Origin of the sequence: Paenibacillus durus ATCC 35681 (assembly GCF_000993825.1) — a bacterium.
Lineage (GTDB): Bacteria > Bacillota > Bacilli > Paenibacillales > Paenibacillaceae > Paenibacillus_AQ > Paenibacillus_AQ durus_B.
Genome location: NZ_CP011114.1, coordinates 4,955,001 through 5,012,671 on the forward strand (window position 1 = coordinate 4,955,001; position 57,671 = coordinate 5,012,671).

At 51.4% G+C, this 57,671-nt stretch carries 49 protein-coding genes and 1 tRNA gene (1 of these 50 only partly in view); 34 read left to right on the plus strand and 16 right to left on the minus strand.

What is annotated here, in order from left to right; translation table 11 throughout:
• Positions 1–134 carry the beginning of a winged helix-turn-helix transcriptional regulator gene (locus tag VK70_RS23195; protein ID WP_025699947.1) on the minus strand. The gene continues 259 nt to the left of window position 1, outside the view, so the window shows 134 of its 393 coding nt (coding positions 1–134); its start codon is at positions 132–134; its stop codon lies off the left edge, out of view.
• Between the two features lie 143 nt (positions 135–277).
• On the opposite strand from VK70_RS23195, the gene VK70_RS23200 reads away from it, so the two are divergent.
• Both VK70_RS23200 and VK70_RS28445 read left to right on the plus strand, forming a co-directional pair.
• Complete coding sequence (locus VK70_RS23200) at positions 278–1,066, plus strand: NAD(P)H-dependent oxidoreductase (RefSeq protein ID WP_046723803.1); 789 nt, start codon at positions 278–280, stop codon at positions 1,064–1,066.
• A 395-nt stretch (positions 1,067–1,461) separates the two neighbouring features.
• Positions 1,462–1,638 (plus strand): DUF6809 family protein, encoded by a 177-nt coding sequence (locus VK70_RS28445; RefSeq protein ID WP_155986946.1) that lies wholly within the window; start codon positions 1,462–1,464, stop codon positions 1,636–1,638.
• A gap of 16 nt (positions 1,639–1,654) precedes the next feature.
• Here the strand turns inward: VK70_RS28445 and VK70_RS28450 are convergent, their stop codons facing one another.
• On the minus strand, positions 1,655–1,813 hold the full coding sequence (locus VK70_RS28450; RefSeq protein WP_155986945.1) for a hypothetical protein: 159 nt from the start codon (positions 1,811–1,813) through the stop codon (positions 1,655–1,657).
• A 189-nt stretch (positions 1,814–2,002) separates the two neighbouring features.
• Between VK70_RS28450 and VK70_RS23210 the strand changes: the two genes are divergently transcribed.
• From VK70_RS23210 to VK70_RS23235, 6 genes are all read left to right on the plus strand, one after another.
• On the plus strand, positions 2,003–2,968 hold the full coding sequence (locus tag VK70_RS23210) for a S8 family peptidase (protein WP_025697486.1): 966 nt from the start codon (positions 2,003–2,005) through the stop codon (positions 2,966–2,968).
• Positions 2,965–3,873: an endonuclease I family protein gene (locus tag VK70_RS23215; RefSeq protein ID WP_025697484.1), complete on the plus strand. Its 909-nt coding sequence runs from the start codon at positions 2,965–2,967 to the stop codon at positions 3,871–3,873. Before VK70_RS23210 ends, VK70_RS23215 begins: the two co-directional genes overlap by 4 nt.
• Positions 3,874–4,121: 248 nt before the next feature.
• Positions 4,122–5,117, plus strand: coding sequence for an ABC transporter substrate-binding protein (locus VK70_RS23220; protein ID WP_179945347.1), 996 nt, complete (start codon positions 4,122–4,124; stop codon positions 5,115–5,117).
• Between the two features lie 71 nt (positions 5,118–5,188).
• Positions 5,189–6,199 (plus strand): FecCD family ABC transporter permease, encoded by a 1,011-nt coding sequence (locus VK70_RS23225; RefSeq protein ID WP_025697480.1) that lies wholly within the window; start codon positions 5,189–5,191, stop codon positions 6,197–6,199.
• Positions 6,199–7,236: a FecCD family ABC transporter permease gene (locus VK70_RS23230; RefSeq protein WP_025697478.1), complete on the plus strand. Its 1,038-nt coding sequence runs from the start codon at positions 6,199–6,201 to the stop codon at positions 7,234–7,236. Before VK70_RS23225 ends, VK70_RS23230 begins: the two co-directional genes overlap by 1 nt.
• 15 nt (positions 7,237–7,251) lie before the next feature.
• Positions 7,252–8,085 (plus strand): ABC transporter ATP-binding protein, encoded by an 834-nt coding sequence (locus tag VK70_RS23235; protein ID WP_025697476.1) that lies wholly within the window; start codon positions 7,252–7,254, stop codon positions 8,083–8,085.
• A gap of 65 nt (positions 8,086–8,150) precedes the next feature.
• Here VK70_RS23235 and VK70_RS23240 read toward each other — a convergent pair whose 3' ends face one another.
• Positions 8,151–8,711: a TetR/AcrR family transcriptional regulator gene (locus VK70_RS23240; RefSeq protein ID WP_025697474.1), complete on the minus strand. Its 561-nt coding sequence runs from the start codon at positions 8,709–8,711 to the stop codon at positions 8,151–8,153.
• A gap of 278 nt (positions 8,712–8,989) precedes the next feature.
• On the opposite strand from VK70_RS23240, the gene VK70_RS23245 reads away from it, so the two are divergent.
• The 3 genes from VK70_RS23245 to VK70_RS23255 are packed head-to-tail and all read left to right on the plus strand — an operon-like array spanning position 8,990 to position 10,890.
• On the plus strand, positions 8,990–9,859 hold the full coding sequence (locus VK70_RS23245; protein ID WP_025697472.1) for an alpha/beta fold hydrolase: 870 nt from the start codon (positions 8,990–8,992) through the stop codon (positions 9,857–9,859).
• A 14-nt stretch (positions 9,860–9,873) separates the two neighbouring features.
• A complete protein-coding gene (locus tag VK70_RS23250; protein WP_025697471.1) occupies positions 9,874–10,626 on the plus strand; it encodes an SDR family NAD(P)-dependent oxidoreductase in 753 nt (250 codons plus the stop codon).
• Between the two features lie 27 nt (positions 10,627–10,653).
• Complete coding sequence (locus tag VK70_RS23255) at positions 10,654–10,890, plus strand: tautomerase family protein (RefSeq protein WP_025697470.1); 237 nt, start codon at positions 10,654–10,656, stop codon at positions 10,888–10,890.
• Between the two features lie 141 nt (positions 10,891–11,031).
• On the opposite strand, the gene VK70_RS23260 is transcribed toward VK70_RS23255, so the two are convergent.
• Positions 11,032–11,961 (minus strand): AraC family transcriptional regulator, encoded by a 930-nt coding sequence (locus VK70_RS23260; protein WP_025697468.1) that lies wholly within the window; start codon positions 11,959–11,961, stop codon positions 11,032–11,034.
• Between the two features lie 220 nt (positions 11,962–12,181).
• Here VK70_RS23260 and VK70_RS23265 point away from each other — a divergent pair, with 220 nt between their 5' ends.
• Complete coding sequence (locus tag VK70_RS23265) at positions 12,182–13,129, plus strand: NADH:flavin oxidoreductase (RefSeq protein ID WP_025697466.1); 948 nt, start codon at positions 12,182–12,184, stop codon at positions 13,127–13,129.
• A 28-nt stretch (positions 13,130–13,157) separates the two neighbouring features.
• Positions 13,158–13,982, plus strand: a complete 825-nt coding sequence (locus VK70_RS23270) for an aldo/keto reductase (protein ID WP_025697464.1) — start codon at positions 13,158–13,160, stop codon at positions 13,980–13,982.
• A 23-nt stretch (positions 13,983–14,005) separates the two neighbouring features.
• Here VK70_RS23270 and VK70_RS23275 read toward each other — a convergent pair whose 3' ends face one another.
• Complete coding sequence (locus VK70_RS23275; protein WP_025697462.1) at positions 14,006–14,920, minus strand: LysR family transcriptional regulator; 915 nt, start codon at positions 14,918–14,920, stop codon at positions 14,006–14,008.
• Between the two features lie 170 nt (positions 14,921–15,090).
• Between VK70_RS23275 and VK70_RS23280 the strand changes: the two genes are divergently transcribed.
• From VK70_RS23280 to VK70_RS23300, 5 genes are all read left to right on the plus strand, one after another.
• A complete protein-coding gene (locus VK70_RS23280) occupies positions 15,091–15,987 on the plus strand; it encodes a DMT family transporter (protein WP_025697460.1) in 897 nt (298 codons plus the stop codon).
• A 113-nt stretch (positions 15,988–16,100) separates the two neighbouring features.
• Complete coding sequence (locus VK70_RS23285) at positions 16,101–16,940, plus strand: Rpn family recombination-promoting nuclease/putative transposase (RefSeq protein ID WP_025697458.1); 840 nt, start codon at positions 16,101–16,103, stop codon at positions 16,938–16,940.
• Positions 16,941–17,123: 183 nt separating this feature from the next.
• Positions 17,124–17,208: transfer RNA gene (locus tag VK70_RS23290), tRNA-Leu, on the plus strand.
• A gap of 114 nt (positions 17,209–17,322) precedes the next feature.
• On the plus strand, positions 17,323–18,708 hold the full coding sequence (locus VK70_RS23295) for an MATE family efflux transporter (protein ID WP_025699626.1): 1,386 nt from the start codon (positions 17,323–17,325) through the stop codon (positions 18,706–18,708).
• Positions 18,709–18,835: 127 nt separating this feature from the next.
• The gene (locus VK70_RS23300; RefSeq protein ID WP_046723807.1) at positions 18,836–19,255 is read left to right on the plus strand and encodes an ArsC/Spx/MgsR family protein; all 420 of its coding nucleotides are present in this window, start codon (positions 18,836–18,838) and stop codon (positions 19,253–19,255) included.
• Positions 19,256–19,433: 178 nt separating this feature from the next.
• On the opposite strand, the gene VK70_RS23305 is transcribed toward VK70_RS23300, so the two are convergent.
• Positions 19,434–20,519 (minus strand): glycosyltransferase family 4 protein, encoded by a 1,086-nt coding sequence (locus tag VK70_RS23305; protein ID WP_025698778.1) that lies wholly within the window; start codon positions 20,517–20,519, stop codon positions 19,434–19,436.
• Positions 20,520–20,533: 14 nt separating this feature from the next.
• Positions 20,534–21,340 (minus strand): glycosyltransferase family 2 protein, encoded by an 807-nt coding sequence (locus VK70_RS23310; protein ID WP_025698780.1) that lies wholly within the window; start codon positions 21,338–21,340, stop codon positions 20,534–20,536.
• 477 nt (positions 21,341–21,817) lie between these two features.
• Between VK70_RS23310 and VK70_RS23315 the strand changes: the two genes are divergently transcribed.
• The 5 genes from VK70_RS23315 (at position 21,818) to VK70_RS23335 (ending at position 26,252) form a co-directional block, all read left to right on the plus strand.
• Entirely contained in the window at positions 21,818–22,666 is an 849-nt protein-coding gene (locus VK70_RS23315; protein ID WP_025698781.1) for an ABC transporter ATP-binding protein, read from the plus strand.
• A gap of 27 nt (positions 22,667–22,693) precedes the next feature.
• Complete coding sequence (locus VK70_RS23320) at positions 22,694–23,470, plus strand: ABC transporter permease (RefSeq protein WP_025698782.1); 777 nt, start codon at positions 22,694–22,696, stop codon at positions 23,468–23,470.
• Positions 23,471–23,519: 49 nt separating this feature from the next.
• Positions 23,520–24,545, plus strand: a complete 1,026-nt coding sequence (locus VK70_RS23325; RefSeq protein WP_025698784.1) for an ABC transporter substrate-binding protein — start codon at positions 23,520–23,522, stop codon at positions 24,543–24,545.
• A gap of 22 nt (positions 24,546–24,567) precedes the next feature.
• Positions 24,568–25,767 carry a radical SAM protein gene (locus VK70_RS23330; protein WP_025698785.1) on the plus strand — a complete coding sequence of 400 codons (1,200 nt, stop codon included), beginning with the start codon at positions 24,568–24,570 and terminating at the stop codon, positions 25,765–25,767.
• Between the two features lie 239 nt (positions 25,768–26,006).
• The gene (locus VK70_RS23335; protein ID WP_025698786.1) at positions 26,007–26,252 is read left to right on the plus strand and encodes an alpha/beta hydrolase; all 246 of its coding nucleotides are present in this window, start codon (positions 26,007–26,009) and stop codon (positions 26,250–26,252) included.
• Positions 26,253–27,013: 761 nt separating this feature from the next.
• Here VK70_RS23335 and VK70_RS23340 read toward each other — a convergent pair.
• From VK70_RS23340 to VK70_RS23350, 3 genes are all read right to left on the minus strand, one after another.
• On the minus strand, positions 27,014–28,258 hold the full coding sequence (locus VK70_RS23340) for a SpoVR family protein (protein WP_025698788.1): 1,245 nt from the start codon (positions 28,256–28,258) through the stop codon (positions 27,014–27,016).
• Positions 28,259–28,297: 39 nt separating this feature from the next.
• Entirely contained in the window at positions 28,298–29,662 is a 1,365-nt protein-coding gene (locus tag VK70_RS23345) for a DUF444 family protein (protein WP_025698790.1), read from the minus strand.
• Positions 29,663–30,011: 349 nt separating this feature from the next.
• Positions 30,012–31,913, minus strand: coding sequence for a PrkA family serine protein kinase (locus VK70_RS23350; RefSeq protein ID WP_025698792.1), 1,902 nt, complete (start codon positions 31,911–31,913; stop codon positions 30,012–30,014).
• Positions 31,914–32,406: 493 nt separating this feature from the next.
• Here VK70_RS23350 and modD point away from each other — a divergent pair, with 493 nt between their 5' ends.
• The 4 genes from modD to VK70_RS23370 all read left to right on the plus strand — a co-directional run bounded on the left by modD (position 32,407) and on the right by VK70_RS23370 (position 36,224).
• Positions 32,407–33,258, plus strand: a complete 852-nt coding sequence (gene modD, locus VK70_RS23355) for a ModD protein (protein ID WP_025698793.1) — start codon at positions 32,407–32,409, stop codon at positions 33,256–33,258.
• A 338-nt stretch (positions 33,259–33,596) separates the two neighbouring features.
• The gene (locus VK70_RS23360) at positions 33,597–34,370 is read left to right on the plus strand and encodes a type IV toxin-antitoxin system AbiEi family antitoxin domain-containing protein (RefSeq protein WP_025698795.1); all 774 of its coding nucleotides are present in this window, start codon (positions 33,597–33,599) and stop codon (positions 34,368–34,370) included.
• Complete coding sequence (locus VK70_RS23365) at positions 34,371–35,306, plus strand: nucleotidyl transferase AbiEii/AbiGii toxin family protein (RefSeq protein ID WP_025698797.1); 936 nt, start codon at positions 34,371–34,373, stop codon at positions 35,304–35,306.
• A 198-nt stretch (positions 35,307–35,504) separates the two neighbouring features.
• On the plus strand, positions 35,505–36,224 hold the full coding sequence (locus VK70_RS23370; protein ID WP_025698799.1) for a YebC/PmpR family DNA-binding transcriptional regulator: 720 nt from the start codon (positions 35,505–35,507) through the stop codon (positions 36,222–36,224).
• A 121-nt stretch (positions 36,225–36,345) separates the two neighbouring features.
• On the opposite strand, the gene udk is transcribed toward VK70_RS23370, so the two are convergent.
• A complete protein-coding gene (gene udk / locus VK70_RS23375; protein ID WP_025698134.1) occupies positions 36,346–36,978 on the minus strand; it encodes a uridine kinase in 633 nt (210 codons plus the stop codon).
• Positions 36,979–37,223: 245 nt separating this feature from the next.
• Here udk and VK70_RS23380 point away from each other — a divergent pair, with 245 nt between their 5' ends.
• The 5 genes from VK70_RS23380 (at position 37,224) to VK70_RS23400 (ending at position 42,853) form a co-directional block, all read left to right on the plus strand.
• Positions 37,224–37,562 carry a DsrE family protein gene (locus VK70_RS23380; RefSeq protein WP_025698130.1) on the plus strand — a complete coding sequence of 113 codons (339 nt, stop codon included), beginning with the start codon at positions 37,224–37,226 and terminating at the stop codon, positions 37,560–37,562.
• A 57-nt stretch (positions 37,563–37,619) separates the two neighbouring features.
• The gene (locus VK70_RS23385) at positions 37,620–38,711 is read left to right on the plus strand and encodes a threonine aldolase family protein (protein ID WP_025698129.1); all 1,092 of its coding nucleotides are present in this window, start codon (positions 37,620–37,622) and stop codon (positions 38,709–38,711) included.
• A gap of 111 nt (positions 38,712–38,822) precedes the next feature.
• Positions 38,823–39,956: an alanine dehydrogenase gene (gene ald, locus VK70_RS23390; RefSeq protein ID WP_025698128.1), complete on the plus strand. Its 1,134-nt coding sequence runs from the start codon at positions 38,823–38,825 to the stop codon at positions 39,954–39,956.
• 238 nt (positions 39,957–40,194) lie between these two features.
• The gene (locus VK70_RS23395) at positions 40,195–41,448 is read left to right on the plus strand and encodes a PucR family transcriptional regulator (protein ID WP_025698127.1); all 1,254 of its coding nucleotides are present in this window, start codon (positions 40,195–40,197) and stop codon (positions 41,446–41,448) included.
• Between the two features lie 169 nt (positions 41,449–41,617).
• On the plus strand, positions 41,618–42,853 hold the full coding sequence (locus VK70_RS23400; protein WP_025698126.1) for a Zn-dependent hydrolase: 1,236 nt from the start codon (positions 41,618–41,620) through the stop codon (positions 42,851–42,853).
• Positions 42,854–43,013: 160 nt separating this feature from the next.
• On the opposite strand, the gene VK70_RS29385 is transcribed toward VK70_RS23400, so the two are convergent.
• Positions 43,014–47,153 (minus strand): S8 family serine peptidase, encoded by a 4,140-nt coding sequence (locus VK70_RS29385; RefSeq protein WP_025698124.1) that lies wholly within the window; start codon positions 47,151–47,153, stop codon positions 43,014–43,016.
• Between the two features lie 334 nt (positions 47,154–47,487).
• Here VK70_RS29385 and VK70_RS23410 point away from each other — a divergent pair, with 334 nt between their 5' ends.
• Complete coding sequence (locus tag VK70_RS23410) at positions 47,488–47,787, plus strand: GNAT family N-acetyltransferase (RefSeq protein ID WP_046723811.1); 300 nt, start codon at positions 47,488–47,490, stop codon at positions 47,785–47,787.
• Between the two features lie 112 nt (positions 47,788–47,899).
• On the opposite strand, the gene VK70_RS23415 is transcribed toward VK70_RS23410, so the two are convergent.
• Both VK70_RS23415 and VK70_RS23420 read right to left on the minus strand, forming a co-directional pair.
• Positions 47,900–51,088, minus strand: a complete 3,189-nt coding sequence (locus tag VK70_RS23415; RefSeq protein WP_046723813.1) for a DEAD/DEAH box helicase — start codon at positions 51,086–51,088, stop codon at positions 47,900–47,902.
• Positions 51,085–52,977: an SWIM zinc finger family protein gene (locus tag VK70_RS23420; RefSeq protein WP_052756030.1), complete on the minus strand. Its 1,893-nt coding sequence runs from the start codon at positions 52,975–52,977 to the stop codon at positions 51,085–51,087. The genes VK70_RS23415 and VK70_RS23420 overlap by 4 nt, the downstream gene beginning before the upstream one ends.
• 265 nt (positions 52,978–53,242) lie before the next feature.
• Between VK70_RS23420 and tnpB the strand changes: the two genes are divergently transcribed.
• On the plus strand, positions 53,243–54,355 hold the full coding sequence (gene tnpB / locus VK70_RS23425; protein WP_046723818.1) for an IS200/IS605 family element RNA-guided endonuclease TnpB: 1,113 nt from the start codon (positions 53,243–53,245) through the stop codon (positions 54,353–54,355).
• Positions 54,356–54,524: 169 nt separating this feature from the next.
• On the opposite strand, the gene VK70_RS23430 is transcribed toward tnpB, so the two are convergent.
• Both VK70_RS23430 and VK70_RS23435 read right to left on the minus strand, forming a co-directional pair.
• Positions 54,525–56,729, minus strand: coding sequence for a diguanylate cyclase (locus tag VK70_RS23430; RefSeq protein WP_025695897.1), 2,205 nt, complete (start codon positions 56,727–56,729; stop codon positions 54,525–54,527).
• A gap of 75 nt (positions 56,730–56,804) precedes the next feature.
• Positions 56,805–57,446, minus strand: a complete 642-nt coding sequence (locus VK70_RS23435) for a C40 family peptidase (protein ID WP_025695898.1) — start codon at positions 57,444–57,446, stop codon at positions 56,805–56,807.
• Positions 57,447–57,671 lie beyond the last annotated feature (225 nt).

Consider the following 57,671-nt stretch of genomic DNA (forward strand, 5'->3'; position numbering starts at 1 on the left):
TCATTGAATCTCTTCGGGCCATCGATAAGATGAAACAGAATGATCGCTTTCCATTTGCCCCCGATGACATCCAAAGTTGTTTCGACAGGACACACTTCCACTTTCGCTTTGAGCTTGTTTTTGCGATCTCCCATAGCCATGACCCTCCATTAGTTTGATTTTTAATACTATATTATAAAATTATGCGTACTTTTCTAAATTCAATATACATCTTAATATAACACTCATACGGCACTTAATAAAGCGTCGTAAGCCAATACAAAGGGAGAGTGGAGTCATGTCAAAGAAGGTATTGATTGTTTATGCGCACCCCGAGCCCACTTCGTTAACTAGCCAGTTCGTTGAGACGGCTATGCAAACACTTCAGGAGCAGGGGCACGAAGTCATGTTGTCCGATCTGTACGGAATGGACTGGAAGGCCGTGTTCGATGGGCGCGACTTCCCGGATCGAGCCAATCCAGAACGATTATCCTTTATTAAAGAGTCAGCGCACGCCTATTCGACTGGCCGTCAAACGGCAGACGTCGCATTGGAGCAACAGAAGCTTCTTGCTGCCGACGCGGTGATCTTGCAGTTTCCTCTGTGGTGGTTCAGCATGCCGGCTATTCTCAAAGGTTGGGTAGAACGGGTATTCGCTTTTGGTTTCGCATATGGCTTTAAGGGCGAAGGGAATCGCTATCGCTACGGCGATGGCATTCTAAAGGGGAAGCGGGCTATGCTGTCCGTGGCTGCCGGAGGGCCCGAGAAGGATTATTCGCCGCGAGGAATCAATGGACCGCTGGAGCAATTGCTGTTCCCCATTACTCACGGCATCCTCTTCTACCCTGGAATGGATGTGTTACCTACCCATGCCGTCTACGGAACCGATCGCATGACGGCAGCCGACATAGACGCGGCGATGGCAGCCTGGCGCTTGCGTCTCGAGCGCCTATTCGAGGAGGAGCCCATTCCGTTCCGACATCAGAACGGCGGGGATTATCCGGACAGCCATGTGCTTGCAAGCGACATCGCAATCGGACGGACCGGCTTCACGGCTCACATTGCCGAAGGCGCGGCGCCTCTATGACTGGAGCTTGATGGGGAGAGAGTAATGGAACTCGCAGCCGGAAGGCAATGCCCAGAAGGGGCGTTAAGTATTTTGTTCAGAAGGGAAATTTACTTTAATCGATGAGTATAAGAGGAATAAATCTTCTATTTTAAGCGAGAACGATTACAGTATACAAGTCAATGGCGGCCCTGTTATGAACGCTTTACGTAGTACAAAGAAGCAGCGATAGACTTAAAAAGTATTTTCAAGTCTGTCGCTGCTTCATAAGTATAAATCAAATTAATCACTTTCTATCTTAGAAACGCCCTCACCCCTTTTATACCCGGGTTTTCATAGGTTTGCTGGAAGCAAACAGTGACGATTTTGCCCTAAATAATCGCTAGTGGCGAGGAGCTTAACAGAAATCCGAATCTATGGAAACTTGGAAAAAGAAGCTTTCCGAAGATGATTTTAATGACCTTGAGGCTTTGGCGGATTTATATCACCAGGTTCAAGGGATGGACATGGCAGCCTCGTTTACGTGCGGGTTCAAGCTTGGGGCGGCGATGATGATCGAAGTCTTAGCTGGGGCTAATGATCCGGCTTGGTGATCAAGAGGAATACAAGTTAAGGTGAAGATACTTTGATATAAGTCATAAAATTACCGTTAAAGGCACCGGAGGAACGTGAAACTGGGTGTCTTTTTTGTTTGCGTAAATAGGTATGAAAAAGGATAAACGAGGTGGTGTGTGAAATATTACCTTCCGATAAAGGCAGCACCGTCATTCCTTTTTGCCTCCCTTTTAATTTGGGATGTTCCGCTAAACTGTGGACAAATTAAGAACTAGTGTTCCTGTCTATTGAGGACTCCGAAGAATAGATGTTATAATAGATTCCTCCAAAAAATACTAAAATTAATATATTAAGGTTTATTTGGAGGGTGCATTTCATTTTTACTCTGGAGGAGGAGAGAAAATGGAACAACGAAAAATCAAGCTTTTTCCTTATCGGATTGATGCGCAGGTTGAGCAGGTAAGCGAAATTCCGAAGGGCATTGAGATGATTCAGGCTCCGGCGGTATGGAGTCAGACAAGGGGCGAAGGGATTAAGGTAGCCATTCTGGATACGGGGTGCGAGGTTTCGCATCCGGATTTGAAGGGGCGGATTGCCGGTGGGCGGAATTTTACCGATGATGACAACGGCAGCCCGGACGTATTTGTGGATTACAACGGGCACGGCACGCATGTAGCCGGCACGATTGCGGCGATTAGCAATGGTACCGGTGTGGTCGGTGTCGCGCCGGAGGCGAGCCTGCTGATCCTGAAGGTTCTGAACAAGGATGGCTCAGGCCAATACAAGTGGATTATAGACGGCATCAATTACGCAGTTGAGCAAAAGGCGGATATCATCTCGATGTCGCTCGGCGGACCGGAGGATGTGCCGGAGATGCATGCGGCGATTAAGCGGGCAGTGGCGGCGAATATTTTGGTAGTCTGCGCGGCGGGGAACGAGGGCGACGGCAATTACGCTACCGATGAATTCGGCTATCCCGGCTCCTATAACGAAGTCATCAGCGTGGGCGCTGTCGATTTGCAGCGGAACTCGACTAATTTCACGAATTCGAACAATGAAGTGGACCTTGTCGCGCCGGGCGCGGGAATTCTATCAACCTATCTGAACAAAAGCTACGCGACGCTCAGCGGCACCTCCATGGCGACGCCGCACGTATCGGGTGCGTTAGCGCTGATCAAGCGGATCGCAAGCGAGAGCTTCGGCCGTGACCTGAACGAAACCGAGCTGTATGCGCAGCTGATCAAGCGGACGATCCCGCTTGGCAACTCGCCGCGGCTGGAGGGCAACGGACTGCTGTACTTGACGGCTCAGGAGGAACTGGCCAAAGTCTTTACGCCTGCTGTCGTCGCGAAGGTGTTAAGTCCATGACGCGAATGATGCAGAAGCTGGCGCTTGAGCTGGACACGGCCAGGAAAATACACCTCGCGATGACCGGCGAGCGTCCGTACTACGACGAAATACGGGACAACGAGCTGAAAAAAAGGTACTACAGCAGCGGCGTCATGAATAGAAATGAACTCCAGCAGCTCCTGGAGCGGACTCATGACAACCGGCTGCCTTATAAGCCTTACCGCTATGTCTATCCGTGGGTCGATCTGCAAGAGGATGGGCAGCTTAAAAGCTTGTATTCCGGCCGGGGCATGTCCCCGCTTGAAGCGATTGAAGCGGATATTCGGCTGCTCGAAGCGGCGGTCCGTCCGGGCAAGGGTGCGAACGACACACCTTCGGAACCCGGCGGCGGTGTACTGGAAGAGCAGCCTGAGATGCAGCAGGACGCTGCCGCTGCGGAAGTGGAGGATGTGGTAAGCCTGGCGGGAGAGAGTCTGCTAAACTGCGAGCATGTCGTGCCGCAGTCATGGTTCGGGAAGCAAGAGCCGATGCGGGGCGACCTGCATCATCTGTTTGCCTGCGAGCCAGGCTGCAACAGCCGGAGAGGGAATCATCCGTATTATGACTTTTTGGATTATACGCCGGAAGTGAGTGCACAGGATGTAATAGCGGGCTGCGGCAAGCAGGAGGACGACCGATTTGAGCCTGAATACGGGAAAGGCATTGTCGCCCGCGCAACCCTTTATTTCCTGCTGCGCTATCCCGGCGTTATCGACAGCGGCCATGCCGATGAAACGCTGCTGCTGGAATGGCACCGCAGGTTTCCGGTTTCGCTGTATGAACTCCATCGAAATCTGGCGATATTCGAGCTGCAGGGCAACCGCAACCCGTTTATCGATTTCCCGGAAGAAGCAGAGCAGTGGGCGGGAATCGGCGGTAACTAGGGCATGTTTCAAATCTATATAAAACCCGCTCCCAGAGCGGGTCAGGCTGTCGAGAAAGTCTCGACGGCCTTTTTACGTTAGGGGAAACAGGGATTCCACGAGCTTCAACGCATAACGATGTTCATGGACGCTAGGAATTTCTAATACTAAATCATATTGACACATTCATTGATAATGATTATCATTACATCAGAATTGATAATGATTATCAGTTAGATAATCTCAGAAATACAGTGGAATAGGGGAGACTGGATAAAATGAAGAGGTCATTAATTGTATTAAGTTGTTTCTTGTTGTTAATGGTTCTTGCCGCCGGTTGTGGAGGGCGATCGGAAAATGCCGGTAATCAGTCGGAAGCTGCAAAGCCAGATGTTCGTATCATTAAACATGCTATGGGGGAAACAAAGATTGAGGGCACTCCTCAACGAATCGTGACTTTATACCAAGGCGCAACAGATGCAGCGGTAGCTTTAGGTATTATACCTGTGGGTGTAGTAGAATCTTGGACGCAACAGCCTATGTATGAATACTTAAGAGACGAGTTGAAGGATGCGGCTATTGTTGGTTTGGAGACTCAGCCAAACTTAGAGGAGATTGCCAAGCTGAAACCTGATTTGATTATCGCTTCCAAGCTCCGTAACGAAAAAGTGTACCAACAGCTTTCCGAAATCGCTCCTACAGTAACGCATGAAACGGTTTATAAATTTAAGGATACCGTTGAGTTGATTGGGCAAGCGGCCAATCTGGAAGCGAAGGCTGATGAATTGCTTGAACAATGGAATCAAAGAACGGCCGACTTTAAAGCTAAAATATCCGCAAAATTAGGCGCTAAATGGCCTGTTGAAGCTTCTGTGCTTAACTTCAGATCTGATCATGCCAGAATCTATGTTACAGGTTTCGCGGGCGATATTTTAAGTGAACTAGGTTTTGTACGATCTGAAATTCAACAGAAAGCAGCCGATGAAGGAAACGTGGTGCTCAAGTTAACAGACAAGGAAAGCATTCCATCGATGAATGCGGATGTATTCTTTGTTTTTAATGCCGATGGGCACAGCCCTGATGCAGCGATGATACAAAAAACTTATGACGAATGGACAAACCATCCTTTATGGAAAAATCTCGATGCCGTTAAAAACGGTCAGGTAACGATCGTAGACGAAGTGCCGTGGAATATGGGCGGCGGCTATATAGCTGCGAATACTATGCTGGATCAAATTTACGAGTATTACAAATTGGAAAAATAATCATCAAAGATTAGGGGGAGATATCCCCCTATTTTTACATATTTAAATTTATCCTGAAAAGAGTGACTTTTATGGATCCGTTACTTCCCCGGAATTCGCTTAAGATACTTGGCCTTTGGGTCGGGCTATGTATCTTAATGGCGTCTTTTATGTCCAGTATGGTATTTGGTCAGACACCGACACCCATTAAAAAGGTAATCGAGGCATTTATACAATTTGATAAAACATCAACGGAACATATCATCATTACAACTACTCGTCTTTCAAGGGCAGTCATTGCAGCAGTCATTGGTGCCAGTCTTGCCATTGCCGGTGCGCTGTTGCAGGCGCTAACCAGGAATCCGCTGGCTTCTCCAAGTATTTTTGGAATCAATGCAGGTGCTTTATTTTTTGTTGTATTGGCTACAGTTTCATTCTCGGTCAGTTCTCTTATTCATTTAATGTGGTTTGCATTTCTGGGAGCAGGCCTGGCGTCCATCCTGGTTTTTTTGCTTGGTTCTCTTGGAAGAGATGGTTTATCACCGATTAAGATTGTATTGGCGGGAGCCGCGCTAACTGCTCTCTTTGGTTCATTCACTCAAGGATTATTGGTTCTTAATGAACAGAACTTAGAGGGCATTCTATTCTGGCTGGGAGGTTCTGTTTCGGGGAGATCGTTGGATATGCTCCAGCCGGTTTTGCCGTTTATGATAGGGGCAGGCGTTTTGTCTCTGTTTCTAGGGAATTCCATTAATATTTTAACTTCAGGGGAAGACATAGCTAAAGGATTGGGACAGCAAGTCCTATTAGTTAAACTCTTAATGGGAACTGCTATTGTGATGTTAGCTGGAGGATCAGTTGCGGTGGGCGGTTTCATCGGATTTATAGGTTTAATTGTTCCTCATATTGTTCGTTTTCTTGTCGGTATCGATTATCGATGGATTATCCCTTACAGTGCAATCTACGGTGCCAGCTTATTATTATTGGCTGATGTAGGAGCAAGATTTGTCATAATGCCTGAGGAAATGCCGATTGGTGTGATGACAGCTATGCTTGGAGCTCCATTTTTCATCTATATGGCACGGAGGGGGGGCACTAAGTAATGAAGAAACATACGACGATACGCAATCGTTCAGGAACCATTTCTTTTTTAATTGATCATAAATCAGTTGTGGTTATCATCGGCTTGTTTTGTGTATGGCTGTTATTAGTTGTTATAGGATTATCCGTTGGGAGCACCATGATCAATCCTTGGGAAGTCATTCAACATCTTCTGGGGATGGGGAATGAGGAGCATACTTTTGTTATTGAGACGCTTAGACTCCCTAGAATCGTTCTTTCATTTCTTGTTGGCATTTCCTTGGGTGTTTCGGGGCTTATTTTACAAGGGATCGTACGAAATCCGCTGGCATCTCCCGATATTATCGGAATAACTGGCGGAGCAGCAGTAGCTGCCATTTTGGTGATTACTTTCTTTTCAGAGCTAAGTATACATTGGATACCGGTAGCAGCAATAATAGGCGCTGGATTGACTTCTCTCCTGATTTATTTTTTGGCTTGGAAAGGCGGGGTTACCCCGATTCGGCTTGTACTGATTGGAATTGGAGTCCAGGCGGCAACGGGTGGAATTGTAACAATGATGATCGTTTTAAGCCCTTCATACTCTACGAGTGAAGCGTATATTTGGTTGACCGGGAGCGTCTATGGAGCGAATTGGAACAATGTTTATTCCATGCTGCCTTGGGTATTGGTATTTGTTCCGCTTTCATTGATCTTATCCCGAAAAGTAAATGTACAGGAACTGGGAGATGAAGTGGCTCTTGGCTTAGGGACAAAAGTGCAAATGGATCGCTTTATGTTGCTCTTTGTTAGTGTGGCTTTAGCTGGTTCTGCCGTAGCATTTGCAGGCGGAATAGCCTTCGTGGGATTGATTGCGCCTCATATCGCAAGAAAACTGGTGGGCCGGTCATTCGCCAGTTTGGTGCCTGTGTCGGCTCTAATCGGAGGACTCATCGTGGTTTTGGCCGATGTTGTAGCCAGAACAGCTTTTCTTCCGCTCGATTTGCCTGCCGGTGTTTTCGTGTCGGGGATAGGGGCTCCGTTTTTTATATATTTGCTGTATCGCAATCGCCATGTTTAAGAAGGAGTGAAAAAAATGACTGCTTTGGAAACGAAGGATTTAACATTGGCCTATAGAGAAAAATCGATTATAAACGGCTTGAATTTAAAGCTGCCCAAAGGTGAAATCACTGTATTTGTCGGCAGCAACGGCTGCGGCAAGTCTACGCTGCTTCGATCCTTGGCTCGTTTATTGAAGCCGCTAAGGGGCGCGATCGTGTTGGATGGGCAGAAGATCTCCTCCATGCCAACCAAAGAAGTGGCCAAGCGACTGGCTATTCTCCCCCAAGGGCCTATTGCGCCGGAGGGATTAACCGTGCATCAACTCGTTAGGCAGGGGCGGTATCCGCATCAAAATTGGCTGAAACAGTGGTCTCAAGAGGATGAGCAGAAAGTACAGAAGGCATTGGAGGATACAAATTTAGCAGCATTCGCCGATCGTTCCGTTGATTCGCTGTCGGGGGGACAGCGGCAGAGAGCCTGGATTACGATGACTCTGGCACAAGACACCGACATTATTTTGCTGGATGAGCCTACAACCTATTTGGATATGACGCATCAAATCGAAATCTTAGACCTGCTGTATGATCTGAATGAGGAGGAACATCGGACGATCATCATGGTTTTACACGACTTGAACCTGGCTTGCCGATATGCGCATAACATTGTGGCTATTAAGGATCAGCAAGTGTATGCACAAGGTCAGCCGGAACATGTGATTACAGAAGCGTTAGTAAAAGATGTATTTCAATTAAATTGTGAAATCGTGAAAGATCCTCTTTATGGATCTCCTATGTGTATACCTCATGGTAAAGGCAGAATTAAAAAATCCAATGAGTCTATTGAACCTCAGAGAAGCTTTTATAAGTAAGGAACAGAAAAAGACACCAAGATGGGTGTCTTTTCCGCGTAAATAAAGGTTAGGCAACGGTGTGATCACACCAAATGCTCAATTATTAATTGAGCGGTCTCGCGGGCATGCTGCGCCGCATGAAGATCGGTTTGCAGCATGGCAATCGTAATGGCACCTTCCACGAGCAAATACAGTCCGTTTGTTAGGGCGTCGGGCTTTGCGGCTTCGGCCTCTTTTACCAGTGTCCCGAGAAAATCGCGCATATAGGTCTTATACTGCTGAGCCGCCTCATAGTAGGGGTGGGAGTGTTCCGCATACTCCGAGGCCGTCTTGATAAAAGCGCACCCGTTGAAGTTCGGTTCCACAAACCATTCGCCCAGCACGTCGAATACGGCGAGCATTTTTTCTATGGGAGTTGATCCCCGCTTGTTGACGCTGCGCTCGAACCATTCCCGCCATTGCTCATCCTGTCGCATCAGATAGGCCAGGACCAGTTCTTCCTTGGATGGAAAATGGTTATACAGCGTCATTTTGGCTACTTGCGACTCGGCGACGACTTGGTCTACACCGGTTGCACGGATTCCTTGTTTATTGAAAAGGTCGGAGGCAACTTGGAGAATATGTTCTTTTTTGCTTTTTCTCATGCTGGTATGTCCTCCATTCTGGGATTTGATTCAAATTATACAGATCAGTCTAATTATAGTCCGTTTCATGCCGATTCGCAAACGTCTTGAGTGACGCGGCAGCTGTATTCTGACCGGAAAGGGCATCTCTGTGGGGGAATAAAAATGTTAAAAAAAGAGCTTGAAAATAGACAGACCTGTATGTATAATAACAATTGTCGATGCGGATCGTCAGAGGCGTTGCCGCACTTAATATATACAGACCTGTATGTATAAAATGATGATGAGGTGAGATGAAAATGAGCGTTAAACACAGGTATGCAGAGGTTGATGGTATCCATATTTTTTATCGGGAGGCTGGAAAGGAAGAACATCCGACGATTCTGCTGCTTCACGGCTTTCCTTCCTCGTCCCACATGTACCGTAACTTGATTGGGCGGCTCGCGGATCAATACCACATCATCGCACCCGACTATCCCGGCTTTGGCAACAGCGATCAGCCGTCCATGTCCGAGTTTGAATACAGCTTTGATAATATCGCAAAATTGATGAATTCCTTTGTGGAACAGCTAAACTTAAAAAAATACAGCATCTATGTCCACGACTACGGCGCGCCCGTCGGCTTCCGATTGGCGGTAATGCATCCGGAACGGATTCAAGCGATCATCTCGCAAAATGGCAACGCCTATGAAGAAGGGCTATTGTCCGCGTGGGACCCGATCCGGGCCTATTGGCAGAATCCCGCCGATGAGACGAATCGAAACAACATCCTCGGCTTGCTGACGCCTGAAATCACGAAGTATCAATATGTGAACGGCACCCGCAACCCAGAGACGATCAGCCCGGATACATGGAATGTAGATCAATTCGTACTGGATCGCCCCGGCAATAGCGACATCCAACTGGCGCTCTTCTATGATTACCAGAACAATTTGAAGCAGTATCCGAGCTGGCATGAATTTTTCCGTACCTATCAACCGCCGGCGCTGGTGGCCTGGGGAAAAAATGATATTTTCTTCGGTCCGGACGGCGCGCTCGCTTACCAACAGGACTTGGACGATGTTGAAGTTCATCTGCTTAATACCGGGCACTTTCCGCTCGAAGAGGATTTGGATGTCAGCGTCAGCTTGATCAAAGATTTTTTGGCAGAAAGATTGATGAATAACTAGAGGGGGACTAACCAATGAGTGTTCAAGGAAAAGCAGCAGGAAAAGCAGTAGTGATTACAGGCGGCAGCAGCGGGATCGGGAAAGAAACGGCCATAGAATTCGTGAAACAGGGAGCGAACGTCGTCATCAATGGCCGCCGCGAACAGGCGCTGGCTGAGGCTGCGAGGGAAATCGACCCTACCGGAGAACATGTGCACAGCGTAGCCGGCGATATTGCGGACCCTGAAACGGCCGGGCGCGTGATTGCCGAAGGGTTGGCACGCTTTGGGCGTATCGACACGCTGATCAACAATGCCGGGGTCTTTGTGGCCAAGCCGTTCACGGAATACTCCGAAGCGGATTTTGCCTCGGTTATGTCAATCAATGTCGCGGGCTTCTTTCATGTCACTCAGAGTGCGGTAACCGAGATGCTAAAGCAGGGCTTGGGCCACATCGTTAACATTACGACAAGCTTGGTTGACCAGCCGATCGCCGGGGTGCCGGCCGTGCTCGCCTCCTTGACCAAAGGCGGTCTGAACTCCGCGACCAAAGAGCTGGCGATCGAGTACGCGGCTAATGGCATTCGCGTAAATGCGGTCTCGCCGGGGGTCATCAAAACGCCGATGCATCCGGTCGAGGCTCATGATTTTCTGAATAAGCTGCATCCAGTGGGCCGTATGGGCGAGGTTCAAGAGATCGTCGAAGCGATCCTGTACCTGGAATCGGCCAGCTTCGTGACCGGAGAGATTCTACATGTCGATGGCGGCCAAAACGCCGGCCACTGGTGAAAATCTGAAACTAAGAGGAGAATGACCATGCCTATCGTGACCATCCAAGTGACCCGTGAGGGCACCGCGCCGGACCGGCAGTCGGTTACAGCCGAAGAGAAGGCCGCGCTCATCAAGGGCGCCAGCGAGCTTTTGCTTAATGTCCTAAATAAGCCGCTTGACTCCACTTACGTCATTATCGAAGAGGTCGAGCCGGAGAATTGGGGATGGGGCGGGCTGCCCGCCCTGGAATACCGGCGGCAGCGCGCCGCCAAGACAACTTAACTTTAGACAATCCTATCTAACGGGCTGCAGTCTCGCAGGCAATTGGCGGGCTAGCCATCCCGATAATATAAAAACAAACCCAGTGCCGCTATGGTACTGGGTTTGCTGCATGCTCATATTCAGAGTGCTGCAAGCCATAGGTCAAGACTGCTTTTCATATAGCGAATCCTGAAGCTGCTTGACATCGTTTTTTGGAGGCCGTCCGAACATACGCGCATACTCGCGGCTGAACTGGGAGGGGCTTTCGTAACCGACTTTGTAGGCGGCGTGCGTTGCATCTATGGACTCGGAGATGAGCAGGCGGCGGGCCTCCTGCAAGCGGAGCTGCTTTTGGTATTGGATCGGACTCATGGCCGTTACCTTTTTAAAATATTGATGAAGGGACGAGGGGCTCATGTTGACCTCCTTGGCCAGTTTTTCAATTCGCAGAGGCTGATCATAACCGGAGTGGATAAGCTGAATGACTCTAGCCACGCACTGCGCATGGCTGCCCATAACGGCGAACTGTCTCACGAGATCCCCCTGTTCATCCTGCAGTACCCGATACAGAATTTCACGGATGGTCAGCGGCGCAAGCACAGGGATATCCTGCGGCATTTCCAGCAGGCGAACCAATCTTATAATGACGTCAAGCAGCAGCGGCTTGGTTTTGCTGACCGAAATTCCCCGTCCGGAGCTGATTTTCCCGCGCCATGCCGAACTCGTTTCTTTCATCATATCGAGCACCTGATCGGTGCTTATGCCAAGCTGGATGCCCAGAAAGGGAGAATCCTCGGAAGCCTGAATAATCTGGCCGCACACCGGAAGATGCACGGAGGCAATCATATAGGATGCCGGATCGTACTTAAAGGTTTCCTGCGCCAGAGCAAGCAATTTCGACCCCTGTGCGATCACGCATAAAGACGGCTCATGGACCGTATGCAGCGGCTCTGATACGGTCGATGTGCGGATCAAGCGCAGCGATGGAATGGCGGTTGGATGCGTTCCGTCTGTACGCACCAGCCGATCGATGCATCTCGCCAGTTCCTGCTGCTTCTCTTTTACCTCGCTATCTGTCTCCTGCACGTCCATTCCCATCCTCTTTTCCATTTAGTAGGTATCGTTCGTAACAAGCTTATACAATTATATTGAACCGTGAAGGAATAGGCAATAAACAACGAGTATTATGCTACGGAACACAAGGTTTTCTTTTTATAATAAAAGGTGTCATTGGACGCTGAGCAAACGCTGCAGGTTTTAAATTCTATAGCATCAGGCAAGCATTAATCGAAAGGAGCAGCGAATATCGACGATGAAAACTCTGTTCGATGAGACCCGCATTAACGGCATTCAACTAAAAAACCGATTGATCCGGTCCGCTACTCATGAGGGGTTGGCGGATAAGTCCGGTCACCTGACGGATGAAGTCATCAAGGTGTATCAAGATCTCGCCGAAGGAGGCGTCGGACTGATCATTACCGGGGTTGCTTATATTACCGAAGACTCGAAGTATTTGCACGGAATGATGGGGTTCTATGATGACTCTTTTATTCCGGAGTACCGGAAAATGACGGATATCGCGCATGCCAATGACTGCCCGATCATCATTCAGCTTGCATATGCCGCCAAAGACGGTGAAATGTGGACAGCGGATGCCCCGTCGACCGAAGAAATCAAAGCTATTGTTAAGCCCTTTGGGGAGAGTGCGCTGCGGGCGAAACGGGCCGGCTTCGACGGGGTGCAAATTCATGCGGGCCACAGGTATTTTCTGAGCCAGCTTCTTAGTCCGAGCAAGAACGGCAGGCAGGATGAATACGGCGGGAGCCTGGAGAACAGAACGAGACTGATTGTAGAGATTTACGATGAAATAAGGAGACGGGCGGGCGAAGATTTCGGTGTGTTCATCAAGTTGAACAGTACCGATTTGGATGGAGACGATGAGGTGTTTGCGTCATGCCGCTATTTGTGCAAGCAGCTCGCCGACCGGGGCATAGACGGAATTGAAATCAGCGGGGGATACGGTCCGTTCATGCCAAGCCGATCGTTTCCTTACAAGGAATCCGTGCTTAGAGACGATGCGGCGCTCATTGCAAAGGATGTCCAGGTTCCCGTTATATTGGTTGGGCTGAACCGAACACCGGCCGTGATGGAAGAAATATTGAATACGACGGACATCGAATATTTTGCCATCTCGCGTCCCCTGATCCATCAGCCGGATCTGCCAAATCTGTGGCGGGAGCAGGCCAGACACCATATTTAAACATATCAATGGAAAGGATGTTGAGCATATGAACAAAATTACGGATACCGTAACGCTCCATAACGGGGTGAAAATGCCGCGCTTGGGGTTTGGTGTATATCAAGTTGAGGACGGTCGCCAGGTGGAGCAGTCGGTGCTGTCCGCACTGCGCGCGGGCTATCGAAGCATCGATACGGCGGAAGCCTATTTTAATGAAGACGGAGTGGGAAGGGCGATTAGGGCAAGCGGTGTACCGCGGCAAGAGCTGTTCGTCACGACAAAAGTCTGGAATACCAACCAGGGCTACGAAACGACGCTTCAAGCATTTGAGAACAGCAGAAAAAGGCTCGGTCTTGAGTACATTGATCTCTATCTGATCCATTGGCCCGCGAGAGGAAAGTATCTGGAAGCCTGGAGGGCTTTTGAAAAATTATACCGGGAAGGCTATGTGCGCGCCATTGGGGTATGCAACTGCCATGAGCAACATTTAAACGCCATCATGCAAAATTATGAGACCGTACCGATGGTCAATCAGGTGGAGCTGCATCCGCTGCTGTCGCAGGAAAGACTGCGCGATTTTTGCCGGGACAACGGCATTCAAATCGAGGCCTGGGCCCCGCTGATCCGGGGGCAGTTAAACATTCCAGTGCTTTGGGAGCTGGGCAGAAAATACAGCAAAACTCCTGCGCAAATCATCCTCCGCTGGGATTTGCAGCACGGGATTGTGACCATTCCCAAATCGGTTCATGACAGCCGGATTCGGGAGAATGCCGACATCTTTGATTTTGAGCTTGCTGAGGAAGATATGAGAATCATCGATGCGCTGAACCGTAATGCCCGCTGGGGGCCGGACCCCGACAATTTCAACTTTTGAGGCAATGGGAAGCCTGAATTACGCTACGGATGGAGTTCGCCCTGCGGAAACTCTTCGCCAGGCAGCCTCCAATGGTCCACCCAGAGCTTAGTCCGTTCGATGAATTTACTCGTCGCAGGGGAAGCATGCTTCATGGAAGGGATGACGATTCCGAGCGACCGGGAGCTGGGAGCCTCAAGTTCCAGCATGGAGACCTGGTGGCCCCGGCTGCTCAGAATCATCTCGGAGATAATACTGATGCCGAGTCCGTTCTCTACCATGGCGATAATGGCATAATCATCCCCTGCCTCGAACTGAACTCGCGGCTGATGCGGAAGCTTGCTGAGCACGCGTCTGACGTCCTGATCGCAGCCCTTCGTCGGCATGATGAATGACTCTTGCTCGATCTGAGCATAGGATATGCGCTTGCTTCCGCTAAGCGGATGCTGCTTGGGTACGATACAGACCATTCGGTCCATCCACAGAGGAATGACCTCAAAGCTGTCCAAAGCCGGCAAGGACATGAAGCCGAAGTCGATCTCCCCGTTTTTTAGCCAGTCTTCGATCTCATCGTAATCGCCGTTAATAAGCTTTACTTCGATCAGCGGATGCTCCTGCCGGAAGCTGCGGATGATTCCCGGCAGCCAGTTGATAGAGACGCTGGAGAATGTGCCGATACGGATGGTCCCGGCTTCTACCCCCTTAATCGCGGCGATCTCCTGTTTAAGCTGTTCGTCACAGTTCAGCAGACTCCGAATATGCTTCAGCACCCGTTCACCATTTAGCGTCAACCGGACGCCCGTCCGATTGCGGATCAGCAGAACGAAGCCGAACTCATCTTCAAGGCTGCTGATGGCATGACTGACTGCGGACTGGGTAAGTCCCAGCGCTTCAGCCGCACGGGTGAGACTCCCCAGCTCAACAATTTTCTGGAAGACTTCGTATTTGATCAAGCTCATAAATACCGCCTCTTTTTCATGAATATTATTCAATTATATAATTATAAACATTCATTTTATTTATCCTTTGTTCAGTTATATACTACCCTTAGATTCGGGATACGTCCAGTGCCGATCCGGAAGGCGGACTTCCCTAACGATTTCGCCAGAACACAAAGGGGATGGAATGAATGAAGCCAAGAAACGCCGATTTGCTGATGATGCTCGTAACGATGAGCTGGGGCTCGTCTTATCTGTTTATGAAGAACGGACTGGATTCCGTATCCCCGTTCAATCTGGTCGCTCTTCGATTCGGTTTGGCGTTTATGCTGTGTGCGGCCATATGGTTCAAGCGGTTGCGCTCGACGGACAAGATAACGCTAATGTATTCCTTTATACTAGGCTTTCTCCTATTTGCCGTATCTGCCTCCGTTATCTTCGGTCTTGGAAGCACTTCGACGTCCAATGCAGGATTTCTTGCCAGCTTGACGGTAATCTTCGTTCCGGCATTGTCTGCGATTGTACTGAAGCAGAAGCCGGAAGCAAAGCTGATCGCGGGCGCTTGCTCGGCGCTTATCGGTATCGGGCTGCTCACGATCAGCGGTCCGATGAGTATAAAGCCTGGGGATCTATTGTGCATCCTGGCTGCCCTGCTGTACGCTGCCCATATTCTGGTGACGGGAGCGGCGGCGAAGATTGCGGACACTCTGAATCTGGGAATTCTGCAATTAGGATTCGCGGCCGGCTTCGGCCTGGCATTCTCGTTCATGTTCGAACATCCCCGGCTTCCAGAGTCAACTAGGGGCTGGGTATCGATCCTGATGCTAAGCGTCGTATGCAGCGCAATCGGCTATATCGTTCAGTCCATCGCGCAAAAATATACCACACCAGCGCATACGGGACTTGTGTTCTCGCTGGAGCCCGTTTTTGCCGCAATATTCGCTTACCTGTTCGCGAACGAACTACTGCCCTTGAGAGGTTATGTTGGAGCCGCATTGATTCTACTAGGGGTGCTGATGGCCGAGCTGAAGCGGAAGAGCGCTGCTCCGGGCGGGATTGGATACGGCAAAGGTGAGAGAGTGTCATGAGAAAGTGATGCAACTAGTCAACGGAGCAGACTCCAATAATCACGGGAAGCACAGCCAATTGAAGTAACTAATTACGAAAAATGATATAATAATAACGAATGGAGCTGATGCCGATGGATTTGCTGGACCCGCGTGTGGATTTTGTATTTAAAAGAATTTTTGGCAGCGAGAACAACAAGGATGTGCTGCTGGTATTTTTGAACCGCATCTTTACCGAAGCCGGTGAGCCGCCGCTGACCGAGATTATCTTGATGAATCCATACACGGACAAAGACGATCCGCTCGACAAACAGTCCATCTTCGATGTTTACGCCAAGACCTCAGAAGGCAAGCTAATTGATATTGAGATGCAGCTTTTTAATAAATACGATATCGAGAAGCGGACGCTGTTTTACTGGAGTAAACGCTATGCTGGTCAGCTCAAGGAAGGCGACAAGTATCCCGAGTTGAAAAAATGCGTGACGATCAACATTTTAAATTATTCGTTTCTGAAGAACGATCAATATCATAATGTCTTTCATCTGCGAGAGGACCGGACAGGGATATCTCTGATCGATGATATTGAGGTTCATTTCTTAGAGCTGCTGAAGCTGGATGAACGTATAATTCCATCTGAAGGCGGGTTGATTAATTGGCTGTTGTTTCTGAAAGGTGCCGATACATCCTATTGGGAGGTGCTGAAGATGAATGAGCCTGGGTTGGAGAAGGCGATGGACACCCTGCAATATTTGAGCCAGGATTCGGAAGCCAGACGATTGTATGAGGCCAGACAGAAATATTTGCATGATGAAGCTTCCATGATTGAGGGGGCAAAGTCGGCGGGTATTGCGGAAGGAATATATAAAGGCAAAAAAGATGTGGCCAAGAATATGCTCGCTATGGGCTTGGACATTGCTACAATTGCCAAGGCGACCGGTCTCACTGAAGACGAGATTAAGTCTATAAAGCTTTGATAATGAACCTTGCGGCAGCAAGCTGCCGAAAATCCGGTGCTTGACCTGGATTGGCGGGATAGCTTCCGGGGCGGGAAAAAGGCGGCGCTCGTTCCGGCGGCCAATAAAATAAAATTATTGTTGTCCTCTCAATCAATTCATGTTATATTACTTTTTGTGGCTGTATTATTTTTGTATTCATACGCGGTCGTGGCGGAATTGGCAGACGCGCACGGTTCAGGTCCGTGTGGGCTAACCCCCCGTGGAGGTTCGAGTCCTCTCGACCGCATATAAGATAGATATATGACGATGCAGTCCAAGCTCTTAGCAGCAGCTCTTCAATTATGAAGAGCCTTTTTCTTTTTTTAGGGGATAAAGTTTATTGGGAGAGAAGTGAAGACATATGATACAGCCTAATGTGAACGTAAAGCAGGGCTTACTTGAAAAATATTTCTCCGGACAATCCATAGACTACCGCCAGATGATCGCGCTATTTATTCCGATTTTGATTGACCAGGCCTTTGTGGTAGGGCTTAATCTCGTGAACACGGCCATGATCAGCTCGGCTGGAGTGGCGGCGATTAGCGCGGTGAATATGATCGACTCGATTAACATCTTTTTGCTTAGTGTATTTATCGCCGTTGCGACAGGCGGAACGGTTGTAGTAGCCCAGTATAAAGGGAGCGGTAACGATGCTATGGTCTCGAAGGCGACGGCTGGTGCGGTATCCTCCGTGTCTCTGTTGGCGCTTTGCGTCGGGTTGTTCGGGGTGCTGTTTCACGGCCCTCTGCTTAACCTGTTGTTCGGGGCGGCGGCGCCGGATGTTATGGCCAACGGCAGGACCTATTTGATCGGCAGCAGTATCTCATTCTTAGGGATTGCGGTTGTGGAAGCGGTGTGCGGGGCCCTTCGGGGAATCGGCAGTACGCGAGCTTCGCTCTTTCTGTCGCTGATTATGAATCTGATTTACGTCCTCTTAAATCTCGTATTTATTAATTTGCTGCATATGGGCGTTCTCGGTATGAGTATATCCCTTAATATAGCCCGGTATTTAGCGGCGTTTTGCGCCCTCTACTATTTGTTCCGGCTGGACAGCAATCTGCAAATCAAGCTCCGCGACATCCTGTCACTCAATCTATCCATGTTGAAAAAAATTATGTTCATCGGCTTTCCGTTTGCGGCGGAGCAAATGTTTTTTAACGGGGGCAAGATTTTGACCCAAATCTTTATCGTAAGCTTAGGCACGTACGCGATAGCCGCCAATGCGATTGGGGCCGCTTTTGCCGGGGTTATGCAAATTCCCGCGAATGCACTGGCTTTGACTATTATTACGGTGGTCGGCCAATGCATGGGGCGGGGGGATGTTAAAGATGCGAGAAAGTTCATCAAATCCTTTATTGTGGCATCGTCGCTGTCCTTTGTGCTTACAGGGTTGTTGATTTTGCCATTCTTTGAGCCGCTTGTGTCGATGTTTCACCCTCCGGCTGAAATTGTGGACGATATTTTCCTGATTGTACTAATTAATACCATTCTCCAAATTCCACTCTGGTCTATTAGCTTTATTGTTCCTTCAGGGCTTCGGGCGGCGGGCGATTCCAAGTTTACCTCGATCGTCTCCATGCTGTCCATGTGGCTGTTCCGCGTCGTGCTTGGTTATATTTTGGGCATTGTTCTGGACTTAGGCGTTCTTGGCGTCTGGCTTGCGATGGACTGTGAATGGGCCGTGCGGGGCGGGATTTTTCTCAAACGGTTCCTCGGCAAAAAATGGTACCAGCACCGCCTCATTTAACAGGCCGACCGCTAAACCTGGTGCCAGCAGGGTGTTCCCTTCTATTATTTTGTAAAGAGATTCATTGCCAGCATAGAGGGGTTGCCTTATTATGGATATAATCATTCCATCTTAAGGAGGTACATGAATGGCGCATATCATTTTCTATACCAAACCCGGTTGTATGGGAGCGGCCCGCCAAAAGGCGCTGCTGGAAAGTAACGGTCATACGCTGGAGGAACGGTCGCTGCTGAGTACGGAGTGGACACCCAAGACGCTGCAGCCTTATCTTGCAGATTTGGAGCTGAAAGATTGGTTCAACCCGAACGCCCCTGCGGTCAAATCGGGTCAGGTCATTCCGGGAGCCCTTTCCCGGGAGGAGACGCTGGAGTTGTTATGCAGTAACCCCATCCTGATTAAGCGCCCGCTTATGAATATCGGCGATCAGGTTCTTGCGGGTTTCGATGCGGAACATCTGAAGAGGATTGGCCTCTGTGAAGTTCCCTCCGGTTACAATACAGGATGCCATAGCCAGGATCAGGGCGGTGCCTGCGCTTCCGGGTCGTGAACAAAACTTTGCCGGATCGGCATCGGGGTGGGCGAGGAGCTTAAGGAGCGCGGGATAGTATTCAGCACCGATTATATCTCGCTTAAGCATGCATAGGAGAAGTATACTACCACCTGAATCCCAACAACCAACCCGCTATAGCAGCGGGTTGGTTGTTTTTCACTCTCAATCTCCTACCTCACTTGTTACCCGCAGCCCCTGCGAGTACGGACGCTCCAGGTAGCAGTTCATCGTAAACCCCAAGCATTTCTTCCGCCACGCGCCCCACGCGGTAATAGTCCAGTCCTGCCCCGGCCCGGGTGCGGTAGTGCTGACGCTTGGTCTCATTGGAGAGGAGCTCCCCGATTGCTGCGGAGAGCGCCTTGGCGTCCCGGGGCGGAACCAGGATTCCCGCTTCTCCATAATCCAGTGCTTCGGGGATGCCGTCCACGTCTGTGGCGACGATGGCGCAGCCCGATTCCCGGGCCTCGATCAGCACAAGCCCGAACGGTTCCTTATGGGAAGCCAGGACGAATACATCCGCAGCTTTCATCCACCGGCGGCTCTCGGCCTGAAAGCCTGCGAACCGGATTCTGCCGGAAAAAGGCGAGGCGGCAGCCCGTTCCTCGAACTTGGCCCGATCCGGCCCGTCGCCTACGATATAGAGCCTTGCTTGCGGATGGTCGCTCGCAAGAAGATCGAAGGCGCCGATGAGATCGGAGATCCCTTTACGCTCGTACATGCCGGCAACCGTGATGATGGCCCGCCCTTCCAAGGGGATGGGACTGGGATCAGAATCACGCGGGCTTCCAATAGTGCCGTTCAGAATGACGCGAAGCTTGTCCTTGCCGACACCCCGGCCAGCCATGGCCTCGGAAACCGCTTGACTGACGGCGATCACTCTGTCGCCAACTTTCATGTAGTCCGCGCTTTTTTGAAACTCGTTATGAACATGAGTCACAACCTTGTATTTACGGAAGCCTTTCAGATAGCGGGCGAGTATCGCTCCGGTCATCATATGCGCATGGATGATATCGGGAGAGAAGTCCGCGACCACCCGTCTGAAATTAAAAACAGCCCGCATCAGCTTAGCGGGCTTTCTTGTCTGGTCCAGATAGTAATGCCGGATGTTGTACCTGGCAATAAGCTCTTCATACTGTCCGCCCGCCGATACGATGCACACCTGATGATTTCTTGCTGCTTGTTCGCAAGCCAGGTCGACCATAACGTTGACGATTCCATTACCCGATTCCTTCACATGATTGGCGATATGAAGAATACGCACGAGGTTCCCCTCCTTTAAACTGGGCGTTTCTCGCTTTCGATGACATAGACCGGCTTCTCGCGTTTTTTTTCCCGGCCGTAAAGTTCATAAAGCTTGATTTCCTTGAGAAACTCATAATACATCCAGAAAAAGGCGACGCTGAAGCCGGCAATCCCTTTCGTAATCATTTTGCGGACGAACAGGGTGTAGACCAGCTTGGCGGGGGGCCTGAACAGAAGCCTTATCAGACTGAAGGTTTTTCCCTGGTCATAATCCTTTCGGGCTTCGAGATCGGTGTACTTGTTGAAGCGCTGTACATGGTCCTGAATGCTGCGGTAGCCGTGATGCCAGAGTGTTCCATCCAAACAAGGGACTGCGGCGGGATCGACATCCGGGCCTTCGTGCACGAGGACGTCCTTCATCCGCACTTCGTCTTTTTTGTATAGTCTCACGAGATGCTCGCCCTTTGGCATCCATCTGCCGAGAAAATCGCCGATCCGGTAAACTGTATAAGCCTTTACCTCATTCTCCGGCTCCTTTTTCCAGCCTATTAGCGACTTCTGGAGCTCTTCGCTTACCTCCTCATCCGAGTCGATAAAAAAGATCCAGTTGCTGGGCGCATGATCTGCCCCGAATATGCGCTGTTTGGCATATCCCGGCCAGGGATTATGGTAGACGGTACAGCCGAGCCGCTTCGCAATGAGAACCGTTCCGTCGGTGCTGCCTCCATCGACGACGACGATATCGTCCGCAAAGGGACGGCAGGAGAGAATGGCCTGCTCAATCTTCTCTTCCTCGTTCTGTGTGATAATCACAACGGACAATCGTTTGCTGTCAGTCAATGTTTAGTTCACCTCTTTTTTGGGGGTTGCCGCTATGTTAAGTTTCCCTCGGTTCAACGCTTCACTTCTTATAATTCCAGATAATAATAGTTTTAGGTTTAGTTTACGCCTAAAGTTAAACTAGTGTATATACCTCTATAGTTCACCTTCTATTCATCCTTTTGAATAAGTACGTGAATGCCGGATACGTCCGCCGATCCGCGAGGCCAAACCCAAACACAAAATTGTAACAATATAATAGAAATATTCGGGATTTCCAAATAAGGAGATTGACGTAATAAACGCAAAACAATATAATCCTATCAAGCAACTCGGGATTATATAATTTGGTGAAATCAAAGCAATTCTTAAATTAAAGTTGAGCGGACAGCCGCAGGCCGTATTCTTTCTTCTTCCAGAGGAAAGAAACGGCCTTTTGTGTTTCACCAGAGGCCGGCACCGCAGCTTTATCTTAATTTAATGAGAGGAGTAATGCAGATGTCCCGCTATCCATTGATCTCCACGGACGCGATAACCGAGGCTTCCCCAGAGGAGAGTGCCCGGCAGCCGATCATTTCGATCCGGCAGCTTGGCAAATCTTTTGTATCCGGCAGCGGCAAGGGGGCGGTTCGCTATCAGGTGCTGAAAGATGTCGATCTGAATATCCAGAGGGGGGAGTTTTTTATCCTACTGGGTCCCAGCGGCTGCGGCAAGTCAACATTGCTTAACCTGATCGCCGGTTTTGAGAAGCAGACCGAAGGCGAATTGCTCGTGGACGGAAAGACCATTGACCGGCCCGGTAAGGAGCGGGCTATGGTCTTTCAGCATCCGGATGCTTCCCTGTTCCCTTGGCTGAATGTCCGGGAGAACATCGAATTCGGCCTGCGCATGCAGGGGGTGAGCCGCGGAGAACGCAAGGCCGTCTCCGACCGGTATATCGAACTGGCTGGACTAACGGGACATGAGCGCAAATTTCCTCGTGAGCTGTCGGGCGGCATGAAGCAGCGGGTTCAGATCGCGAGGGTGCTCGCGAATGACCCGGAGCTTTTGCTGATGGATGAACCTCTGGGGGCTTTGGATGCATTCACCCGCAGGGTTATGCAGGATGAGCTGGTGCGGATATGGACGGAGACCAAGAAGACGGTCATATTCGTAACGCATGATATTCAGGAGGCGGTGCTGCTCGGGGGCCGAATCGGCATTATGTCCATAGGTCCGGACTCGCGCGTGTTCGAAATTATGGATAACCGTCTTGAGTATCCCCGTGACATAACCTCGCGGGAATTCAATTTGATGCAGAAAAAGCTGCAAAGTATCTTCCAGGACGATCTGTATTTTCATTTATAAGCCACTCTGAAAGGAGACAAACATACGATGCGTTATGTTCGGAAAGGATTGAAGGCGGGCCTTATTTCCTGGCTGCTATTCCTGGTCGTGTGGCAGCTGGTTGCCATGAACTCGAATCCGGACTATTTTCCGACTCCGATCCAGACTTTGCAGGGGGCGGTCGAACTCCTCAACGACAATTCACTGATCTCTTACGTCTTAATCAGCTTTAAGCGGGTGGTGCTCGGATGGCTGCTGGGGAGTCTGCTGGGCATCCCGGCGGGCCTCTTGATTGGCAGGTTCAGGTGGCTGCGGGAACTGGTCGAGCCTTATCTGAACTTCTTCCGGTTCATTCCGGCGCTCGCCTTTATTACCCTGTTTATTCTGTGGTTTGGAATTGGAGAGCAGTCGAAGATCATTCTTATCATGTATGCGACGCTGTTCATTGTCGTGTTGAATACGGCGGCGGGCGTAGTGAATGTGGAGGATGACAAAATCCGGTCGGCACGGTCGCTGGGCGCCTCGGAGCGGCAGATTTTGATCCATGTCATTATTCCTGCTGTCGTTCCCGCCTTTTTCAACGGGGTCCGGCTGGCTATGGGGAATTCATTCATGGCCATTGTTGGGGCGGAGATGATAGCTGCCAATGAGGGAGTCGGTTATCTGATCTGGACCTCGCGGCTGTACTCCAAGACGGACTGGATTTTCGTCGGACTTCTGCTGCTGGGATTAATGGGCTTTGCCGGGGACCAACTGCTGCGCTGGATGGGGAAGACGACGCTGGGGCGCTATGGAATTGCCAAAGAAACAAGGTTTGGAAAGTAAAAAGATGTGGAAAGTAAATTTCAAAAGTAATCGTGGGGGGACAGGACAAGTGAAAAGCAAGCAAAGCCGGGTTTGGAAAGCAGTCGCTGGAGCAGTGTTGTTAATGGGAATCATGATTTCATTGTCAGGCTGCGGAGACGTCAAGGCAAAGTCGGAAGAGACGGCGGATGGAGCCAAGCTGCAGAAAGTCCGCATCGGGGGAGACTCCTCTTTGTTCTCGCTGCAATTTCGGGTAGCCAAGGAGCAGGGGCTATTTGAGAAAAATGGAATCGATGCTGAAATATCGACATTTTCCTTTGGGATTGACACACTCAATGCGGTGCTGACCGATCGGGTGGACGTCGGGGAAGCGATGGATTATGCGGCCCTCAGCGCGCTGTCGAAGGGAGACTTAAAGGTGCTGTCCCTATTCTCCTCGCCGAAAGAGACCAGTTCGAAACTGTTCGCCAGAGACGGGATTAGTAGGCCCGAGGATTTGATCGGCAAGAAGCTGGGCGTACAAAAAGGGACGGTGAACGAGTACATTTGGGGCAAGTATTTTGAGACGTTCCATATCGACAAGAAGGATGTGACTCTCGTCCCGCTGCAATCCACGGCAGAGATCCTGGCCGCCTATGACAGAGGCGATATACAGGCTGCCTGGTTCGGCACCGCGTTCTTTGACAAGGCGGAGAAGGTGGAGGGCTCCAAAGCCCTTAACGATCTATCCGCAATCAACATTCGGACGAAGGGATTTTTAGTCGCAAAAGCAGCTCTGGTCAAGGATAATCCTCAAATCTCGGCGGGACTGAACAAGGCGCTGGCGGAAGCTTCTAAGTATATTGCCGATCATCCGGAAGAGGCTGCCGAGTTGGCATTCAAAGAGGTGAAAATTCCAAAGGATAACGCGCTGCGGGAAATTAAGAATGAATGGGAATTTGATGTCCGTTTCAATCAGGAGGATTATGACCAGTTGAAGGAGATCAAGGAATGGAGTGTGGCCAACGGCTATATCGAGCAGGATTTCAAGCTTGACGACAAGCTGGCCCTGGAAGGATTAAAGGAAGCTTTTCCGGACAAAGTGACTATTCAATAAAAAATAAAGGAGATGCATACCAATGAGCGATTTGAAAAATCGGCTGCATGAGGAGCTTGCCATCAAGAACGCCTGCCAGGTTGAGGGGATAAACGCTGACCCTGCCATTTTTGAAGGGGTGGAGCTCGGAGATAAATACCAGGAACAAATCCAGACGCTGTTCGATTACAATCTGCATAATCATACGGGTGTTGTTCTGCCGGTGTGCTTCTATACTCCAGGGGGACTGCGGGTGGGCTACCGCTGGAACGACCGGTCTCCTTACAAGCTGCGCAAAGAGGGGAACCAGTTCATCCTGTACCATGAGCGCAAGGAACTGTTTCCGGTAAGCCTGAAAAAGCGCCCCAAGTACTACAGCCTGAAAACGTCGGACGGCGCCAATATGAATCAGGTTGCGACTCACAACGGGGAGGGCGCTATATTCGTCTCCTACAGCAACGAGTGCTTTCTGAAGGAAACCGGGCATGACTGCAAATATTGCAATATCAACTATACGCATGATACGTATGGGGAGGAGCATGGCGTAAGCTGGAAATACCCGCGCCAGATTGGCGAAACCGCTGCGGTCGCTTACCAAGAGGGAGCGAAGCATATTACAATCAGCGGAGGATTTATCCCCGAGCGGCGGGAGATTGATTATTACTTCGACGTGGCGGAGGCGATACAGGAGCATACCGGGCTTCAGGACTTCAACGGCACGGCCGTAATCGGCGCGCCGCTCGATCTTAGCATCCTTGAGCGTTACAAAGATGCTGGCTACCGCACGATAGCCATGAACCTTGAGATATGGGACAAAAATATTTTTAATTCGGTCTGCCCCGGAAAGGTGATTCACTGCGGCGGCTGGGATCATTGGGTGAAAGCGCTGGAACGGGCTGCGGTCGTCTTCGGACATGGCCGTGTCCGCTCCAACTTCGTCGGCGGCATGGAGACCAAGAAATCCACGCTGGAAGGCGTGAAATATCTGGCCTCCCAGGGGGTAATCGCCTATGCCGGGGCCTGGATTCCGAATCTCGGCTCGGAATATGAGGGCCATCGGTCGCCGCTGCCGGAATGGCATCTGGACGTTGCGTACAAAATCGTTGATATTTTCCGCAGCGCCGGGTTCACCTATGAGCAGCTGTATGATTCCAGCGCCTCGGCTGACGGCTTGTGGAATGATATTTACAAGATCGAGGAGGAGCGGCTGCCGGTATTCAAGGGCGAACCTTCGGTTGTCTGATTTTTGCAGGAACAAGGGGATAAGGATCACATATGGATTGTTCTCTAAGGCGTACTGTCTTTTCGGCAGTATGCTTTATTTTTTGGCTATTGCAAATAAATAACATAATAGTACTTAATATACAAAAATATGAAATAGCACTAGACTTAGGGGTTCCAACATTTTACACTAATTGTATACTCTCCGGTGCTTCGTGACCGTATGGCCTTGTAACACAAGGGCAGGTTCAATTCAAAAGCATGCAACAAGCTGCGGACACACGTGAACATGATAATCTGCGGAATGTGCCGCTGACCGTAATTTCGGCTACGGATCACGGTCTTGGCCCTGAGATAGACGAAATCTGGGCTGGGTTGCAGGATGACTTAGCGACTTTGTCGGATTACAGCCGTCATGTGGTCTCTCCGGCCACAGGCCATTACGTACAATTCGAAAAACCTCAGCTGGTAATCGACGAGATCGTTGCCTTGTTTAAACGACTGTAAATATCAAAAATGAGGGTGTTCCTTAAGCCATGGAAATGGCCGCGGCAGCGCCCTTTATTTTTGAGGCGGGAATCAGGCGGGGGAAAGACGGGGGACGGTCCGTTATTCAGAGAATCCAGGTGCGACGATGAAGCGGATCATGCAGAAAGCCTGAAATTGTGCATCTTTTGGCCGCGTGAGAACATCCGTTGTATCACATACCTGCGAATATACAGTTTTTTCCTGTGTTCAGTCTTGTATTCAGTTGATACGGCCTTAAATTCCTGCATAAATTCAGGATTTCTCTATGTATGAAAGATTTGGATTTAAAAAAACCTGCACTTTTTGCCCAATTTCCAGACACTGAACTTCAATCACAGCAGCGTGGCCCCATCCCTTGATTTTGGAGCGTCAAGAAGTACGCACCATGCTCGCAGCAGTACATCTCAACAGCGGGGCGTCCCGAACGGGGGTATCCCAAAAGGTAATGAAGTGACCTGAGAGGCTGCCTCACTTTTTTGGCTCTGGGACAACAAAAAGATTGGATGAAGACACCGTTACCATCCTAGACTTCCCACCAAAATCATCCTCTCGCAGCTGCCCTGATGCTCATCTGCCCACTTTCCATTTCTTGTAGGATCATGAGTTTCTGTGCAGCTTGATATGGTGGTTTTAGCATGAAAAATGCTCCCCTCACAGCAACAAGTTTTTATTATTTCAACTGTCTACTGTATGGGGAGCATATCACTTCTGGAACACCCCCATTTTGTCAGCGGCTTCTCTTATCCCGCGAGCTGCTTGCCGTCGTATACATACGTCTTTTCCTGTCCGTCCACAACAGTCCGCAAATGCACGTTCCGGCCCCACAGCCGGTGAACGAGCGGAAGGGTGCGTTCAACATATTTCCGGTCAAGCTCCAGTCCTTCATACCGGTTGTCGAGCAGCAGCTCGCCCCGGCCGTGCAGGTCGTCGTCCTTGACCGTCAAGTAGGGGAAGCCGCCGTTGGTCCGCGAACGGATCAGATTATCCTTGATTTCGGCGACGTCCTTGGCCGTTACTTTGTATACCCGCTCCTCCTGCTTGAAGACGAAGAGATCCATCTCTTCCGCCAGCTCTTTCGTCAGATAGTTGCGGATGAATGATACGTCCGACTCCGTCTCCCGGATTTCAAAAAGCGCTTTAAGCCCTTCCTTTTTCTCGATATGCCGCAACATCATGAGGCCCAGATAGTACGGGTTGATCCGTCCTGGGGAAGGCTGGATGACGCCTGCATTCATTTTGGCAAACTCAACAATTTCTGAGTCGCTGAGGTCAAGCTCGCGGACGAGCTTCAGATGCCAGTAGCTGGCCCAGCCCTCGTTCATAATCTTCGTCTCCATCTGCGGCCAGAAATAGAGCATTTCAGCGCGGAGCATATACAGAATTTCCCTCTGCCATTCCTCCAGATACCGGCTGTGCCCCGCGATATAGCCGATCACATCCTTCACTCCGCCGTCCGCTTCCCGGAAGCCTTCGGCTCGGCCGAACCGCACGAATGGATCAACATGCTCCTGAATGGCGATGCCCGCATCCAGAAAGGCTTCGACTTCATCCGAGCCGTATTCATGGCTGAACCGCTCGATGCGGTCGGCGAATACAGCCATGCGTTCAACCATCTGCCGGTCGGTGCCTGCGAACATGGCGTTATTTTTGAAGAAATCGCTGTGCCCCAGCACATGCGCCACAATCAGCTTGTTCTGCAGCAGCGTATTACTGTCCAGCAGAAACGCATAGCAGGGATCGGAGTTAATTACCAGCTCGTAAATTTTGCTCAGGCCATGGTCGTATTCCGTCTTCATTCGCTGGTAGGCTTTACCGAAGCTCCAATGCGTGAACCGGGTCGGCATGCCGTATGCGCCGATGGAGTACAGCACCTCGGCCGGGCATACCTGATAGCGCATCGGAAAGAAATCGAGCCCATTCTCCAGCGCAAGCTCCGTCAAGCGCTCCGCCGCTTCTTCCAGCTGTTCCGCCTCTTGATCGATCATAAGTGCCGCCTCCTCCTGACGTAAGAGATTGCCATGCCTTTAACTTGCCGCCACCTCGTCGCCGAAGAACGCCTTCAGCGTCTTGAACACATCTTCCTTTTCCTTCAGAATCGCCTGGACAAAGGCGGGGGAATTCAGGCTCGCGAGCGATTCCCAGAGCCGCTTGCTGCCGTAGATATGCTGCCGGATTTCACCGTAGCCCAGCATGTTGACCTTCTCCAGCAGATCGCCCGCCAGCTTCACGGTTACGGGATTATCGCTGTCAAGATTATCCCCGTCCGAGAAGTGGAAGGCGTAGGCGTTAAACTGGCCCGGGGGATAGTCCGCATCCAGAATCGCAAGCGCAAGTTCATATACCGAGGAACATTTCGTTCCGCCGCTCTCTCCTTTGCGGAAGAAGGAATCCTCGTCCACTTCTTTCGCCTCTGTGCAGTGAGACAGGAACCGGATCTGCACATTCTCGTACTTCGTCCGCAGGAAGCGGACCATCCAGAAGAAAAAGCTGCGGGCCACGTACTTCTCGAAGCTGCCCATTGAGCCCGACGTATCCATCATGGCGAGCACAACGGCCGAAGACTGGGGTTTTCGGATATCCTCCCATGTCTTGAACCGCAGATCGTCGCCGATAATCGGGCCAAGGACCGGGACTGACGCGCCGGAGTCCGGGATGTAACCGGCGCTTTCCGCCGAGTGCAGTCCAAGAGTTAGTCCGAGCCGCGCCGCCGTTCCGGCGAGATCATTCGTACCCGGAGCCGGAACGGCTCCGGCATTCCCGCTCCCGGCGTCCGCGTCATAGCCGCCGTAATCGTCGCCGGATTCCAACCACGCCGCCGCACCTGCCGCTCCTGGCAGTCCGCCGCTTAGCGCCTGACGCTTGATCGCTTCGAACAGCGTGCGCTTTTTGTCAACATTCGAGATCATGCCCTGCTTGCGAACGTCCTCGAACCGGACGTCTTCGACGGTCAGGTCGGGAGCAGCCTTAGGCTTCAGCTTCGGCAGCTTCAAATCCTCGAACACGAGCTCGGCGAGTTCGTCAATCGTCAGCTCCGCTTCATAATAATCGGCCCCCGGCTGATCGCCCGCTTCGCGTCCCTTGCCCGGCCCCGCCGCATCGCCTTCTCCGGCTCTGCCGATAATATCGCCGACTTGCGTGCCGCCCTGCCCCTGTCCAACCTGCGGCTTGTCCTGGGTATTGTAGCGGAACTTCGGCTCATCCAGGCTGCGGATCGGAACCTTGATCACTTTATCGCCCTGGGGCATGATAATCGACTCTTCGCTGACAAGGTCGGCGAGATTTTCACGAATCGCTTCCTTTACTTTGCGCTTGTGACGCTCCTGGTCGATTTCTCCCTTGCGGTGCAGCGACCAGTCGTCGCGCGCGATCACGAACAATCGCTTGTCCATGCCGCCCACCTCCCGGAATAATTGGATTTCACTGAAAATGCAGTTGATCCGGCGTGCAATCGTACAGACGAGAAATAAGGAAAAGGGGCGTACGGCCTTTATGGCCGTCACCCACAGGTTGATGCGGAAGGGAGCTCCAGCAGGACCCGCTCCTCCCGCTCTTACAGAGAAATGCGGCTGTAACGGCAACACGTCTTGTTGCTAAGGCTTGTCTGTTCCCCATTACCGCTTCAGCAAGCTAAATACGATACGGGGAATTGCCCCTGATTTATCGATTCAGCAATACGATACCGGGCAAACCCTCCCCGCTTCAGCAAGCTGAATGCGATAACGGTTAGATCTTCCCTGGTTATCGATTCAGCAGACTGCCCACGTACTTCATCAGCTCATTGGCGCAAGTGGCGCAGTAGCCGTGATGGTCGATCAGGCGCCGCGAGACCTCGTTCATGCGCTTGAGCTGGCTCTCGTCCGGGTTGATCGTCGAGGTTGTAATTTTGATGACGTCTTTCAGATCGGCGAACAGCTTCTTCTCAATGGCATCTTTAAGCGGCTCATGCGAGGTGTACTCAAACTGCCGGCCGCGGCGCGCGAATGACGAGATTTTGATCAGAATTTCTTCGCGGAACGCCCGCTTCTGGTTCTCGGTCACGCCAATCTGCTCTTCAATGGAGCGCATCAGCTTCTCGTCCGGATCATGCTCTTCAGAGGTGAGCGGGTCCTTGATCTTATGACCGCTGCAGTAGGCCTCGACATTGTCCAGATAATTGTTGAGCATCGTGTGAGCCGATTCCTCGAACGAGTAGACAAAAGCGCGCTGCACCTCGGTCTTCGCTTTATGATCGTATTCCTTGCGGGCCTGCGTAATCAGATTCATCAGCCGCTCGCGTTCTTCTTTGGAGATCGAAGGATGCTGGTCGAGCCCCTCCTTGAGGGAGCGAAGCACATCCAGGGCGTTGATGCAGGACTTACCGCCTTTGATCAGTGCGCTGGAAATGCGGTTGATGACATAACGGGGATCGACCCCGGACATGCCCTCGTCGGGATGCTCCCGCCGCAGCTCGTCCACATCGCCCTTCTTCACGCCGTCGACTTCGACGCCGTCGTAGAGATACATTTTTTTGACAAGATCAATGCCGGGCTTTCTTGGTTCTTTGAGACGGGACATCACAGTGAAGACAGAGGCGGCAAAGAGCGCTCCGGGCGCCAGATGCACCTGATTGTTCAGGCCCGAGGCGTCAACGAGCTTGCGGTAAATCCGTTCTTCCTGGCTGGCTTTCAGATTATAGGGTATACGCATGACAATCATGCGGGAGTGGAGGGCTTCATTCTTCTTATTGGAGATAAATGCGCGGTATTCGGTTTCGTTCGTATGGGCTATGATCAGTTCGTCGGCGGAGATGAGCGCAAATCGTCCAGCTTTAAAATTGCCTTCCTGCGTCAATGAAAGCAAATTCCACAGAAACTTTTCATCGCATTTCAGAATTTCTTGAAATTCCATCAGGCCGCGGTTGGCCTTGTTAAGTTCGCCGTCAAAACGGTAGGCCCTGGGGTCGGATTCGGAGCCATAACGGGTAATGGTTGAAAAATCAATGCTGCCCGTCAGATCGGCAATATCCTGTGATTTGGGGTCCGACGGAGCGAAGGTTCCGATTCCTGTCCGGTCGCTCTCCGAGAACAGAACCCTGACAACGGGCATTTCCTCAATCCGGCCTCCGTATTCACTCTCGAGCCTCATCCGGCAGACCGGGCAGAGATCGCCTTCGATATGCACCCCGTACTCCTTGCGGAATTCCTCGCGCAGCTCGCGGGGGATAAGATGAAGAGGTTCCTCTTGCATCGGGCAGCCTTTAATGGCGTAGAGCGCGCCTTCCGGCGTGCGTGTAAAAGATTCGAGACCGTTCTTCAGCAGGGTGACGAGTGTTGATTTACCGCCGCTGACCGGACCCATCAGGAGTAATAGACGCTTGCGGACATCAAGCCGCTGGGCCGAAGGCCGGAAATATTCTTCCACGAGCAGCTGAATGGCATCCTCAAGTCCGAACAGGGTTCCGCTGAAAAAAGCGTACTCCCGCCGGCCATCCCCCAGCTCGGTTATACCTGCCGCCTCGATCATCCGGTAGACCAGTTCGTGCGCTGTCCCGGCGATTCGCGGATTCTCTCTAACAAGCTGCAGGTAATCGAGAAAGGAGCCTTCCCAGAAGAGATCATTCTCCTTGTCCCGATACGTTAGTAATTTTTCCAAGAACGTCATGCTTACCGCCTCCCTCTGTTAATGTCATTCGTGAAAGATTCAAGGTGACAGATGCAGCGCAAGTGTATAAAGACAGCGCGTCCATTCCGACAGAGCAGTAGAGACATAGTTCTTGCATATTTAGTTGTCTATAAAGTGTAGCATAAACTCTATCATCTAGCGACAACAAAAATGTTATACGGGAAGTAGAAACTAAGAGTAAACAGGAATATTCACAAAAATTTTAAACAATTTTAAGGTTTCTTTGATAGGTAAATTGGCATTTTGATGAAAAATTTAGAAAAAGAGTTTTCGTGCGCCTGTGTTGTGTCATGGGAAATGACAATGAGAGTGCCCGCCCCTATGAGTTTCTTCATTTGTTCAAGACGAAATAACGAATACAATTAGCGCCATATTCATTTTAAAAAATATTAAGGTTGGCGAAAGAGCTGTTCCAGGCAGTATAGGCGGACATAGATGCAGGGGCTCTCGCCCTAAACAGGAGGATGAAGCTATGATTTACATTTCCGATGAAGCGATCGACCGGATGATCGGGGAGGATGTTCCGTACGTCGATCTGACGACCTGGGCGCTGGACATTGGCGGATCGCCGGGAACCATCGAGTACTTCTCCAGAGAACATGCGGTGCTGTGCGGAACTGAGGAGGTGCTGCGCATGTTCGCCAAACTGGGGGTGACCCCGGTATTCAGCCTTCCGTCGGGAACGAGAGTTGAGCCCGGGCAGGTATATCTGTCAGGCAAAGGCACAGCCCATTCGCTGCATATGGCCTGGAAAGTGACGCAAAATTTGCTGGAATGCTGCTCCGGCATTGCAACCAAGACAAGACGGATTGTGGACAAGGTGAAGTCGGTCAATCCGAACGTTTCCGTGGTGAGCACGAGAAAAAGCTTTCCCGGCACTAAGGCGATGAGCGTCAAAGCGATTCTATGCGGCGGGGCCGCACCCCATCGCCTGGGACTGTCCGAGACGGTGCTGGTCTTCAAGGAGCACGCAAGCTTCTGCGGCGGACCGGATGCTTTCGTTGAGCGGATCGGTGAGCTGAAGTCCAAGGTCCCGGAGAAGAAGCTGGTCGTCGAGACGGATTCCATAGAATACGGCCTGCGTCTGTGCCGTGCCGGGGTAGACTGCCTGCAATTTGATAAGCTGCCGCCGGATGTGCTGCTTGCGGGAAGCGCGGAGCTTCGGGCCGCAAATCCGAATGTGGTGCTGCTGGCGGCAGGAGGCATCGATGAGCATAATGCTGAAGCTTACGCGGCTTCCGGCGTCGATGTGCTGGTGACCACGAGCCTGTTCTTCGCGAAGCCGCTCGATATGAGCGTCCGGCTGGTGCCGGGCGGGGAGTGAGCGGGAGACTGCATGCTGCCGTGAGTTCGCGGCAAGCGAGTGTATGTGTATAAGGAAAATAAAATAATCGACTAACCTCAAAAGGAAACAGCGGCGAACTAGGACTCAAAAAGTGAAAGTCTTAGACTCCGCTGTTTTTTAGCTATAGTTTCCCCGTTAGCTTAACGTGCTTCTTAGTGTACAAAATCCGGGGGCTAGAGGGCGTTTTTAGAAAAATGTATTCTTTTTTCGATAAGTGCATATGTTTTGTTGGAAAAAAACGAGTAATTGAAGTATATTTTTTAAGTAAACGTCTACACTTAACTGTATATGGATGCATATTTTAAAATAGATGGGGAGTGTCTAACACGGAAAATATAGATTTTAATTATATAAAAAAGGGTTTTTTGAATGTTTTTAAACAGCTGGGCTTACACGAAGAAGAATTTTTCAATCTGGTTCGTCGTTATCCCAATATCAATAAACTGGACGATCTTATAGAAGCTATTAAAACTGAATGCGAAAGTAAGAAAGAGGCGGCAATCTATCCGGATATCATAGAGCTGTTTAGGAACTATAATGGGATTGTCAATACGAACATTCTTAAAGAAAATCAGATAAATTACTATCAGCTCAACAAGCTTGAAGCATTGGGTAAGATTGTTAAACTTAAACGTGGACTCTATGCTCTTAAAGATATCAATTACATGGTTGATGAGATTGTAGAAGCCGCTCTTCTTGTACCTAAAGGTATTATATGTCTTTACTCAGCCCTTGCCCATCATGAACTGACTACTTATACTCCGAGTGAATACAATTTTGCAGTATCCCGAAAAGAGAGAAAACCTGCTCTTCCAGACTATCCGCCGATCCGGATATTTTCTTATGATGACGATACTTTTGACATCGGGATTAAAAAGATAGAGAAGGATGGTCATGTTATAAAAATATACGATATGGAGCGAACAATCTGTGACACTGTAAAATACAGGAACAAACTTGATGCCAATGTCGTTAAGGAAAGTTTGAATAACTACTCTAACAGCAGGAAGAGGAATTATACCCAACTACTTAAATATGCGGAGAAGTTGAGAGTAAAGTCTATCCTGAATAATTACCTTGAGGTGTTATAGATGGTCACAAATGTTACTGCTTCAGTCATTGACAAACTAAAGAACGTTGCCAGAGCTAATAAAAAAGCGTTCAACGTCATCTCCATCCTTTTCTACCAGGAGCGTTTCCTAAAACGATTATCGATGTCCAATTATAAGGATAATTTTATCCTTAAGGGTGGATTATACTTATATTCCGTAACACAGTTCAAATCCAGGCCAACGAGAGATATGGATTTCTCAGGCCGTAGAATGAACAATGATGCCTCTGTATTGGTCAATATCGTTACTGCTATATGCCAGTTGCACCCTGGCGATGCTGAGGACGGCATTGTTTTTCATACGGATCAAATTGTTTCCGAAATCATTAAAGAAGATGCAGAATATGAAGGCGTACGGATAAAGATACCTTGCTCGCTTGGAAAAATGAGGGAAGTGTTGCAGCTCGATATTGGTTTTGGAGATGTGATAGTACCAAGTCCACAAACGACAGACTTCCCTGTTCTCTTATCTAGCATGGAGAGGCCGGAAATCTTGGTATACACGAACGATTCCGTCATTGCAGAAAAATTTGAAGCCATGATATCTCTTTCCCTGGCGAACAGTCGGATGAAGGATTTTTTTGATATCTACACATTGGCTCGCACAACCCCATTTGAAGGGCTTCGCTTGTACGAAGCCGTGTCTGAGACATTTAAGCGAAGGGCAACCCCTACCGAAAGAGAGCATGTCATTTTCACAGCTGAGTTCTATAGGGATAGGCGCAGAGTTTCTATGTGGGATGCATTTATTAGGAATTTATATCTGGATTATTCACCAACATTCCAGGAGGTTATGGAACTCATTCATACCTTCCTTAAACCGATCTATGATCATGTGCTGGATGAAAACGAGTATTTTGGCGACTGGGATCGTCAATCATTGAGTTGGAACAGTAGTCAGACCGCTGCCCTCTAACATATGTTTCATTTAATTTGAAACCACCATTTTGCCCTCCGATTCCGTATACCGGAAATATGTGCGGCTGTAACAGGATTTTCAATTTCACAAGCGGGAAACCCGCCTATTTGCCCCGCCCCCCTTTTAATAGATATAATGAGAGGAGTATAATATAAAGGACTGCGTTTAATCACTGTTGAAAGAGAGCGATAAAGTATGGGCCGTAAGTGGAATAATATTAAGGAAAAGAAGGCGTCCAAGGACGCCAACACAAGCCGTATATATGCAAGATTCGGGCGTGAAATCTATGTAGTGGCCAAGCAGGGCGAGCCGGACCCGGAATCGAACCGGGCGCTGAAGGTCGTGCTGGAGCGCGCCAAGACCTACAATGTTCCGAAAGCGATCATTGACCGCGCGCTTGAGAAAGCGAAAGGCAATTCGGATGAGACTTACGATGAGCTTCGCTATGAGGGCTTTGGCCCGAACGGTTCGATGATTATCGTTGACGCTCTGACCAACAATGTCAACCGCACCGCCTCCGAAGTGCGCGCCGCATTCAGCAAGAACGGCGGCAGCCTGGGCGTCAGCGGATCGGTCAGCTATATGTTCGATTCGACGGCGGTCATCGGCTTGGTCGGCAAGAGTGCGGATGAAGTGCTAGAAATTCTGATGGAAGCCGATGTGGACGCGCGCGACATTCTGGAAGAAGACGAGGCCGTCATCGTCTACGCCGAGCCGGATCAGTTCCATGCCGTACAGGAAGCGTTCAAGAATGCGGGCGTAACCGAATTTACGGTTGCCGAGCTGACGATGCTCCCGCAGAACTATGTGGCGATTCCGGAGGATTCTGAGGCTCAATTCGAGAAGCTGATTGATGTTCTGGAGGATTTAGAAGACGTGCAGCAGGTGTATCATAACGTGGATTCCGAAGAATAGTCTGTTGTTTCTAGCAGAAACGGCTGCCGTCCTTAACAGGATGTGGCAGCCGTTTCTTTTTGTATCCCGCGAATTCGCAAGGGCGGAGGATCATTTGCACCATGATTTTTGCATGATAGCGCTAGGCGCCGGTCCAGTTGGCGCCGGTCAAATATTTTTCGGTCAGGACGGACAGCAGCTGAATCCCAACCTCGTTCTCCCCGCCTTCGGGAATAATCAGGTCGGCGTATTTCTTGGACGGCTCGATAAACGCTTCATGCATCGGTTTGACCGTCGTTAAATACTGCTGATGAATGGACTGGATGGTGCGGCCGCGTTCCTCGATATCCCGCAGGACCCGGCGCAGAATGCGGACATCGGGATCGGTGTCGACGAACACTTTGATATCGAGCAGCGCGCGCAGGTTCTCGTCGGACAGCACATGCAGCCCTTCGATAATGATGATATTGTTCGGCAGCAGCTCTACCGTCTGTTCCGTGGAGCGGGTGTGAACTGTAAAATCGTACACCGGCGCCTGAGCGGGCTGCCCCGTTCTCAGCAGCTTCAGATGCTCGATTAAGAGCTCGTTATCGAAGGCGAACGGATGGTCATAATTGATCGCCTCGCGCTCGGCAAGGCTGAGATGCGAATGGTCTTTATAATAATTGTCCTGAGAAATAAAAGTGACTTTACCCGGACCGAGACGGTCGATAACGGAGCGGGCCACCGTTGTTTTGCCGGAGCCTGTTCCGCCAGCAATTCCTATAATAAGCATAGCGTTTTCATAAACCTCCCTAACCTATTCCCTTTGTCAATTCCAGTATTGTAGCACAGCGGCCTTGATTTTTCACCTTGTCCCCTCCGGAAAAAACTCTTAGGCCTTCACATACCTTTATGCATATCGGCCAATTCAGAGATTGTTATATACTATTTATGCCAGATATGAGCGCAATAAGCGCAGGCATTCTGCTGTATAACTCTGCATTTTGCATAATGCTCAATTAAGAAAGGATGAAGAAGATGAATCAGAAAATAATTTTTCTTACGACAGACAGCATGGGCAACGGGGATACCCGGCTTGGAGAACAGCTTCTTGAAACCTACTTTACGCTTCTGAAGCAGCAAGAGCAGCTTCCGGCGGCGGTGTTCTGCATCAATCGGGGCGTGCTCGCGCTCACGGGCAAATCGATGGCTTCCCTTCATTTAAAGGAGCTAGCCGATCGTGGGGTTTCCGTATTGGCCTGCGCCACTTGCGTGAACTACTACGGAGTGGGCGATCAGCTGTATGCGGGAGAAGTATCGAGCATGGGACATTTTATCGAGCTGTCAGCGCAGTATGAAGTGATCACGGTATCCTAGAATATTGCCGGACAGGGAGCAGCGGCGAAGAGCCATTCGAAAGGAGAAGCACATCACATGAACGGCAAACCGCTTCAGGAGGCGTTTAACCGGACCGCATATCCAATAACCGGCCACGGCAAACGGAATATTGGAGTGTTGAAGAATGCGCTGAACGCCTATGATGGCGATCTGGACAGCGACATGTACGGCGAGGGCAGCTTAATTGAGGATTTTCAAGGTAAAATGGCCGGGATTCTTGGAAAAGAAAAAGCCGTTTTCTTTCCCAGCGGCACGATGGCGCAGCAGATTGCACTACGGATTTGGTGCGACCGGAAGGGCGTCAAGAGAGTCGCTTACCACCCGCTATGTCATCTGGAGATTCACGAGCAGCGGGGGCTTCACGAGCTTCACGGAATTGAGCCGGTGCTGCTTGGCGGAAAGGATAGACTGATCCGACTCGCCGATGTGCAGGAGATGTATGGCAAAGTCGCATGCCTGCTGCTTGAACTGCCCCAGCGTGAGATTGGCGGGCAGCTGCCGGATTTCAGCGAGCTTGAGGCCATATCGGCGTACTGCCGCGACCGGGGAATTGCTCTTCACCTGGACGGAGCAAGACTGTTCGAGGTTCTGCCCTACTATCGGAAATCCGCGGCTGAGGTCAGCGCGTTATTTGACAGCGTATATATCTCTTTTTATAAAGGTATTGGCGGGGTTGCCGGAGCAATTCTTGCGGGGGATGCCGGACTCGCGGAAGAGTCCAAGGTATGGAAAAGACGCCATGGCGGGGATTTGATCAGCCTGTACCCGTACATTCTCTCCGCTGATTATTATTTTGAAGAGAGATTACCTAACATGGGACGATATTATGAGGAGGCGGTGGAACTGGCCGGTCTTTTTAACAAATGCCAACAAATTTCCACTCTTCCGGAGGAACCTGTCTCGAATATGTTCCATGTTCACGCGGTGCTGCCGAAAGCGCGGCTGGAGGCTTTGCTGATCGGGTTATACGAGGAAACGGGTGTCGGATTAACGCATTATTTAAGGGAAACCGGCGAAACCTCCTGCTATTTCGAGATTAGTGTCGGTGACCGTTATGCTCTTATTCCTAAGGAGGCCCTTCACCGGGCATTTGCCATATTGGACGAAAAACTGGCTGCTGCATTGTGATAAAACACAATCATGGTAGATAAACTTTTGAATTTTCACCAAATGGCAAGCCTGCAATGTATGTTATCATTCTTTACATAGAAAACATTCACCAGACAGGAGATGTTAAGAATGATCATCGGAATTCCAAAGGAAATCAAAAATAATGAAAATCGGGTGGCTATTACCCCTGCCGGAGTCGTCAGCTTTGTTAAGGAAGGTCACACGGTATTGGTCGAGAAGGGTGCGGGCCTGGGCAGCGGATTCCTGGATGAAGAATATGCGAAAGCTGGAGCGGAATTGATCGACGGAGCGGCTGAGGTATGGAGCGGCGCCGAAATGGTAATGAAGGTTAAAGAACCGCTGGAGAGCGAATACGGATATTTCCGTGCCGGTCTTGTACTGTTCACTTACCTGCATCTGGCTCCCGAGCCTGCCTTGGCAAAGGCGCTGCAAGAAAAAGGCGTATTCGCCATCGGCTATGAGACGGTTACCGAAGGCCGCACACTGCCGCTGCTGACTCCGATGAGCGAAGTGGCGGGCCGGATGTCCGTTCAATTGGGCGCTCAATTCCTGCAAAGAAACTATGGCGGCCAAGGCATTCTGCTGGCTGGCGTTCCCGGCGTAAGCAGAGGCAAGGTTAGCATCATCGGCGGCGGCGTTGTCGGCACGAATGCGGCCAAGATGGCTATCGGACTTGGAGCGGACGTTACGATTGTTGACCTGAGCGCCGACAGACTGCGCCAGCTGGACGATATTTTCGGCGCACAAATCAACACGCTGATCTCGAATCCGTACAACATCGCCAAAGCGGTTGCCGAAGCGGACGTGCTGGTGGGCGCGGTGCTCATCCCGGGCGCGAAAGCTCCGAAGCTCGTCACGGAAGAAATGGTGAAGACGATGAAACCGGGCTCTGTTATCGTTGACGTGGCCATCGACCAAGGCGGTATCGTGGAGACGATCGACAAAGTGACGACACATGACAATCCGGTATTCGAAAAGCACGGCGTGCTGCACTATTCCGTAGCCAATATGCCGGGTGCTGTCGCCAAGACGTCGACGATTGCTCTGACGAACGTTACCGTTCCTTACGCGCTGCAAATCGCGGGCAAAGGCGCGCTGAAGGCTGTTCAAGAGAATGAAGGCCTGATGAACGGCGTCAATATCGCGAATGGCAAAATCACCTGCAAGGCTGTGGCCGAAGCGCTCGGCGAGGAATATTTTACGGTAGCCCAAGCGATGTCGCAGGAATTTACCCTGATCTAAATAGAGAAAAAGATTCCCGATGAAGAAGAGGAACCCCAACCCCCAATGATGGAACAGCGCCCGTTAAATACGGGACTGTTCTTTTTTTGGCCTGAGTTTCCCGGCGCTTGTCGAAGCGGATCTGTCTGATGGCAGGTTTTCAGTAAAGCTGAAGCATACTATAATGAAAAAACCCTATAATCATAATATCTCGTATACATGCATGACTCGGCTATTCTGAAGGTTGGAGTGGAAAAAAATGGCGGAAACCGGATCGATCTTTGACCGTTTTTTTGACAGTATGGAGTCCCTGGCGGATACGATCAGCGAATCGCTGCAATCCCAAGTGACCATTGAAGATGATAAGCATCACGTCATCGGCTACAGTTCCCATCAATTTGAAAGCGACCCTGCCCGGATCTCAACAATCATCGGCAAGCGTGTGCCCGACTCCGTTATTATCGGTTTGCGGAAAAAGGGCATCATGCGCCAGTTGGAGAATACACCGCATCCCATCCGGATATCGGGTGTAATGGAGGTGGGGCTGGGACCCCGTCTGGCGATGTGCATCAAGCATCAAAAGGAAGTTCTCGGCTATATTTGGGTCGTGGATGCGGGCAATTTGGCGGAGGGATATGCGGAAAGCGTCGTGGAAAAAGCGGCGCAAATCGCCGCGCGCTACCTGCTGAAACAGCGGGGCTGGAAGACGAAGCAGACGCGGGCGCAGGAAGATTTTTTCTGGAAGCTGCTGACCTCACATTACGGCACGGAGCAGGATATTAAGCGGGATGGAGAAGCGGATAACATTATGCTGCCGCCTGGATATTTTATCGGCGTATTTGAACCTGACCGGGCGGTGGATGACCATTTTCTGCTCAAATTCCGGCAGACTGCGGAAAGCTATTCCGGTGTCTCGCTAGTCTTTCTAACCACGGAGCATAACCGGATTATTATCCTGTTTTCTTTTCTCTATTCAATAGAAGGGACGCAGACGCTGTCCTCCTTTATGACGCTGCTCGTCGAACAGATGAACAAGAGCGAAGGCTGCCGGATATCGGGGGGATGCAGTCTGTATTACGGGGAGTACCTCTCTGCGGCTGTCGCCTATACGGAGGCGGTGTCCATTGTTGAAATCAAGCGGCTGCTGCCTTTTCAAGCCCGCGAGCTGCTGCTCTACGAGGATATGGGGTTTTGGGCGCATATTCCGGCGATTATCGAGCAAAAGCGAAGCCGGGGCCGCAGAAGTCCCTTGCTTAATCCGCTGAAGGAGCATGACCGGGTTCACAAGACCGATTTTGTTAAAACCGTCGCCGCCTACCTCACCTTTAACGGTAATCTGAAGGAATCAGCCGCTTTTTTGCATATTCATACGAATACCTTAATGTACAGATTGAACCGGATCGCCGAAATTACGGGAAAAAATCTAAAGGATACCCATTACCGCTTCTCGATCTATTTAGATATTTTGACGGAAGAGACTCGGCAGTTGAATCAGTGGTTCGCGGAAGATTGATGAAAGGTATGGCGGTTGAGCGAATTTAATGGCAGAAAATATATACATGGATGTAACATAAACCGGGCGTTACTGCGCCAATCTTATTACACTCTGTACAATGAAAAGTGAGGATACGGGTCGTAACATAGTGTTTAGGAATGACCAGATCATGAACGGAGGGATAGGAATGCAGACGCAAAACATATTCGTTAACGGTGCCCGGCTGAAGGATACCATCGAGGCATTTGCTGATTTCGGACGTACGCCTGCGAACGGTGTTACCCGGCTGAGCTTAAGCGAAGAGGACATCAAGGTGCGGGATTACTTCCGTTCCTGCTGCGAAGAGCTGGGAATGACCGTCAAAGTGGACGATATGGGCTGTATGTATGCGACGCTGGAAGGCACTGAGGATAAGCCCCCGATTGTAATGGGTTCCCACCTGGATAGCGTAGTGAAAGGCGGGCGTTTCGACGGCGTTCTGGGCGTAATCACCGGTCTTGAGGTTGTGCGGACCCTTGTGGATCATGGCATTAAGCCGAGGATTCCGGTAACGGTCATGAACTTCACGAATGAGGAAGGCGCGCGGTTCGAGCCTTCGATGATGGCATCCGGCGTGCTGTCGGGCAAATTCGATAAAGAGGTCATGCTGAAGAGTAAGGACCCGGAAGGGGTAACCTTCGGGGAAGCGCTGAAGGCCAGCGGATACGAAGGGGACACCGACAACCGCATCAAGGAAGCGTCCGCTTATTTGGAACTGCATATCGAACAAGGTCCCGTGCTTGAAAAAGAAGGCCTGACGATCGGACTCGTCGATTGCGTAGTCGGCATGGTCTGTTATGAAATTGAAGTTACCGGGGAATCCAATCACGCCGGAACGACGCCGATGGGCATGCGGAATGACGCGTTTTTCGCCGCTACCGATTTGGTGGCGGAGCTGCGGAGCAAGCTGGGCGAGCTGGATTCTGAGCTGGTCTATACGATGGGCCGGGTTAATGTGTATCCCAATATCCACACGGTAATCCCGAATAAAGTTGTCTTTACTGTCGAAGCAAGACATAAGAATGAAGAGGTTATCACCGAAGTGGTGTCGGTCATTAACTCGCTTCCGCAGATGCAGGCGGGCTGCTCCGTTTCCAAGAAGAAGCTTTGGGGACGCGATACCGTCTGGTTCGATGACCGGGTATGCGGCGCGATTGAAAGCTCGGTGAAGTCGCTCGGGTATTCCTATAAAAAAATGGCCAGCGGCGCCGGACATGACGCCCAGTTCGTCGCAAGCTACCTGCCGTCAGCGATGATTTTCGTTCCGAGTGTGAAGGGCAAGAGCCACTGCGAAGAAGAACTGACCTCGTACGAGGACTGCGAAAAAGGCGTAAATGTGATGCTGGAAACGGTGCTGACACTGCTGGGAGATGGCGGGGAGTAAGTGGCTTACGCGTAGGTTATATGGCAGGAGGCTGTTCCCTTAGGGGTCTTGTGTGACCCGTCTGGAACAGCCTCCTGTTTTATTAATTATTAAAGGTGTACATAAGAAAACGGGCCGACCAAGGATTGCTCCTTGATCGGCCCGTTGAGCTTTACTGGATTTATTCAACCAGTCCAGCTTTGACCAGCAGCTGATGAAGTGTCACAGTAATCGTCTCGCGGGTTGCCGGTGCGGTAGGATTGAATACCGCACCGGAGTCGCCGGTTAGGATTCCTGCGGCAGACAGGGACTGAACGCTGTCCTTCGCATAGCCTGCGATCTTAGCGTTATCGGTATAAGCGGTGAAGGACGGATTGGCTGGGGTCAGTTCGATACCGGCCAGCTTCACGGCTCTATCCAGAATAACGGCCACTTCCTGACGGGAGACATTGGCCTTCGGCGCGAACTTGCCTTTACCAACACCCAGAATCAATCCGGCCTTCGTAGCGGCTGCAACATCGGCTGCATACCAATCGGTTGCCTTCACATCGCTAAAGTTAACCGATGCGTCGGTGCGCAGACCGAGCGCGCGTACGAGCAGTGCCGTAAATTCGGCGCGGGTCAGGTTGCTCTTCGGCGAGAAGGTCGTTGCCGAAGTGCCTTGGAAGACCAATTTGTTAGCCAGTGCCGTGATGTCCGAAGCCGCAGACGAAGCCGCGATATCGGTGAATGTCACCGGACGGCTTACAGCGGCATATGTTGAAAAGCCGGGACGATTAACGGTAACTAGCGTCGTTCCGCCCTCTTGAGCCTTGAATACGGAAGCTACCGGAGTGATCTTGCCGTTCTCTTCGAAGAGAACGCCGGCCGTATTCGCGGCGATGCTTCCAGGAACAGTGAAGGATCTCTTGATGAACGTATTGCTTGGCACAGTCAGATACGTGCTGCCGGTTACCGTTGTCCAGTTTCCTTCAAAGGATACCGGAGCTCCGATGACAGACGAACCGGCTGCGCTTGCCGTGAATTTGCCCGCTTCTTCCGAAGCCGGTTTAATCGACAGGTCGAAGCCTGCGCCTGCAGGAGCGCCGCTCAGCAGCGTTACAGGCAGGGAAACCGCGGAATCTTTCGTGCTGAGAATTACCTTGGTAGCGGAAGAGAGAGCTGCCAGCAGCTTCACTTGATCCGCAGTCAGGCTGACCTTGGCGGCGGAACCGCTAACCGAAGGAGCCGAGATGATGACAGCGTTCTGGGCGGTGGTGGCATTAGCCAAAGCAGCCTTCAGGTCGCTATCCGATACCGTGATGATGGTAACGCCGTTTTGCACAGTTGTTGCAGGCGTAATGGTTACTTGCTTGGAGCCTTGATTAATCAAAATAGCAGCAGCTGCAGGAATCGTTGGTGCAGGTGGTGTAGTTGGTGTAACTGCGCCACCGCCTCCACCACCGCCGGCTGAACCGCCTCCACCGCTGGTGCTTGTAGAGTTATCAACGCGCAGCGAGATAAAGCCGTCGTAATAGCTTGTTAATTTTTCAGTCGATTCATTGTAATACCCATAGAAGATATTCAGCTTGTAAGTTCCGTCTGTAAGATGCCCTATAACCGGTTCGCCTTTTTCGTCAAGTACGACATGGCCTTCGGCATCATACTTGATGTAGGAGCCATCAATGCCTCTGACAGTGTGAACGCCTGTTTCAAGGTAGGTAGCGCTGGTCACTGTTTCGTCGAAATCCATGAATCCGATAAGCTCATCGTCCAAGTTGTAAACGTCAAGCTCATAAACATTTGTTTTGTCAGCCGTCAGCTTATAGCTCAGATCGCTTGTAACCGGCGTTGGCAGATTTGGATAAATCACCGGTTTCGTCAGAGCGATTTCCTGAATGCCCACTGGGCTGTCAGGCAGCTCAGTGCCTACATATACGGAGAAAGGAAGGTGAAGTGTAGGCAGATTAGAACCGCTAGGAGGAGTCAAGGTAACCTGCCCTTCATAGAAGCCCGATTCTGCACTAATACCCACATTCACATTCAATGCGAATGCTTTAGTTTGGTACCCTGCAACTGCTAATTCAGTTTGACTTAAGTCAGCTGTAATTCCGGCTGGAGCGGCACCATGCCATGTCACGGAAGCGGTATAAGTTAAGCTAGCACTGTCCGTATTTTTAATCTGCAGATTCTCAACCTTGGAAGCGCCGGGAGCCACGACACCAAAGTTGGCGGAATCGTTATAGTTGATAACATTTTGCGGATTGAAGTTTTTGTCGAGAATCGTGATCGGTTCAATAGATTCAAGGACCGCCGGTGTATTAATGGCCTGGGCAACATTTACGCGGCCGGCTCCTTGTTGATAAACGTTATAATTGCCAAGTATATCAGCCGTATTGGCAAGTGCTGCGCGAATCTCAAACGGCCCCCAAGTCGGGTGAGCTTGCTTCAGAAGAAGGGCAAGGCCGGCAACATGCGGCGTAGCCATGCTTGTTCCGCTGATACGGTTGTACGCAAAATCATAGTTCTCGTCTTTATAGGCATCATATTTTTTGTAAGCAGGCCAGGTTGACAGGATGCCTACGCCCGGAGCAACGATGTCAGGTTTAATGCTTAGATTCTGGTCAACGTTCGGACCCCAGGAAGTGAAGCTGGCGAGCTCATCCCCCAAGGATTCGCCTTTGTGGTAATCATTACCGAATGTGAAGGTAACAGGTGTACCAGGGTTGGCCAGAATAGCTCTTGCCAGTGCGCGTCCCTTGACACCTTCCATATCAAAGGTCGGAAGGCTGTCATAGGTGTCACCTAGGTAAGAGTCTATATAACCGTCGCGGTTTTTAATGCTTTCGCTCAGGTCGACTTCACCATCCGTAGTTGCGTTGCCGTTGAAGATTACGATCGCTTTAGCTCCGCGATCTTTGGCATTTGCGATCTTATCGGTGAACGCGAGTAGGCCGCGCGAGACGAATACTACCGAGCCTTCAACCTGTTCCGCAGTGTAGCCTTTATAATCGTCGTCAGCGCCCAATCCCGCGTAAACGACTTTTAACGGCGCCGTGCCTACTTGGCTTGGATCAGCAAAGTTCTCGCTGTCTAATTCCCATGCCATTACATTAAAATCGCCGTAAGTAGCATAAGTGGCGGTCGTCGCGGTATCTCCGACAAAGGTGGTCTCAAACTTTCCATAGAAGGTCTTGGTTGGACTTGTTACCGCACCAACCGAAATAGCCAACTGTGAGGTTGCGGGCGAGCCGAGGGTATATTCGCCAGGTCCGGCATTGCCGTTCGCGATGACCGCAGTGACGCCGGAAAGGACAGCGTTATTGATCGCTATGGCGTCCGGAGAGTTAACATCCTTCTCAGCGTCGGAGCCGAGCGACAGGTTGATGACATCCATACCATCCTTTACGGAGCGCTCAATTCCGTCAATAACCTGAGCAGAAGATCCGGATGCGGAACTCGGATTGGCCGGGTTATAACCTAAAACTTTATAAACATAGAGATCTGCGTCATAGGCAACGCCTTTTTGAACGATATCGCTGGTCTGATTCGCGAACCGTCCAATGATTGTACCGGACACATGCGTACCGTGAGAGGTGCCTTCGAACTCCAGGTCTGCGTTAGGTGCTTCCTCGTAAGGATCGTTGTCATTATAGAAAGAATCCCAGCCGCCTATATACGCAGGTTCGATATCGGGATGCTTATAATCGACGCCTGTATCAATAACGCCTACTTTAAGACCCTTGCCGGTATACTCTTTTTCCCAAGCAGCATCCGCCCCGATTTGGTGCAGAGGAGCTGCGCCGTATTGAAGCGTTCCGTTGATAGTAGCGTCAGCTTCTTCAACAGGAACCGCATACCATGTGCTGTTCTCATAAATCGACTTGACGCCGGGAATTTCGGCAAGCTCCGGAATCTCGTTAGCGGGAACGGTTACCTCGAAGCCATTCAATACAGTGTTGTAACGATAGTTCACTTTAAGGTCAATGCCTTCGTCCTCGGCTTTGTCCAGAACTGTCGATTGCTGGCTCGCGACAGCCGCTTCGGTAGCGGATTTCGCCAGGGAGGAAATGCCCTGCTTCGCCGCGTATTTGCCTACGGCTGCCGGTTGACCGCTAAGCTGTACGATAACGCGGACATCCGCAGATGATTTGGTGTTGATTTTGGGTGAAATATAAGTTCCTTTCGAGCTTTGAAGCAAAGAGGTGCTTTTAGGAGATAACTGCGATAAGTGCGATTGCAAGCTGTCGGCTGCGAATGCCGCGCCCGGAATAGTCCCGGCTGTCAGTCCCAAAGCCAGAGATACGATGGACAGCTTGCGTGTTAATTTGCCCAACTTCAAATAAAATCCCTCCCAAATGTTCTGTATAATGTTGATTTCCCCTGCCGCCTGGGTGAAGCTTATGTAGAATTCTCCTTTCCTAGTAATTCTCTCTTTATTTCCACCTGGATTAGTAGGGAAAAAGATTAAGAAGATTCTACCACCGGTAAATTGGAAAATCCAGAGAAATATTCATTTTTCGCGTAAGTTAAGCGTGAAAATGAATGAATCTACTAAATTTTATCGTCAATCTGTAGACAATTGTGTATCCTTGTGCCGGATTTTTGAAGAAAAATGGGCTGAATGGGTAAAGTAATAGTGGAACCCAAGGGACAGCAATAAGGAGGTAAAGGCCATGAGCAACAACGAAACCGATGAAATCGGCGTTATTTACAAAGAGCGCAACGCCTTCGTTATCCGAACGGACGAGGGACCGATTGGAGAAATTACCTATGTGCCAAAAGACGAGCATACCTGGGTAGCCGATCATACGTATGTGTCGCCTCATTACCGGGGAGGAAATATTGCTCAGAGGCTGCTCAATAGACTGGCGGAGGAAGCGAGGGCGAAGGGAGTCAAAATTATACCCCAGTGCTCATATGTTGGTGTCCAGTTTAGAAGAAATCCGGAATATGAGGATGTATGGAAGCATTAGGAGTGTGCTTGAACACAGGCAGATACTATAGCAGCAGCGTTTATGGTTAAAAAAGAAGCCATCCCGCATTTATGCAGAGGATGGCTTTCTGGTGCTTCGGGTCCGGGAGCCGTCAGGCTTCCGACCATTCGCGCCGCAGGGTGAACAGGTCCTTCAGAGCTTCGGCGGACAGCTCGGTAATCCAGCCCTCCGAGCTGGTAATGATGCTGTCGCTAAGCTGTTGCTTGCTCTCCAGCATCTCGTCAATCCGCTCTTCCAATGTTCCGAGGGCAATGAATTTATGCACCTGAACATCGCGAGTCTGGCCCATGCGGTAGGCCCGGTCCGTCGCCTGATTCTCCACGGCGGGGTTCCACCAGCGGTCGAAATGAAATACATGATTGGCCGCCGTCAGGTTCAGGCCGACGCCGCCGGCCTTCAGGGACAGAATAAACACGGCAGGCCGCTGCGACGCAAGTGAAAGGTCCTGCTTCGGGCCGTTCGGGAGAGAGGCTTGCGGCTGTCCGTTCAGCGAAGAGGATGCATGCATGACCGGCTGATCTCCGCCTGCGGATGAGGGCGTTGATAGGCCTAGCGGGATCAGCGGCATGTCCCGTCTGGACTGAAAGTCTTCGATCATCCGGTCCCGCGCCGATTTGGAGGTGCTTCCGTTCAGATAAAGCACAGGCTCCCGCAGTTCCTCCCGCAGCACACGTTGAAGCATCTGGCCCATACCGACATATTGGGTAAAGATCAGGCAGCGCTCTCCCTCTTCCCGCAGCTCCTTAACCATGGCGAGCAGCCGCTCCAGCTTGGCGGAGCGTTCGATCAGCAGGCTCGTATCCGCCGGTTCGTCAGTCGTTCCTTCGTGCGTCGCCGCTTCCTTGGTGACAAGCAGCGGGTGGTCGCACAACTGCTTGAGCCGGGTAAGCGCGCCGAGAATAGCGCCTTTGCGCTCGATACCCTCCAGCTTGCGGATTTTATCCATCAGCTCGTTCACCGTCTGGTCGTAAAGCGCGGCCTGTTCGGCTGTCAGATGGACGTAGGTCTTCATCTCGTTCTTGTCGGGCAGGTCGAGCTGAATGGCAGGATCTTTCTTCTTGCGGCGCAGCATAAACGGCTTGATCAGCTTCCTGAGATCGGCTGTCCGCTTGGCATCGCCGTCCTTCTCGATCGGATGGATGAACCGTTCCTGAAAAGCGCGCAACGGTCCGAGAAAGCCCGGCGTGATGAAGTCGTATATCGACCACAGCTCCGCCAGCCGGTTCTCGATCGGCGTTCCGGTGAGCGCGATCCGGTGCAAGGCGGGAAAGCTGCGGACGGCGGCTGACTGCTTGGTCTGGGCGTTCTTGATATTTTGCGCCTCGTCCAGGCAGACCGCCGACCAGGTAAAGCCGGCCAACAGCTCCTGGTCCAGCGCTGCTGTAGCATAAGAGGTAAGCACAACATCGGTCCCGGCTGCGGCTTCCGCGAAGCTCTCCCCGCTAAGGCGTCCGCCGCCGTAATGAAGCATAATCTCAAGCGAAGGCGCGAACCGCTGTAGTTCCTTCTGCCAGTTGCCGAGCACCGAGGTTGGGCAGACGATAAGCGACGGCCGCGGCCCAGCCGTTCGCTCCTCGTACTGCTCCTTCAGGTGAAGCAAGTAGGAGATCAGCTGCACGGTCTTGCCAAGACCCATATCGTCGGCAAGGCAGGCGCCCAGCCCGAAGCGCCGCAGGAAGGCGAGCCAGGCATAGCCCTCCAGTTGATACGGGCGCAGCTCGGCGTGCAGACCGGCAGGCGGGCCGGACTGCGGCCAGGCTTCCCTGCCGCCAAGCTGCCCCATGAGCTTGACGAACTGCTCGTTCAGTTCCACCTCAAGCTGGAGACGCATCTCATCTTCAGGGGCGGGAACTTCGTCTGCATCGCCGGTTTCCTCACCGGCATTCAGTAAATGCAGCTGCAGGACGTCCTGGAAGGACAAACCCTGGCGCTTATCCATGCCATCCATCGCCCTACGGATTTGGGCGAGCAGCGCGGGATCAAGCGGAACCCACTGGCCGTGGAAACGCACCAGGCGCTCGCCCCGGGCGAGCAGCGCCGCGAACTCCTCCTCCGTGAGGTCGGCGTCCCCGATTGAGATGCGCCAATCGAAGTCGATGATCGCATCCAGGCCCATCAGCGAGCGGCCGCTCCGGTTCTCGCTCTCCGGGCGGAGCTTCGCCCGCAGGCGCGGCTTCCTGCGGCTCGCCGCTTCCCACCAGGCCGGCAGCAGCACGAGCCAGCCTGCATCCAGCAGACGGCGGCTGTCCGCCGTCAGAAAGGTCCATGCGGCCGCGCTGTCCAGCGGCCGGCCCAGCACGTCGCCGGCGCCGTCAAAGCGCCATTCCGGCAGGCAGGCGCGCAGGCGCTCCAGCCAGCCTGCCGAGCGGCTCGCTACATGCGGCGACCACTGCGCGGGCCAGGCGCCATGAGCGTCGCCGTCCGCGTCCAGCTTCACCGGGACAAGCACCGAAGCGTCGGTCTTGTCCTGCAGGACGAGCCGAATCCGCCAGGAGGATTCGGCTTTCCACGGCTCCAGCAGCTGGAGCGCGGGGCGGAACAGCGAAACATCGGCCTTCCAGCCGATGGAGACGAGCCAGGCTTCCGCGTCCATGCCGGCTGCCGCCAGGCGCTTACGCTCGAAGAGCATCGGGTACTCGCGCCGCAGGTCGGCGGCCTGCTCTTCCGTACCGTAGCAGTGCGCGGATACGGCGGCGGAGAAGGCCGCCTGAACGCCTGCTATGAAGCCGGGATCATCCTTAAGCCGGCGAAGCGCGGCAAGCGCGCCAGGTGTGGCAATAGCAGCGCCGCCGCTCCGCACCCTGATGCGGTCTGCATTGCCAGCCGCATCCTGCGGCATGACTTCAGCCACTTTCCGGTCAGCGGCTTCCGCCGCGGCCTGGAGAGCTCGGTCATCCCAGATCCACTCCAGCCGCCCCTCGCGGTATGCAGCAAGGCTTGGCACATACTGCCGTTCCTCGAGGCAACATGCCAAACTGGGGGCCAGATCGGCGAGCGGAGCCGCTTCGCCGTCCCATGACCAGCCGATATGCGACAGCAGCTGCCCTGCGGCGAAGAAAGACAGGACCTGTTCGGCGGGCAGGACGACCAGTTCGATCTCTCCGGCTTTGTGAATGGCCAGCTCGGTACCGTAGAACGAATCCTCGTGCCAGGCGAAGAGCAACTGCTTCAAAGCCATACCGGGAAGACCATATCCGTCATCCGTCAAGCCGTACAACAGCGCGTCTCCGTATTCGCTCAGTCCGATCCGGACCGTAATATTCCGCAATTGTCCGTTCATGGTGTCAGCTTTCCTTTCCGAAGCTCTTCCTGAAGCGCTCTAAGGCGGCTGTGGCGGGCGGCAAAAGAGCCGAGAAAATGCTCAAAGCGATCCTCCGCTTTCATTTTCTTATACAGCTTGCTTAGCCGCTTCAGCAGCTTTACCGCCGCTTTGTAGCTGCTTCTGTTCTTCTCTGAGACATGCCGCTCGACCGCCTGATGGTAGAAGGGCAGCAGCAGCTCCGGCGCATTTTTCTCTATCGGCTGAAGCTCCCGCACCCGGAAATCCGCAGGGTCCCTGCCTGAGCTGAGCTGGTAATCCATCCACTCGCGCCAGCGACCGTGAGCCAGCAGCTTCTCTTCGTAAATGCCGCCGCTTAAAGGAAGCATGTCTGCCAGAACACGCCACATTTGCGGCTCGGCGCCCGGCAGAAGCCGGACAGCCTCCTCCCAGTGCCGCGCGTAGCTGCCAAGACTGTGACGGCGATGCCCTTGCAGCAGTTCGCCAGCCTCCGTAAGCCAGCTCACCAGCCTCCGCGCTTCCCCGGCTTCCGCCAGCGGCTCCCAAAAAATATCCAGCCATTCCGGATGGAATCCCGGCTGCTTAGCCGCTTCCCGTAGCAGGCTTAAGGCCTCGTCGTCTTCGGACAGGCAGAAATGCATCCAGGCCCGGGCGGTCAGCAGGGGCTGCCGGGACGGGGAAGCCGCCCGGTTGCCTTCCTCCTCTTCCAGCCTCCGAAGTTCTTCTGCGAAAAGCGCAGTATCGCGCATTTCGGGAATAATCCATTTTCTCCACAGCAAATAATAAAGAGTATAATAGAAGGTCTGCTCCTTTGATTCCGCCAGCAGCGCCCGCCGGAGAACCCCGAGCGTGTCGATTATGCGGTTCCACTGCTCCGGCTCGGAGGCGGGGGAAGGCTTCGTATTGAAGAAGCGCTCAATATCATCCTGAAGCTCCGTTACGGCCAGGTGGGTGTAGTATCCGAGCGAAGGCGTGAACATCCCGGTCTTTCCGGCCACGCGGGCAGTCAGCGTTTCCAGAATAAAGAGACGGGCGTGCAAGCCGAATAGCTTGTCGAGTTCTGGGGACAAGGGCGGCTTGATGCGAAGGATTGCCGTGAGCGCTTCATCGGCATATTGCGGGTTTCGGGTCTCTCCGGCAAGAGGGGATACACAACGTGCGAACAGTTCATGCCACTCGGCGACATTCATGACCGGAATGAGGCGGCCTTGCTCCTTTAAGGCATCCTTGGTGCCGCGTAGAGCATCGCTCTTAGCTCCCTTGCTGCCCGGCCTGACACTACTTCTGTTAGCGCCGCCCGTTCTATTGTCCATTCTTCCGCTACTGACCGATCCTTCGGGATACCCTGCTTCACCTCCATCAGGATAGCCTTCCGCTCTATCGTCAGCGTCCGTCACGTTATTGTTTTTTGAACCGCCACCGCTGTCTGGCCCGCCATTTTCGGCGGCCAGGGTACCGGAAGCCGGGCTGTCGTGCCGTAAGCTGCTTGCTCTCCCAGCGGCGGCATTGCCGCTCTCCGGTACGGCGCGGGCGGAGCTTATTGCCGCCCTGACCTGGGCGGAAGACTTGGCATTGGCCAGCAGTTGAACCGGCCGTCCCTGCGCTCCGGCGTAGTCCATCAGGACGGCCGCCATATGCTTGCATGGACCGAAGACGGGACAACTGCAGCTGCTGATTGAGAGGGCGCCAAGAATAATTTCGACGCTGTACCGGTCTTTTCCGTCTACGAAAGCCGTGACAAGTCCGGGTGAACCAGCCGTCAACTCAGACACCCGCTGCTGCTTATAATATTGGAAGCCCCGTTTAAGGGTCAGGTCGTCAAAATAATACGCCGTATCTTGGATGAGCCTGGCCCACCCGGCGTCATCAAGCGCATGTATCGATGGCATGAAAGTATTCTCCTGTAAGCCTATGGTGAATTAATTATATCACTTCCGCTTCCGCGAGTCAGACCAAACAAAAAGACAGCCGCGAAGGTGTCCCTTATTGAAATAATATCCGTCACCGAGAATCTCTAAGCGAAGTTTTCCTTTATCTAAAAAGCCGAGAAGACTCCTTCCTCTATAGGGAGGAGATGAATCGGTGGTTTTTTTGCCTTAAGGCGAACATATGTGCTATTATGAAACTATCCTGTACGAAAGGAGGCCTTGTGGCATGATGGTACATAAAGCTCACAAATATCGCATCTATCCCAACCCGGAACAGCGGCAACTCATCCATCAAATGTTTGGCTGTTGCCGTTTTGTCTTCAATCATTTCTTAATCAAATGGAACGAAACCTATGCGGCAACCGGCAAAGGGTTATCCTATAACACCTGTGCCACACAGCTTCCTGCACTCAAACAGCAATTTGAATGGTTAAAATCGGTAGATAGCATTGCTTTGCAATCGGCGGTGCGAAACGTGGCAGACAGCTTTGAACGATTCTTCAAGAAACAAAATCAGGCTCCGCGTTTCAAAAGCCGCAAGCATCCTGTGCAAAGCTACACCACCAAATACACCAATGACAATATTGCTATCAACGGAAACCGACTGAAACTTCCGAAGCTTAGCTGGCTTCGCTTTGCCAACTCCAGAGCGTGTGAAGGCCGCATTCTTTCGGCTACCCTGCGGCGAAATGCGGCAGGCAAGTATTTTGTATCCATCCTCTGCGAAGTGGAAATGAAACCTCTGCCGCAGACCGATAAGGAGATCGGCATTGATCTTGGACTCAAGGAATTAGCGGTCTGCTCTGATGGGTTGCGGGTTACCAATCCCAAAGTGTTTCGCAAATATGAACAAAAACTTGCATTTTGGCAACGCCGCATGGCTCGCCGTAACAAAGGAGGCTCCAATTGGCAAAAAGCCAAACAGAAGGTTGCCCAAATCCATGAGAAGATCGTGGGCAGCCGCCATGATGTTTTGCATCAACTCACCACGAAGCTGATTCGTGAAAACCAAACGATCAGCATCGAAAATCTGAGCGTGGCGAACATGCTCAAAAATCACCGGCTGGCCAAATCCATCGCCGATGCGTCCTGGGGTGAATTTGCCCGTCAGCTTTCGTATAAAGCGGAATGGTATGGACGTACGTTGAAGTTTGCCGACACATTCGCTCCAACGAGCCAAAGGTGTCATGTATGCGGCACTATCCATTCCGAAGTAAAGAAATTGTCTGTGCGGCAATGGGAATGTCCATCGTGCCATACCCTTCATGATCGGGATGAAAATGCCGCACAGAACATCAAGAGCCTTGCTGTTATAACGTCAGGCCCCTCTTTCCTTTAGATATTTTGCTAGGCAAAAATCTTAAAACTCTGGGAAGATCGGTACAGATGTTCCTTTGGAAAACTGCGGGAACCGCAGGGATCGCTTGGTCTACGATTTTTCGTGAGAAAATATCGAAATGAATTCCCCTCAGTAGAAGGGATTACCCAAGAATCCCCCACTTCAAGTGTTAGCTAAGTGGGGAAGTGTTCAATTCAAATTCCATTACGCAGTTTCGGCCGCTCTCTTTGGCTTTGTACAGCGCTTGGTCCGCCTGGTCGATAAGCATCTCAATTCCGCTTGTGTCCGGCGAAATGGATGAGACGCCCAAACTGATTGTGTAGCTGACGCTGCCCGTTTGCTCGAGCTGGACGGGAGACGCGGAGATGCTTTTCCGCATAATTTCCGCCAGGCGGTACGCCTGCTCGGCTGTGGTACCAGGAAGTAGGATCACGAATTCCTCGCCGCCGTACCGGCCGATAATGCCGCGGGGCTGAGCCAATTCGGCGAGCAGTTTCGCCGTTTCCTGAATAACCTTGTCGCCGGCAAGATGGCCGTACCGGTCATTAATGCTCTTAAAATGGTCAATATCGACCATGATCAGCGATAAGGGTTTATCCATGCTCCAGCATTGGGACAAGTGCCTGTTGGCCAGACTCAGAAAATAGCTGCGGTTATACACTCCCGTCAGACCGTCCGTTGAGGCCATCTGGTTAATCTCCGAGAACAGGCGGGCATTTTCAATGGAGATGCCGACCTGCCCGGCAAAATCGCGGAGGATGTCTCTTTCGCTCTCAGCAAAGCTCCTTAAGGAATAACTGTACAGCACGACCAGACCCAGCAAACGGTCGCGGTACAGGATTGGGATTCCGATGCAGGTTTTGGCGCCTGGGCTGAGTTGGCTGGAGGATACACCGGGATCGGAGTGGAGCATCAGCCTTTTTTCACGGATCAACACGCTAAAGAACGGTTCCGTTTCAAGCTCCGTCAAGTGCAGCCCTTCCCACATTCCGCTGCCAACTGAGGTATTCAGTATGTACCCCTCCCCGTTCTTTAACAGAATAAAGCCGTTCTCGCAGGCCGTTACCTTGGAGAGACTGATCAGAGTGTAATAAAGAAGCTTGTCTAAATCATAGGTCGAAGTCAGCTTTTTCGTCGTTTCATGCAGATTCTTGAGCAGGATTCCCTGCTTCTCTTCCAGCAGTTTTTCTTGCTTGATAAGGTTAAACCGGTCCGCCAGTGCTACGGATAGAAGAATGGTCTCGGCCACCGAGCCGAACCGTACAGAGTACAGCGACAGGAAGTTCAAGGGAAGCAGCTTGTAAGCGGCCAAGATATTTAGTGTGGAGCCTGCAAACAGAACCAGCCATGAAGCACTATAGAAAAAGACGGACCGTATCCGAAACCGCACGGCCGCTATCGCCGACAGGCAGACCAAAATGCTGGCAGACGCAAGGTAGACGGCTAATTTGGTGCATAAGCCCGGCGGCATAAATATCATACCAGGCAGCGTTAGAACAAGCCCGGCTATAAAGGCGCACATCAGTTTGTCCACTCGCGGCGAATATTTAGGAACCGACAGAAAGGTCCGTGAGAACGCGCATGTGAACAGACAGGTCAACACAATAAAGACGGGATTGGATTTCAGCTCCCAAGCGGGATGCCCCGGCCATAAATATTGGTAGGCAAATCCGTCCCACACGGCCTGCATGATCGCAAAGGAAATGATAAAGAGCACATAATAGAGATAAACCCTGTCCCTGATCGACACAAAGAGAAAACTGTTGTAAAGCGCCATTGCGAACATAATCCCGTAATACATGCCGAACAAAAGGCCCGAGCGCTGCTCCCTTTCGATAAAGCTCTGTGTCTCCCACAGCTTCATCGGAAGCTGGAGATAAGTGTCGGTTTGAATCTGAAAATACAGCCGCTGCCCGGATTCGGGAGGGAACGAAAGGTTGAAAATGAAATTCCGATGGTTGAAGGTTCGCTCATTGAAGGGCAGACTTCTTCCCGTTCGGGTCTGGCGCAAAAAATGGCGTTCATCGTCGAATTGGTACAAGGTTACCCGGCTGAGCTGAGGTTTACTGAGTTCGAGCAGAAGCTCTCTCGCCTTGGAAGAGGCATTGAACAGATCCAGCTTGACCCAATAGACCGAACCTTTAATTGAGCCGCTGAGTCCGCTGGTTTTGTACGGCGCGAATAACGAATCCATTGCCGGACTTGCAACATCCTTGATCGTGAGCTGTCCGTCTTTGTCCTCCCATATTTTCAAGTCGTCCTGTAGATCCGTATTTGTACGGAGGCTGCCGGCTCCGGCGGCCTCCTCCAGACGGGCCGAATCCGCCGTTTGGATGTAGGGCAGCATAAGTAGAGCGATGACCAGTCCTAACACAAGTAATCCAATCCGGCCTATACGGAATTTTGAAGCTGCCGAAGATGCGGTTAATGTAGCCTTCATGTTCTTCGGTCAGTTGGACGATTTGATGCCGGCTAGGTCGATTTCGATTTCTTCCCTGAATGAGCCTTTAAGCAGCTGCAGATGTCCGTCCGAGGAGAAATCGCTTGGCATAAACCCGTTGATCACGGCATTCGGATCGAGCAGGCCCATCTTGATGTAAGACTCGGCGACAAGCTCGCTGCAGGTATAATTGTCCAGTTTGGAACGAATCTTGAAGATCCGGCCTTCAAGGACCTCGAGAATCATTTTCCATTGGCCGGGGTTGGGGATGCCATGCAGTTCCGTAAACAGGGCGTGCAGGCTCGAAATCATCTCTTCGCTCCGCTCAACGTCCAGGGGTCTTACGGCGTAGCGGGGCGGAACATAAGGAGTGACATCGCTTCCGTAGGTTTCCAGCCTTTTCTGCAAATCAACCAGCTTCGGCCCTGTTAGATGATCGTTCATCAAGACATCCGGCAGATTCGTCAAAGCCGTGGATTCCCACAGCAGCGGATCCTCAATCTCGGGAATCCGTACAACCATGGCGACATGGGACCAGAGGCTGCCCTCCAGTTTTTCGACAAGCTTGCTGATTTCATATTGTCCGCTGAACAGAATCAAATCGCCCGTCCGCAGCTCCGATTGTATTTCCGAGTATGGTATTTTTTTCATAGTATCTCTCCCAGAGTAGGTTTGATCCGCTGTTCTTTCTTAAGAACATATTCGACAGCATGGAACAATAATCCTGTTTAGTTAGAAGAAAAATGAGATTTTCATCACAGAATCCTGTCGGATCGGATCGAATTTTGCTGCCTGTGAAACTTCAGGATGAGAACGTTTTTACGCGAAACGGCTGCACCCCCCAACATTTGGGCGGCGCAGCCGTTTTATTGCGCA

Coding starts and splice junctions, on each gene's coding strand:
- VK70_RS23200 (WP_046723803.1), top strand. CDS start 278: ATGTCAAAGAAGGTATTGATTGTTTATGCGCACCCCGAGCCCACTTCG.
- VK70_RS28445 (WP_155986946.1), top strand. CDS start 1,462: ATGGAAACTTGGAAAAAGAAGCTTTCCGAAGATGATTTTAATGACCTT.
- VK70_RS28450 (WP_155986945.1), bottom strand. CDS start 1,813: ATGACGGTGCTGCCTTTATCGGAAGGTAATATTTCACACACCACCTCG.
- VK70_RS23210 (WP_025697486.1), top strand. CDS start 2,003: ATGGAACAACGAAAAATCAAGCTTTTTCCTTATCGGATTGATGCGCAG.
- VK70_RS23215 (WP_025697484.1), top strand. CDS start 2,965: ATGACGCGAATGATGCAGAAGCTGGCGCTTGAGCTGGACACGGCCAGG.
- VK70_RS23225 (WP_025697480.1), top strand. CDS start 5,189: ATGGATCCGTTACTTCCCCGGAATTCGCTTAAGATACTTGGCCTTTGG.
- VK70_RS23230 (WP_025697478.1), top strand. CDS start 6,199: ATGAAGAAACATACGACGATACGCAATCGTTCAGGAACCATTTCTTTT.
- VK70_RS23235 (WP_025697476.1), top strand. CDS start 7,252: ATGACTGCTTTGGAAACGAAGGATTTAACATTGGCCTATAGAGAAAAA.
- VK70_RS23240 (WP_025697474.1), bottom strand. CDS start 8,711: ATGAGAAAAAGCAAAAAAGAACATATTCTCCAAGTTGCCTCCGACCTT.
- VK70_RS23245 (WP_025697472.1), top strand. CDS start 8,990: ATGAGCGTTAAACACAGGTATGCAGAGGTTGATGGTATCCATATTTTT.
- VK70_RS23250 (WP_025697471.1), top strand. CDS start 9,874: ATGAGTGTTCAAGGAAAAGCAGCAGGAAAAGCAGTAGTGATTACAGGC.
- VK70_RS23255 (WP_025697470.1), top strand. CDS start 10,654: ATGCCTATCGTGACCATCCAAGTGACCCGTGAGGGCACCGCGCCGGAC.
- VK70_RS23260 (WP_025697468.1), bottom strand. CDS start 11,961: ATGGACGTGCAGGAGACAGATAGCGAGGTAAAAGAGAAGCAGCAGGAA.
- VK70_RS23265 (WP_025697466.1), top strand. CDS start 12,182: ATGAAAACTCTGTTCGATGAGACCCGCATTAACGGCATTCAACTAAAA.
- VK70_RS23270 (WP_025697464.1), top strand. CDS start 13,158: ATGAACAAAATTACGGATACCGTAACGCTCCATAACGGGGTGAAAATG.
- VK70_RS23275 (WP_025697462.1), bottom strand. CDS start 14,920: ATGAGCTTGATCAAATACGAAGTCTTCCAGAAAATTGTTGAGCTGGGG.
- VK70_RS23280 (WP_025697460.1), top strand. CDS start 15,091: ATGAAGCCAAGAAACGCCGATTTGCTGATGATGCTCGTAACGATGAGC.
- VK70_RS23285 (WP_025697458.1), top strand. CDS start 16,101: ATGGATTTGCTGGACCCGCGTGTGGATTTTGTATTTAAAAGAATTTTT.
- VK70_RS23295 (WP_025699626.1), top strand. CDS start 17,323: ATGATACAGCCTAATGTGAACGTAAAGCAGGGCTTACTTGAAAAATAT.
- VK70_RS23300 (WP_046723807.1), top strand. CDS start 18,836: ATGGCGCATATCATTTTCTATACCAAACCCGGTTGTATGGGAGCGGCC.
- VK70_RS23315 (WP_025698781.1), top strand. CDS start 21,818: ATGTCCCGCTATCCATTGATCTCCACGGACGCGATAACCGAGGCTTCC.
- VK70_RS23320 (WP_025698782.1), top strand. CDS start 22,694: ATGCGTTATGTTCGGAAAGGATTGAAGGCGGGCCTTATTTCCTGGCTG.
- VK70_RS23330 (WP_025698785.1), top strand. CDS start 24,568: ATGAGCGATTTGAAAAATCGGCTGCATGAGGAGCTTGCCATCAAGAAC.
- VK70_RS23335 (WP_025698786.1), top strand. CDS start 26,007: ATGCAACAAGCTGCGGACACACGTGAACATGATAATCTGCGGAATGTG.
- VK70_RS23340 (WP_025698788.1), bottom strand. CDS start 28,258: ATGATCGATCAAGAGGCGGAACAGCTGGAAGAAGCGGCGGAGCGCTTG.
- VK70_RS23345 (WP_025698790.1), bottom strand. CDS start 29,662: ATGGACAAGCGATTGTTCGTGATCGCGCGCGACGACTGGTCGCTGCAC.
- VK70_RS23350 (WP_025698792.1), bottom strand. CDS start 31,913: ATGACGTTCTTGGAAAAATTACTAACGTATCGGGACAAGGAGAATGAT.
- modD (WP_025698793.1), top strand. CDS start 32,407: ATGATTTACATTTCCGATGAAGCGATCGACCGGATGATCGGGGAGGAT.
- VK70_RS23365 (WP_025698797.1), top strand. CDS start 34,371: ATGGTCACAAATGTTACTGCTTCAGTCATTGACAAACTAAAGAACGTT.
- VK70_RS23370 (WP_025698799.1), top strand. CDS start 35,505: ATGGGCCGTAAGTGGAATAATATTAAGGAAAAGAAGGCGTCCAAGGAC.
- udk (WP_025698134.1), bottom strand. CDS start 36,978: ATGCTTATTATAGGAATTGCTGGCGGAACAGGCTCCGGCAAAACAACG.
- VK70_RS23380 (WP_025698130.1), top strand. CDS start 37,224: ATGAATCAGAAAATAATTTTTCTTACGACAGACAGCATGGGCAACGGG.
- VK70_RS23385 (WP_025698129.1), top strand. CDS start 37,620: ATGAACGGCAAACCGCTTCAGGAGGCGTTTAACCGGACCGCATATCCA.
- ald (WP_025698128.1), top strand. CDS start 38,823: ATGATCATCGGAATTCCAAAGGAAATCAAAAATAATGAAAATCGGGTG.
- VK70_RS23395 (WP_025698127.1), top strand. CDS start 40,195: ATGGCGGAAACCGGATCGATCTTTGACCGTTTTTTTGACAGTATGGAG.
- VK70_RS23400 (WP_025698126.1), top strand. CDS start 41,618: ATGCAGACGCAAAACATATTCGTTAACGGTGCCCGGCTGAAGGATACC.
- VK70_RS23410 (WP_046723811.1), top strand. CDS start 47,488: ATGAGCAACAACGAAACCGATGAAATCGGCGTTATTTACAAAGAGCGC.
- VK70_RS23415 (WP_046723813.1), bottom strand. CDS start 51,088: ATGAACGGACAATTGCGGAATATTACGGTCCGGATCGGACTGAGCGAA.
- VK70_RS23420 (WP_052756030.1), bottom strand. CDS start 52,977: ATGCCATCGATACATGCGCTTGATGACGCCGGGTGGGCCAGGCTCATC.
- tnpB (WP_046723818.1), top strand. CDS start 53,243: ATGATGGTACATAAAGCTCACAAATATCGCATCTATCCCAACCCGGAA.
- VK70_RS23435 (WP_025695898.1), bottom strand. CDS start 57,446: ATGAAAAAAATACCATACTCGGAAATACAATCGGAGCTGCGGACGGGC.